At 60.5% G+C, this 49,198-nt stretch carries 45 protein-coding genes and 2 pseudogenes; 19 read left to right on the forward strand and 28 right to left on the reverse strand.

Going from position 1 to position 49,198, the window contains the following annotated elements; translation table 11 throughout:
* The first annotated feature begins 178 nt into the window (after positions 1-178).
* The 3 genes from VNM72_11230 to lysC all read left to right on the forward strand — a co-directional run bounded on the left by VNM72_11230 (position 179) and on the right by lysC (position 6,012).
* Entirely contained in the window at positions 179-3,628 is a 3,450-nt protein-coding gene (locus tag VNM72_11230; protein ID HXF05972.1) for a choice-of-anchor D domain-containing protein, read from the forward strand.
* A 164-nt stretch (positions 3,629-3,792) separates the two neighbouring features.
* Entirely contained in the window at positions 3,793-4,557 is a 765-nt protein-coding gene (locus VNM72_11235) for an N-acetylmuramoyl-L-alanine amidase-like domain-containing protein (protein HXF05973.1), read from the forward strand.
* A gap of 78 nt (positions 4,558-4,635) precedes the next feature.
* Positions 4,636-6,012 carry a lysine-sensitive aspartokinase 3 gene (gene lysC, locus VNM72_11240; protein HXF05974.1) on the forward strand — a complete coding sequence of 459 codons (1,377 nt, stop codon included), beginning with the start codon at positions 4,636-4,638 and terminating at the stop codon, positions 6,010-6,012.
* 169 nt (positions 6,013-6,181) lie between these two features.
* Here the strand turns inward: lysC and VNM72_11245 are convergent, their stop codons facing one another.
* Positions 6,182-6,847 (reverse strand): diphthine--ammonia ligase, encoded by a 666-nt coding sequence (locus VNM72_11245; protein HXF05975.1) that lies wholly within the window; start codon positions 6,845-6,847, stop codon positions 6,182-6,184.
* A gap of 282 nt (positions 6,848-7,129) precedes the next feature.
* On the opposite strand from VNM72_11245, the gene rpsT reads away from it, so the two are divergent.
* Positions 7,130-7,423 (forward strand): 30S ribosomal protein S20, encoded by a 294-nt coding sequence (rpsT, locus tag VNM72_11250; protein HXF05976.1) that lies wholly within the window; start codon positions 7,130-7,132, stop codon positions 7,421-7,423.
* A gap of 241 nt (positions 7,424-7,664) precedes the next feature.
* Here rpsT and selD read toward each other — a convergent pair whose 3' ends face one another.
* From selD to VNM72_11265, 3 genes are all read right to left on the reverse strand, one after another.
* Entirely contained in the window at positions 7,665-8,687 is a 1,023-nt protein-coding gene (selD, locus tag VNM72_11255) for a selenide, water dikinase SelD (GenBank protein HXF05977.1), read from the reverse strand.
* Positions 8,688-8,870: 183 nt separating this feature from the next.
* Entirely contained in the window at positions 8,871-9,629 is a 759-nt protein-coding gene (locus VNM72_11260) for a pyridoxine 5'-phosphate synthase (protein ID HXF05978.1), read from the reverse strand.
* 72 nt (positions 9,630-9,701) lie between these two features.
* Positions 9,702-10,445 carry a dolichyl-phosphate beta-glucosyltransferase gene (locus VNM72_11265; GenBank protein ID HXF05979.1) on the reverse strand — a complete coding sequence of 248 codons (744 nt, stop codon included), beginning with the start codon at positions 10,443-10,445 and terminating at the stop codon, positions 9,702-9,704.
* A gap of 242 nt (positions 10,446-10,687) precedes the next feature.
* Here VNM72_11265 and VNM72_11270 point away from each other — a divergent pair, with 242 nt between their 5' ends.
* Positions 10,688-12,772: a hypothetical protein gene (locus tag VNM72_11270; GenBank protein HXF05980.1), complete on the forward strand. Its 2,085-nt coding sequence runs from the start codon at positions 10,688-10,690 to the stop codon at positions 12,770-12,772.
* Between the two features lie 2 nt (positions 12,773-12,774).
* Here VNM72_11270 and ilvD read toward each other — a convergent pair whose 3' ends face one another.
* From ilvD to VNM72_11290, 4 genes are all read right to left on the reverse strand, one after another.
* Entirely contained in the window at positions 12,775-14,448 is a 1,674-nt protein-coding gene (gene ilvD / locus VNM72_11275; protein HXF05981.1) for a dihydroxy-acid dehydratase, read from the reverse strand.
* A gap of 175 nt (positions 14,449-14,623) precedes the next feature.
* Positions 14,624-16,378 carry a M1 family metallopeptidase gene (locus VNM72_11280; protein ID HXF05982.1) on the reverse strand — a complete coding sequence of 585 codons (1,755 nt, stop codon included), beginning with the start codon at positions 16,376-16,378 and terminating at the stop codon, positions 14,624-14,626.
* A gap of 98 nt (positions 16,379-16,476) precedes the next feature.
* Positions 16,477-18,891: a S8 family serine peptidase gene (locus tag VNM72_11285; GenBank protein HXF05983.1), complete on the reverse strand. Its 2,415-nt coding sequence runs from the start codon at positions 18,889-18,891 to the stop codon at positions 16,477-16,479.
* 30 nt (positions 18,892-18,921) lie between these two features.
* Complete coding sequence (locus VNM72_11290; GenBank protein HXF05984.1) at positions 18,922-19,386, reverse strand: cytochrome c; 465 nt, start codon at positions 19,384-19,386, stop codon at positions 18,922-18,924.
* Between the two features lie 128 nt (positions 19,387-19,514).
* Here VNM72_11290 and VNM72_11295 point away from each other — a divergent pair, with 128 nt between their 5' ends.
* On the forward strand, positions 19,515-19,811 hold the full coding sequence (locus VNM72_11295) for a hypothetical protein (GenBank protein ID HXF05985.1): 297 nt from the start codon (positions 19,515-19,517) through the stop codon (positions 19,809-19,811).
* Positions 19,812-19,881: 70 nt separating this feature from the next.
* On the opposite strand, the gene VNM72_11300 is transcribed toward VNM72_11295, so the two are convergent.
* Both VNM72_11300 and VNM72_11305 read right to left on the reverse strand, forming a co-directional pair.
* Complete coding sequence (locus VNM72_11300; GenBank protein HXF05986.1) at positions 19,882-20,256, reverse strand: hypothetical protein; 375 nt, start codon at positions 20,254-20,256, stop codon at positions 19,882-19,884.
* A gap of 190 nt (positions 20,257-20,446) precedes the next feature.
* A complete protein-coding gene (locus VNM72_11305; protein ID HXF05987.1) occupies positions 20,447-21,523 on the reverse strand; it encodes a mannose-1-phosphate guanylyltransferase in 1,077 nt (358 codons plus the stop codon).
* Positions 21,524-21,715: 192 nt separating this feature from the next.
* Between VNM72_11305 and VNM72_11310 the strand changes: the two genes are divergently transcribed.
* Positions 21,716-22,270 carry a hypothetical protein gene (locus tag VNM72_11310; protein ID HXF05988.1) on the forward strand — a complete coding sequence of 185 codons (555 nt, stop codon included), beginning with the start codon at positions 21,716-21,718 and terminating at the stop codon, positions 22,268-22,270.
* Positions 22,271-22,456: 186 nt separating this feature from the next.
* The gene (locus VNM72_11315) at positions 22,457-23,908 is read left to right on the forward strand and encodes a sodium:solute symporter family protein (protein HXF05989.1); all 1,452 of its coding nucleotides are present in this window, start codon (positions 22,457-22,459) and stop codon (positions 23,906-23,908) included.
* A 158-nt stretch (positions 23,909-24,066) separates the two neighbouring features.
* On the opposite strand, the gene purQ is transcribed toward VNM72_11315, so the two are convergent.
* From purQ to VNM72_11340, 5 genes are read right to left on the reverse strand one after another with little or no spacing between them, the layout of a single operon-like run.
* The gene (purQ, locus tag VNM72_11320) at positions 24,067-24,771 is read right to left on the reverse strand and encodes a phosphoribosylformylglycinamidine synthase subunit PurQ (GenBank protein HXF05990.1); all 705 of its coding nucleotides are present in this window, start codon (positions 24,769-24,771) and stop codon (positions 24,067-24,069) included.
* Between the two features lie 52 nt (positions 24,772-24,823).
* The gene (gene purS / locus VNM72_11325; protein HXF05991.1) at positions 24,824-25,069 is read right to left on the reverse strand and encodes a phosphoribosylformylglycinamidine synthase subunit PurS; all 246 of its coding nucleotides are present in this window, start codon (positions 25,067-25,069) and stop codon (positions 24,824-24,826) included.
* The gene (gene purB / locus VNM72_11330; GenBank protein HXF05992.1) at positions 25,066-26,394 is read right to left on the reverse strand and encodes an adenylosuccinate lyase; all 1,329 of its coding nucleotides are present in this window, start codon (positions 26,392-26,394) and stop codon (positions 25,066-25,068) included. Before purB ends, purS begins: the two co-directional genes overlap by 4 nt.
* A complete protein-coding gene (locus VNM72_11335; GenBank protein ID HXF05993.1) occupies positions 26,391-27,185 on the reverse strand; it encodes an MBL fold metallo-hydrolase in 795 nt (264 codons plus the stop codon). The genes purB and VNM72_11335 overlap by 4 nt, the downstream gene beginning before the upstream one ends.
* A 42-nt stretch (positions 27,186-27,227) precedes the next feature.
* A complete protein-coding gene (locus VNM72_11340; GenBank protein HXF05994.1) occupies positions 27,228-28,502 on the reverse strand; it encodes a pitrilysin family protein in 1,275 nt (424 codons plus the stop codon).
* A gap of 122 nt (positions 28,503-28,624) precedes the next feature.
* On the opposite strand from VNM72_11340, the gene VNM72_11345 reads away from it, so the two are divergent.
* On the forward strand, positions 28,625-28,897 hold the full coding sequence (locus VNM72_11345) for a hypothetical protein (protein ID HXF05995.1): 273 nt from the start codon (positions 28,625-28,627) through the stop codon (positions 28,895-28,897).
* Between the two features lie 38 nt (positions 28,898-28,935).
* Here VNM72_11345 and VNM72_11350 read toward each other — a convergent pair whose 3' ends face one another.
* The 8 genes from VNM72_11350 to VNM72_11385 all read right to left on the reverse strand — a co-directional run bounded on the left by VNM72_11350 (position 28,936) and on the right by VNM72_11385 (position 34,498).
* Positions 28,936-30,393 carry an ABC transporter permease subunit gene (locus VNM72_11350; GenBank protein ID HXF05996.1) on the reverse strand — a complete coding sequence of 486 codons (1,458 nt, stop codon included), beginning with the start codon at positions 30,391-30,393 and terminating at the stop codon, positions 28,936-28,938.
* A gap of 188 nt (positions 30,394-30,581) precedes the next feature.
* A complete protein-coding gene (locus tag VNM72_11355; GenBank protein HXF05997.1) occupies positions 30,582-30,842 on the reverse strand; it encodes a hypothetical protein in 261 nt (86 codons plus the stop codon).
* Positions 30,843-30,846: 4 nt separating this feature from the next.
* Positions 30,847-31,296, reverse strand: coding sequence for an ABC transporter permease subunit (locus VNM72_11360; GenBank protein HXF05998.1), 450 nt, complete (start codon positions 31,294-31,296; stop codon positions 30,847-30,849).
* A gap of 36 nt (positions 31,297-31,332) precedes the next feature.
* A complete protein-coding gene (locus VNM72_11365) occupies positions 31,333-31,644 on the reverse strand; it encodes a hypothetical protein (protein ID HXF05999.1) in 312 nt (103 codons plus the stop codon).
* Between the two features lie 203 nt (positions 31,645-31,847).
* Positions 31,848-32,180 (reverse strand): hypothetical protein, encoded by a 333-nt coding sequence (locus VNM72_11370; GenBank protein HXF06000.1) that lies wholly within the window; start codon positions 32,178-32,180, stop codon positions 31,848-31,850.
* A 9-nt stretch (positions 32,181-32,189) separates the two neighbouring features.
* Positions 32,190-32,450 (reverse strand): hypothetical protein, encoded by a 261-nt coding sequence (locus tag VNM72_11375; protein ID HXF06001.1) that lies wholly within the window; start codon positions 32,448-32,450, stop codon positions 32,190-32,192.
* A gap of 504 nt (positions 32,451-32,954) precedes the next feature.
* Positions 32,955-33,131, reverse strand: coding sequence for a helix-turn-helix domain-containing protein (locus tag VNM72_11380; protein ID HXF06002.1), 177 nt, complete (start codon positions 33,129-33,131; stop codon positions 32,955-32,957).
* Between the two features lie 176 nt (positions 33,132-33,307).
* The gene (locus VNM72_11385) at positions 33,308-34,498 is read right to left on the reverse strand and encodes a di-heme oxidoredictase family protein (GenBank protein HXF06003.1); all 1,191 of its coding nucleotides are present in this window, start codon (positions 34,496-34,498) and stop codon (positions 33,308-33,310) included.
* A 541-nt stretch (positions 34,499-35,039) separates the two neighbouring features.
* On the opposite strand from VNM72_11385, the gene VNM72_11390 reads away from it, so the two are divergent.
* A complete protein-coding gene (locus VNM72_11390) occupies positions 35,040-36,260 on the forward strand; it encodes an MBL fold metallo-hydrolase (protein HXF06004.1) in 1,221 nt (406 codons plus the stop codon).
* A gap of 22 nt (positions 36,261-36,282) precedes the next feature.
* Here the strand turns inward: VNM72_11390 and VNM72_11395 are convergent, their stop codons facing one another.
* Both VNM72_11395 and VNM72_11400 read right to left on the reverse strand, forming a co-directional pair.
* Positions 36,283-37,458: an aminotransferase class I/II-fold pyridoxal phosphate-dependent enzyme gene (locus tag VNM72_11395; protein ID HXF06005.1), complete on the reverse strand. Its 1,176-nt coding sequence runs from the start codon at positions 37,456-37,458 to the stop codon at positions 36,283-36,285.
* Between the two features lie 133 nt (positions 37,459-37,591).
* Positions 37,592-40,009 (reverse strand): ATP-binding protein, encoded by a 2,418-nt coding sequence (locus VNM72_11400; GenBank protein HXF06006.1) that lies wholly within the window; start codon positions 40,007-40,009, stop codon positions 37,592-37,594.
* A 346-nt stretch (positions 40,010-40,355) separates the two neighbouring features.
* On the opposite strand from VNM72_11400, the gene VNM72_11405 reads away from it, so the two are divergent.
* The 9 genes and pseudogenes from VNM72_11405 (at position 40,356) to VNM72_11445 (ending at position 47,452) form a co-directional block, all read left to right on the forward strand.
* Positions 40,356-40,778, forward strand: a complete 423-nt coding sequence (locus VNM72_11405) for a hypothetical protein (protein HXF06007.1) — start codon at positions 40,356-40,358, stop codon at positions 40,776-40,778.
* A gap of 38 nt (positions 40,779-40,816) precedes the next feature.
* Entirely contained in the window at positions 40,817-41,251 is a 435-nt protein-coding gene (locus tag VNM72_11410) for a hypothetical protein (protein HXF06008.1), read from the forward strand.
* Between the two features lie 164 nt (positions 41,252-41,415).
* Entirely contained in the window at positions 41,416-42,042 is a 627-nt protein-coding gene (locus tag VNM72_11415) for a sigma-70 family RNA polymerase sigma factor (protein HXF06009.1), read from the forward strand.
* The gene (locus tag VNM72_11420) at positions 42,039-42,734 is read left to right on the forward strand and encodes a hypothetical protein (protein ID HXF06010.1); all 696 of its coding nucleotides are present in this window, start codon (positions 42,039-42,041) and stop codon (positions 42,732-42,734) included. Before VNM72_11415 ends, VNM72_11420 begins: the two co-directional genes overlap by 4 nt.
* Positions 42,731-44,494 (forward strand): PDZ domain-containing protein, encoded by a 1,764-nt coding sequence (locus VNM72_11425; protein HXF06011.1) that lies wholly within the window; start codon positions 42,731-42,733, stop codon positions 44,492-44,494. Before VNM72_11420 ends, VNM72_11425 begins: the two co-directional genes overlap by 4 nt.
* A 34-nt stretch (positions 44,495-44,528) precedes the next feature.
* Positions 44,529-45,428 (forward strand): VWA domain-containing protein, encoded by a 900-nt coding sequence (locus tag VNM72_11430; protein HXF06012.1) that lies wholly within the window; start codon positions 44,529-44,531, stop codon positions 45,426-45,428.
* Between the two features lie 147 nt (positions 45,429-45,575).
* Positions 45,576-45,878, forward strand: a pseudogene (gene thyA / locus VNM72_11435) (thymidylate synthase).
* A gap of 579 nt (positions 45,879-46,457) precedes the next feature.
* Positions 46,458-46,931, forward strand: a pseudogene (thyA, locus tag VNM72_11440) (thymidylate synthase).
* Positions 46,928-47,452: a dihydrofolate reductase gene (locus tag VNM72_11445; GenBank protein ID HXF06013.1), complete on the forward strand. Its 525-nt coding sequence runs from the start codon at positions 46,928-46,930 to the stop codon at positions 47,450-47,452. The pseudogene thyA (VNM72_11440) and the gene VNM72_11445 overlap by 4 nt, the downstream one beginning before the upstream one ends.
* Before the next feature lie 13 nt (positions 47,453-47,465).
* Here the strand turns inward: VNM72_11445 and VNM72_11450 are convergent, their stop codons facing one another.
* The 3 genes from VNM72_11450 to grpE all read right to left on the reverse strand — a co-directional run.
* Positions 47,466-48,260: a glutaminyl-peptide cyclotransferase gene (locus tag VNM72_11450; protein HXF06014.1), complete on the reverse strand. Its 795-nt coding sequence runs from the start codon at positions 48,258-48,260 to the stop codon at positions 47,466-47,468.
* Between the two features lie 13 nt (positions 48,261-48,273).
* A complete protein-coding gene (locus tag VNM72_11455; protein ID HXF06015.1) occupies positions 48,274-48,993 on the reverse strand; it encodes a sulfite exporter TauE/SafE family protein in 720 nt (239 codons plus the stop codon).
* On the reverse strand, positions 48,990-49,198 hold a 209-nt coding region (gene grpE, locus VNM72_11460), incomplete at its 5' end, for a nucleotide exchange factor GrpE (protein HXF06016.1). The genes grpE and VNM72_11455, both read right to left, overlap by 4 nt.

Below are 49,198 nucleotides of genomic sequence, written 5' to 3' on the forward strand. Positions count from 1 at the left end.
CCGGGGCATCTTCTCCGCTCCCGCCGAGGTTTTCCCTCTCGCTGCCGATGCAACAGCAATTGCTGTCGGGCAGCTCGACGAGAAGTACGAAAACGATGTGATTGTCGCTTCGGGCTCCGAGCTTGTCCTCATCTCCGGGCACGATCCTCTCCGAGTCGCAGCTGGATCCGGCGAGGCTGTGGCGCGGGTGTATCGTCGCTCTTTTCCCTTCGAGATTCGCTCGCTCGCGCTGGGATATTTTGGGCCGAGGCGAAACTCACCGATGGACATCGCTTTGCTCGGCAGCGACGGGTCCATCCATTTTCTGACCTCGCCGACGGAAGCCGATGAGAGCGGCGTGTCCTTCCCTCTCGAGCAGTGGTCCTTCGTCACGTTTTCGTTCGATCACCCGCTGGGAATGGGACCAGATCGCTCGCCTCTCTTTCTGCGGGCCAAAGTCTCCAGTCGTCCGAGCGATGATCTCATTCTCTTTGACGAAGCCGATTCTCAGATTCACATCCTGACGCCTCAGGGCGATGGGTCCGTCCCGATCGCTTCTGCCGACGGTGATCCGGAGGGAAATGTCACTCGACGGGAACGTTCGTTCTCAGTGGTGAGTCTGGATGAAGTAGCCGATCCTCCGATTGCTGCTCTGACGCTGCGATTAAATGCCGACGCGCTTGGTGATCTCGTGATCCTTCACGAGCGCACGATGACTCCAACGGTGGTTCTCACGGCCGCTCCCCGGAGATTCACGGTGACGACGACCAACGACAGTGGCGTGGGTTCGCTCCGTCAGGCCATTCTCGATGCCAATGCCAATCCGGGAGCCGATACAATTGCCTTCAACATCCCGGGAAGTGGCACGCGCACAATCGCCCTCACCTCACCGCTGCCCAGCATCACTGAAGCCGTGACCATTGACGGAACAACACAACCGTCCGGACGGGTGGAGATCAACGGAGATCGCGCCGGTCGAGCGGCCACGGGCTTGATTCTGGCCGGGGGGAATATCGTTGTCCGAGGACTGACCATCACCCGATTTCACTACGATCCGGTGAAGCTTCTGGCCCTGGATTTCATCGGAGCGGGCGGCAGCGCCATTCGCATTGACTCGAGCAACAATATCGTTGAGGGCAACTTTCTCGGCACCACCGCCACCGGCGCTACGGATGCCGGGAATGATCTGGCCGGCGTACTCGTCACGGGATCGAACAACACGATTGGGGGGACGCGCGATACGGCACGCAACATCCTCTCGGGGAATCTCGTCGGCGTGGGCTTAGCGACGAGCGGGGCGACGGGGAACCAGGTGATCGGCAACTACATCGGCACCGATCCCAGCGGAACGACGGCGATTCCGAACTCCGCCGGCGTCGTCATCCTCGGCGCGTCGGGCAACACCATCGGTGGGACGGCTACAGGAGCCCGCAACGTGATTTCGGGCAATCGCAAGGCTCCTCCGCTGGCGAACCTTCCTCTGGCTGGTGGCGTGGCGCTCATCAGCTACCAATCGTTCACCGGCACGTCGGGCAATCTCATCCAGGGCAACTATATCGGTCCCACGCGCGCGGGCACAGCGGCGCTCGGGAACGGCGTGACCAACGGGCGCATTCCCGGTGCCGGCATCTTCATCGGCAGCGCGACCAATAACACGATCGGAGGAACGACGGCAGCCGCCCGGAACATCATTTCCGGCAATAACGGCTATGGCATCGTCCTCGGCACGGCCAACGGCGACGGGGCCAGTGGCAACGTCATTCAAGGAAACGCTATCGGTACTCAGGCCGACGGTCGTACAGCGTTGAGTAATACCTCTCATGGCCTTTTCATCACGGCGTCCTCCAGCGGGAACCTCATCGGCGGCACCGATCCCGGTGCCGGAAACATCATCGCGTTTAACGGGGGCGCCGGTGTCGTGGTGGAATCCGGCACTCGAAACGGGATTCTCGCCAATGTGATCTTTTCCAATGAGCGACTGGGAATTGATCTCGGAGGTAACGGTGTGACGCGCAACGATTCCGATGATCAAGATGCGGGGGCCAATGATCTGCAGAACTTCCCGGAATTGATCGTCGCCGCCTCGTCGAGCAGTCGCACCACTGTGCGCGGACGCCTGACGGGTGCCGCCAATGCCACGTACACGCTGGAGTTTTTCTCCAACACCAACTGTGACCCCTCACGCTTTGGCGAAGGCGAGAGCTTCGCCGGTTCCGCTCGCGTGACGACGGACGCCTCAGGCACGGTCAATTTCACCGTCACGCTCACTCCCGTTCTCACGGCGGGACGATTCCTCACCGCCACGGCGACCGATGCCGCCAACAATACGTCCGAGTTCTCGCCGTGCCTCGAAGTGGTGCGAACGGGGCAGCCCGATATCAACGTTCCCACGAGTCTCGCCTTTGATCGCGTCACGGTGGGTCAGACGGCGGAGCGCTCCCTGCCGGTGGCCAACGACGGGGATGCCAATCTGGTGATCACCAGCCTCTCGGTGGACAGCCCTCAGTTTTCGGTCGTCACGTCGGGATTGCCGCTGACCATCGAAGCGGGAGATCAACGCACCATCACCGTCCGTTTCAACCCGACGGTGGTGGGGAATCACTCCGGGCAATTGACGATTACGAGTAACGATCCCAACGAATCGCGCACCGTGGTCGAGTTGACCGGCGAAGGCATCCCGACAGCGCCGGAGATCGAAGTGACGCCGAGTGCGCTCGACTTCGGCACTGTGACGCCCGGGCGCACAAAGGAGTTAACGCTCACCCTGCGCAATGCGGGGACGGCCGCGCTGCGCGTCACAACGCTGGCGCTGGAGAGTTCCGGCAGTTCGTTCACCCTGGTTTCTCCGGCGGCTCCTTTCGATCTTGCTCCTTCGGCAGAGCGGTCTGTCGTTGTTCGTTTCGCTCCCACCGGCCCGGGGGAGCAGACCGACACCCTCGTGATCGTCAGTAATGATGCCGATGAAGCTACCGTGCGCGTTCCCCTCACCGGCGTGGGCATGCCCCGCACGTTGAGCATTCTCGGCAGCGAAGCGGCTCCCGGAGCCCAGGTGACGGTTCCGGTGATGCTGAGTGACGGGAGCATGATCTCGGCGTTGCGATTCACCATTACCTTCGATAAGGCCGTTGTGTCGGTGCCGATGCCTGAAGCTGTCGCCGCTGGCCCACTCTTACCCCAGGGGTTCTCCTTGAGCGCCAACGTCAGCGTGCCCGGACAGGTCACGGTCCTGATCACGCCGCCGCTCCAGACGCCATTGCCGACGCTTCCTCCGGACAGCGGGGCCGTCGCCATGATCACTTTTCAAATCGCCTTCACGGCTCCCGGAGGCACGCAGACTCCACTGCGATTGGCTTCGGCTTCGGCCTCAGATCCACAGGCGCGCGGCCTCTCCCTCGCGCTCAAGGATGGAATGATCGCCATTAGCGAGGTGCTTCCCGGTGACACCACTCAGGATGGACAAATCAACGAGCAGGACGTTGTGCGCCTGATCCTTCATCTCACCGGCGAGAGTCCGCTTACGGGGCGGGCCCTTCGGGCCGCCGATACCAATTGCGATGGAAGAGTCACAGAACAGGACCTCGTCCGCCTTATTCTCCATCTGACGGGCGAGCGGCTGCTGTCGCCCAGTTGTTCCACTCCGCCGTCATGAGCGGGACAGCGTGAGTTGTGGCGCGGGCTTTCGACCGGAAAGTCCGCGCGACAGTGGCGCAAGCTTTCCAGCTTGCGCATTTTTTTCGCAGATTGGAAAGTCCGCTCTCCTCATTCACCGGGCCCTCTGGCAAAGATCGAGACGAACTCGTACAATCGCCAACTATGTCGGGACGGAAAACCTTCCACGATCGGCGCACGCTGGCGGAGGTGAACCGGTTGCTGCGGCGCATTGGGGCGGAAGCGGCGGTTGGTGAGCGGATGAAAACGATTGCTCGACTCCTGCACGGACGCCCCTATCGTGAGAACCCGCTCGTCGGTTCGGCCGATTCGCCCGAGGTATTTACCTTCTCGCTGCGCGCATTCGATTGTGTGACGTATATCGAAACGGTTCTGGCGCTGGCGCTGGCCCGGTCGGCCAGAGATTTCCTCCGATGGCTTCGGAGGATCCGCTACCGGAATGGTCGCGTCACCTGGCGCGACCGCCACCACTACATGGTGGAGTGGATTCGGGCCAATGCCCGTCAGGGGGTGATCGCCGATCTCACGCGCGGTCCGATGACGGTCTCCCGCTCGAAAACGCTCGCCGTTGTTGCCGGGCGTGCGCCCCGGCGCGTCCGCTTCCGCCTCTTTCCCAAGAGGATGATCGGGCGGATCGCCCCGCAGATGCGCGATGGCGATCTGCTGTTTTTCGCCTCGACACGGAAATATCTCGATGTCTTTCATGTCGGCCTTGTTTTCGTCGGCGCCGATGGCATCACGCTGAGTCATGCTGCGCGGAGTCGAGGGCAGGTCATCGAACAACCTCTCGAACATTTTCTTCGGGAGAATCGAATGGCCGGAGTGCTCTGGGTCCGTCCGCGACGGCCCGAGAATCGGGCGGTTCGTCGTGCGCGAGCGGACGGCGCACCCATCGGTCGGCGGCGATGATCGGCCCCGGCAGAGAGGGACCTCTTTGGCAGAGGGTCCCGCATAACGCCCTTTTTTCAGAAGGGGGGAAAGTCGGTCATGATCATCATGAAGTTCGGCGGCACATCGGTTGAAGATGCTCGAGCGATTACCCGCGTGACGGATATTGTCCGAGAGCATTTGCGCGATCGTCCGATCGTCGTTCTCTCGGCCATTGCCGGGATGACCGACGGATTGATCGCGATGGCTCACCAGGCCGCCGAGGGACGGGAGGCAGAGGCGCAGGCGGTGCTCGCGCACCTGCGCGAACGTCATGAGACGATCGTCACCGAGCTTGATCTGAGCGAGGAAACGCGCGAGACGCTCCGAGCGGAGATCGAGCACCACTTCGAGCAACTGGCGCATCTCGTGCGCGGCCTGGCCATCCTCGGCGAACTCACTCCACGATCGCTCGATACCATCTGCTCCTACGGGGAGCTTCTGTCCACCCTCATCGTGGCCCGCGCCATGCTCGAGCGAGGGATTCCAGCCCGATGGCTCGATGCCCGACAGATCATCCTCACCGATGAGATGTTCGGTCGCGCCACACCCCTTCTGGAGAAGATCGAGGGAAAAGTGAACGAACATCTCCGCCCCCTCTGGGAACAAGGATACGTGCCGGTCACACAAGGGTATATCGGAGCCACCGAGCGAGGAGTGACGACCACTTTGGGGCGGGGAGGATCCGACTTCACGGCGGCTTTGCTGGGAGCCGCTCTTGGAGCCCGTGAGATTCAGATCTGGACCGACGTGGATGGAATGCTCACGGCGGATCCTCGTCTCGTCCCAACGGCCCTGCGGGTGAAGTGGCTCTCTTTTGCCGAAGCCGCGGAGCTGGCCTACTTCGGAGCCAAGGTCCTCCACCCCAGCACCATTCTCCCCGCCATCAGCAAGAATATTCCCGTGCGCATTCTCAACTCGCGCAAGCCGCATCTGAGCGGCACGCTCATCACCTCGGAGATCCCCTCGGCAGCCGGCTGCGTGAAATCCATCGCCTGCAAACAGGGCATCACCATGATCAACGTCTACTCCACCCGAATGCTCATGGCCTACGGATTCCTACGACGAATCTTCGAGGTCTTTGAACGGCATCGAACCTCGGTGGATCTGGTTTCCACGTCCGAAGTCAACGTCTCGGTTACCGTTGACCGTCCCGATGACGTTCAAGCGATCGTGGCCGATCTAAGCACCTTCTCCCACGTCACGGTCGAGCGGGACAAAGCCATCGTTTGCGTCGTCGGCGAACAGCTCAAGTACACGCCGGGAATCGCCGGGAGAGTCTTCAAGGCCATCGAGGACACGAACGTCTACATGATCTCGCAGGGGGCCTCCGAAATTAACCTGAGCTTCGTCGTTGACGAGGCCGATCTCCCACAGGTCGTGCAAACGCTTCACCGGGAATTCTTCAGCACCGTTCCCGGCGAGATCTTCGAATGAGCTGTCCGCGAGACGGGTTCCTTTTGTGACGGGCGAAAAGGTGCTTCCCGCTGACCGGGAGAAAGCGACGGGTGAACGATGGCGAATGTGTCCATTGAGGGGATGCCATCGCAGGGGCTGCCCGCGCTCGATGGTCTGACGATATCGCCCGTCGTTGCGGTGATGGCCCTTATGCCGGGACTAAATCGCGAAAGCAAAAGGAATCTCTGAGGACGGTCTCGCCGATGGTGAACGTCACCGGACGGGTGAAGATCGGGCCATCAAAGACAAACGAGTGAAACTCTCCGTTTTCGCCACAGGGGTCCACCCCGGGAGGAAGCCGACGCAAAAATTCCTCCTCGATCATCTGCCCGGCAAAAGAACGATCGAGAACTTTTGTGTCCACGCACACCACTATCGCTTTGAACCCCATGGTGATGAAAGTTCGTGCCAGTTCATTCGTATCGCGCCTCCAGATCGGAAATGCCCCTTTCATTCCTATTTTCGAGAGAAAGTCCTCTCGATACCTTCGTATGTCTTCCAGAAAGATGTCGCCGAAGACGACCGTCTGGACGCCGTTTCTCCGATACTCCTCAAGCGCCGCCTTCATTTTCGACTCGTATTCTTCGTTCGTCGCGTTCATCGAAAGGTGAATCGTATGCAGCGGCAGGCCGAGGGATTCCACTTGACGTTCGAGAAGACTGCGACGCACGCCGTGCATACTGATTCGGTCGTAACCGTCGGTCACCGTGGTGACCAAGGCTACAATCTCGTACTGACCGGTTTTTTGAATCTCATAGAGCGCCATCGAGCTATCTTTCCCACCGCTCCATGAGACGAGCACTCTTTCTTTCATCGCTGTCTCTTCAGGGGTGATCCCTTTTCCCGGAGATTCCCCATCTCACGATTATACGAAGGAGTGGGGACCGTTGAGGCACTCTCAACAGATGTTTCAGGGCTCTTTGGCATCGGCGCGTTCTCCACGAAAGCTCCTGAAGGCTCGGGAAGGCCGGTATTCCCCGGAGCTTCTTGACACCTCGGAAGGGCGGCCCCTATACTTTCGGCCTTTCTGCAAGCGAGGCAAGAGTGAGCGAGCGGGGTGCGCCCGCCTCTCACGCGAGAAAAAAGGAGATACTTTATGCCACGAACACAATCGGCCATCCGGCAGATGCGCAAAAACGAGCGCCGACGCGAAATCAATCGGCGGAATCGCAGCCGCCTGCGGACGGCGATCAAAAAACTCCGCGCAGCTCTCCAGGCAGGTGCGGTCGAAGAAGCCAAGCAGCTCCTGCCCCGGACGCTCTCGATCATTGATAACTCGGTCCACAAGGGCATTCTCCATCGAAATGCGGCAGCCCGATACAAATCGCGTTTGATGGCTCATGTTCATCGGCTCATTCGTGCCTCCTCGACCGTGACGCAGGCGCAGTGAAGCCTCGGCATCAGGGGTGCTCCGTGTCACGCCCACCGGACTTATGAGAGCGCCCTGAGCACGTCCGCTGAAGGGAAGGCGACACCCAACGTCCACTCTCCATTTTCCCCGAAGGCGAGGCATCACCGGTGTTCAACCCGACGCTATGTCGTTTCCCCTTGACGAGTAAGGGCGGATGAGCGTCTGCCCCTGATGCTCACCGGTCTGAAGGGAGCGCGCAACGGTCTCCGGCGCGTTCCCCTCAGGGGAGGACGGAAATCGTTCCCGGAGGCCCCTCCGCAATCTCTCCAATGACGGCGGCAGCCGGCGTTTTCGCTCGCTGGAGGGCACCGATCAGCGCTTCGGTTCGATCCGGCGCCACCGCAATGAGCAGACCACCAGAGGTTTGGGCATCGCACAGGACGAGCTGAGCGTCAGGGGTGATGGCTTCATGCCAGGTGACGAACTGGCTGAGGTAACGATGATTGTTTCGTGTGCCGCCGGGAACGACGTCCTGGCGGACGAGGTCCCAGGCCTCAGGCAAAACGGGCACGCGCGAGAGCCAGACGCGTGCGCTCACCCGGCTGGCCACGAGCATGTTACGCAGATGGCCGAGGAGACCGTAGCCGGTGACGTCGGTGGCGGCGTGAACGCCTACCTCTCGCATCGCCCGAGCCGCGGAAGCGTTGAGCGTCGCCATGAGCGCGATGACTTTCTCCTCGGTTTCCCGGCTGATGACCTGACGCTTAATTCCGGTCGTGATGATTCCGATGCCGAGCGGTTTTGTCAACACGAGCTGATCGCCGGGCCGCGCCGTCGCCGTGGCAATGATGGCCGAGGGGTGGGCGACGCCGACAACGGCCAGTCCGTATTTCGGTTCCACATCATCAACGGTATGACCGCCCAGAATGGGCACGCCGGCCTCCCGCGCTTTGTCGGCTCCGCCGCGCAAAATCTCACTCAGGATGCGCAGGGGCAGCTTCTTCGAGGGAAATCCGACGAGATTGAGGGCCACCAGCGGATCAACCCCTTTCGCATAGAGATCGCTCAGCGAGTTCGCAACAGCAATCGCGCCGAAGGCATAGGGGTCATCCACCACCGGTGTGAAGAAATCGGTCGTCAGCACCAGAGCGGTTGTCTCGTTGAGCAGATAGACGCCGACATCGTCGGAGCTGCCCGCTCCGATGAGCACGCGGGGATCCTCCACCGGGGTGAGAGTGGCCAGAACCTCGACCAGGTCCTGCTGACTCAGCTTACACGCTCAACCGGCCCCGTGACTGAGCATGGTCAATCTGATGTCTTCCGGTGTGTTCACGCTTTCCTCCCTCGGCACAGCCGAAACAGATGGTCATCCACTCCCCTGTCGCGGCTGCGCTCTTTCACATCGAACGTGACAGTCTACGTGATGGGGCGTCGGCTTTCCAGCTCGCGCCGGGTTGCCGACCAGAAAGTCCACGCTCCTCATTGATCAGCGCACCCGACGGATCAGTTCGACCATCTCCCGCACGGCCCGTTCCAGGCCGACCAGCACGGCCCGCGCGATGATATTGTGTCCGATGTTGAGTTCCTCGATCTCGTCAATGGCGGCGATGGCCCGAACGTTCCGATAGGTCAATCCGTGACCGGCGGCCACGCTGAGTCCAAGCGAACGAGCCCGACGCGCCGCTTCACGGATACGCTCGCACTCCTGCTGTCCGCGAGCCGGATCATAAGGGATCGCTCGACGAAAGAAAGGGGACGGCGGGGTCGTGTAGTCGGCGTAGACGGCGGTGCAGATTTCAATTTCCTGTGCTCCCGTGGCCCGTGCCGCCTCGATCTGATCGGCCACCGGATCAATGAAGAGGCTGACGCGAATGCCCGCTTCCGTCAGCCGTTCAACCGCACGAGCCAGCTCGCGTCCGCCTTTGACGACATCGAGTCCGCCCTCGGTGGTGATCTCACCGGGATTTTCCGGGACGAGCGTCACTTTGTCCGGTTTGACCTCGCGGGCGATCTGCACCATCTCGTCGGTGGCGGCCATTTCGACATTGAGAAAAGTCGTCACCATCTGGCGGAGGAGTCGAACGTCCCCGTCCTGAATGTGGCGGCGATCCCCACGAAGGTGAATGGTGATGCCGTCAGCTCCGGCCAGCTCACAGATCATTGCTGCCATGGCCACGCTCGGCTCGATATGCCGTCGCGCCTGGCGAACCGTTGCGACATGATCAATGTTCACATTCAGCCTCATAGTCTTCCCCCCTCGATGCCTCCGGCCGAGACGCTCGCCGGGATCTTCGACGCGGACTCGTTTACTGAAACCTCAACCAGCTTTGTCGTAGCGTCCCGTCAGATCGTTCCAACGCGTCTCAGCCAGGTTGAGAACCATGCGGATGGCGTCTCTCATCATGCGCACGCGCGATCCTTCGGAATGAGACCAGCGCACCGGCACTTCGCGAAGTCGCAATCCTCGCTTGTGGGCGAGATAGAGAACTTCGGCATCGAATCCGAACCCTCTGATTCGTTGAACGCGAAAGATGGGCAGGATCGCCTCCCGGCGATACGCTTTGAATCCGCATTGCGTGTCTTTGAACCGCAGACCGGTGAGCGCCCGCACACAGAGATTGAAAAGGCGACCGGCCAGTCGCCTCCCCACCGGCTGTGTCACCAGGTGCGGATCGAGCGCCCGCGAGCCAATGACCACATCCGCCATGGCGCCAGCAATAGGCTCGTAGAGCTTGGGCGCTTCCGCGATGGGAGCCGACAGATCGGCATCGGTGAATAAAACGATCTCTCCTCGTGCGGCCAGAACTCCCCGACGGACGCTGTAGCCCTTCCCCTCATTGCGCCGATTCCGCTCCAGCCGCACGGCCATGTGCGGGTGCTCGTGCATGAACCGCTCGACGAGGGCTGCCGTCTCGTCGGTCGAACCGTCGTCAACGACGATCACCTCACTGGCAAATGACTTCCCCTGGAGAAACTCCCGGATAGACTCCAGTGTGCGACCGATGCGGTGGGCTTCGTTGTAGGCCGGGATGATGATCGAGAGAAAAACGGCCTCCGCCACTCTGCTCTCCTCCGGATGCACAGAGAGAAGTTAGTATCAGGCTCCCTCGCACGAAAATCAAGAGGGCCCATTGAAGCTCCTCCGAGGAGGATCCCTGAGAGAGACCAGCGATTCGAATGTGGCGCGGCCTTTCCGCTCCTGCCGGAGCAGCACAGAGGCGAAAGTGTGTGCTACCGATGTCCCTTTACTTTCGCTGGAACCTGCGGTTTCCTTGAGGCGTCTCTGTAACGGAGGGATAAGCGATGAAGAAGCGATACACGTATCTCGTCCATGCCCTGCTGGTGATTACTCTTTGCCATCCGATTCTCGGTCTGGCCGTGCAAAGCGAGCAGGCGACATCGCTACCAATTCGTCGCATCGTCCTCTATCGGCACGGCGTGGGTTATTTCGAGCGACGCGGGCGCGTCACCGGCAACGTGGATGTCAGGTTGAGATTCAATGCCGGGCAGATGAGCGATGTCCTCAAGTCGCTCGTTGTGCTCGATCTCGGTCGGGGGACGGTGTCGGCAGTTGCGTTTGATTCGTCGGAGCCGCTCGAACGACGGCTCGCGCGATTCTCCGTCTCGCCCTCGACCACCGAGATGCTCACCTCGCTGGCGAGTCAGTTGCGCGGCGTGCGGGTGGAAATCACGACCAGCGCGGGAACGGCCAGCGGCGTCATCACCGGGTTTGAATCACGCCAGGTGCTGAAGGTCTCCGAAGCCCTGCCGGAGATCGTCACGCGAAAGTATCTCGTCCTGCTGATGGATACAGGTGAACTCCGCACCTTCGATTTCGAGGAGTTGCGCAGTTTCCGCATCCTGAACCAACAGATGGCCGAGGAGGTCAAGCGTTACTTTGAAGCCCTCCACTCGTCTCATCAGCGCGACGAACGCACGCTGCGGATTTCCGCGCAGGGACAGGGAACGCGCGAACTGGTGGCCGCCTACACCATCGAAGTCCCCGTCTGGCGCACGACCTATCGCATCGTGATGGAGCGCGGCAGCAGACCGCTGCTTCAGGGATGGGCCATCGTGTATAACACGAGCGACGAGGATTGGACCGATGTCTCGCTCTCGCTCGTGTCGGGACTGCCCGTCTCCTTCGCCTACGATCTCTATCAACCGCGATACATGCGTCGTCCCGAAATTCGCCTGGCCGAAGAGCTGACCGTCACCCCCCAGACTTACGAGAGCGCCCTGGGCAAGCCCGCCGAGGAGAAAGTAACGGGAGAGGAGCTGATGAAGCAAAGGGCGCTGATGGGGCCACCCGCCGCTCAGCCGCTCATGGCCCGGGAAGCCGTCGAAGCCGCCGTGACGCCGGAAGCCGCAGCCCGAAGCATCACTCCCACGACCGTGACGCGACAGATCGGTGAGCTGTTCGAGTATCGCATTGATCATCCCGTCACCGTGCTACGGGGCCAGTCGGCCATGGTCCCGATTGTGCAGGCGCAGATCGAGGCGACTCCGGTATCCCTCTATAATGAATCGGCGCGGGCCGATCATCCGATGTCCGGATTGCGACTGACCAACACCACCGATTTGACGCTCGAAGGGGGGACCGTCACGGTGATCGAGGACGGAAGCTATGCCGGAGAGGCGCTGGTGGAGACCATTCGCCCTCGTGAGCAACGATTCATCTCCTATGCCGTGGATCTCGGCATTGATGCGACGACCAATCGAGAGAGCCGCCGCGATCGAGCCTACCGTCTGGTGGCCCGTGGGGGATCGCTCTCCCTCCACTTTTACGAGATCGAGACCAAGACCTACACGCTGACGAATCGGAGCGACCGCCCGCGAACCGTCATCGTCGAGCATCCCTATCGCAGCGGCTGGGAGTTGTCTCAGGAGGGAGAGAAACCGATCGAAGAAACGCCCCATTTTTACCGCTTTCAGGTCGAGGTCCCCGTGCGGGCAACGAAGAAGCTGGTGGTCAAAGAGCGACGGACGCTCACCGAGGAGTATCGCGTCGGCGATCTGACGCCGGAGCAGCTTTCGGCTCTGATCGCCGGAGGTTCTCTCGATGCCGAGACGCGAAGGAAGCTGGAGGAGATCATGCGGGTGAAGGCTCAGATCGCCGATCTGACCGCGCGGATTGAGGCGCGGACGCGAGAGATGGACCAGATTTTCCGCGATCACCAACGCATTCGAGGTAATCTGACCGCCCTCGGTCAGAGCGAGCAGGAACGACAATTGCGATCACGTTACATCGAACAGATCACCCGCGATGAGGAACGTCTCGCCCGACTCCGGCAAGAGAACGATCGCGACGAACAGGAGCGCGCCCGACTCCAGAACCAGCTCAACGACTTGATCGAAAAATTCGCCGTGGATCGCCGACTCACGTAGCCTCACCGGGTGACGGCCCCTTCGGAAGCCGAGGAGACCAGACGCTGGTACTTGGCCATGACGCCCGTGCGATAACGGGGCGGGGGCGGAGACCAGTTGGCCAGACGCGCGGCGATCTCCTGCTCGGAGAGGTCCACATCGAGGCGGCGACCGGGGACATCGAAGACGATCATGTCGCCATCGCGCAGGGCCGCGATCGGGCCGCCGACGGCGGCTTCGGGAGCCACGTGGCCCGCCATCAGCCCATGCGTTGCGCCGGAGAATCGCCCATCCGTCAGCAGCGCGACCGAGCCACCGAGCCCGGCCCCCTGCAGCGCACTCGTGACCGCGAGCATCTCTCGCATTCCCGGCCCTCCTTTCGGTCCCTCATAGCGAATGACGACGACATCGCCGGGCCGAATGGTTCCCCGCTTGACCGCCTCAAAAGCCTCTTCCTCTCGATCAAAAACTCGCGCCGGCCCCCGATGCGTCAGCTTCTCCTTCCCGGCGATTTTCACCACGCATCCGTCGGGGGCGAGATTTCCTTTGAGAATCACCAATCCGCCGGTGGGCGACAAGGGACTGGACAGGGGACGGATCACCGGCTGTCCGGGAGTTTCTCGGGCCTCGGCGGCTTCTTCACCGATGGTGCGACCGGTGACGGTGAGAGCATCGGCGTGAAGCAGTCCCGCTTCCAGCAGCCGGTTGGCGATGACGCCGATGCCTCCGGCTTTGTAGACATCAGTGGCGACATAGCGTCCCCACGGTTTCAAATCGGCCAGCAACGGCGTCCGGGAACTAATCCGATCAAAATCATCAATGCTCAACTCCACGTCCGCTTCCCGCGCCACGGCCAACAGGTGAAGGACAGCGTTGGTTGATCCTCCGGTGGCGGCCACGGCGGCAATGGCATTCTCCAGGGACTTCCGGGTGATGATCTGACGGGGTCGCAGGTCACGGCGGAGAAGCTCCATTACGAGCTGTCCGCAGCGAAAGGCGACGTCGTCTTTGAGCGGATCGGTCGCCGGGACCATGGCGCTCCCCATGGGCGAGATGCCCATCACCTCAAAGGCGGTGGCCATGGTGTTGGCGGTGAATTGCCCTCCGCAAGCTCCCGCTCCCGGACAGGCGGCATTCTCGATGGCCCGCAGCTCTTCGGCCGTCAGACGACCGGCGGCACACGCCCCGACGGCTTCGAACACATCCTGAATAGTCACATCCCGCCCGGCGATATGGCCCGGCTCAATCGAGCCGCTGTAGAGCATGAGCCCGGGAATATCCAACCGCAAGAGGGCCATCACCGTGCCCGGAATCGTTTTATCGCAGCCCGAGATGACCACCAGCGCATCCAACAGATGGCCGCGCGCGACCAGCTCAATGGAATCGGCGATGATTTCGCGGCTGACAAGCGACGTCTTCATTCCTTCCGTCCCCATAGCAATGCCATCGGAGATGGCGATCGTGCTGAACTCGACCGGCGTGCCGCCGGCCTCACGGATGCCCTGTTTGACGCGTTCGGCCAATCGCCGATGATTCCAATTGCAGGGCATGATCTCGATCCAGCAGTGAGCCACTCCCACAAGCGGTCGTGACAAATCCTCATCGCTATAACCCACGGCTTTCATCATCGCCCGGGCCGGGGCGCGATCAAGCCCCTCAAGCAGGGGACGACTTCGCTCTCTCAGATCTCGTTCCATACCCACTCTCCTCGACGGCATTTGATCCTTTGCCGAAAAAATGCCCGGTGATTATAGTGTGCTCCACCCCATGAGATAAAGCGGATGAAAGGATGACCGCCATGACGAGAGGATATGCCGCTGACATCCCTGAAGGTCTTCGCCGCGCCGACGTTCTTCCTTCAGACAACGGCTATCAGTTGTCGGCGATTTCTTTGAGAAGCCAATTGCGCGGATCGAGAGTGACGGCGGTGGGTTCCCTGCTCGTGGTGAAGCGAAACTCCTGCACGCGGGCGTCGTTCCACACCCGTTTGATCTCCGAGGTCCCATCGGCATAGCCGATGGCGAGATCGAGCGGCATGATGTAGACGTTGGCCCGGGCCGCCTCGCGTCCGGGAATCGTGTGGGTTTGTTTTTGCTCCACGCGAACGCGAAGCTGATAGTTCTGTCCCTCGCGCCTGACGGTGGTGGAAAGGGAATAGATCGGGCGGCGGGGGGCATAGACCCATTGCTGGAAGAACCAGTCGAGCGATTGTCCGTAAAACTCCGAGAAGACCTGTTTGAGATCGTCAGTGCTCGCGTTGGCATAGGCGAAGCGCCGTCCGTATTCGCGCAAAGCGGCGAAGAAGATTTCATCGCCGACAACGTAGCGGAGCATGTGAAGCACCCAGGCCCCCTTGTTGTAAATCGCCCGGTAATCGTCCCAGGGATCGGCGGCATCTTCGGCATAGACCGTCCCCCGCAGCATTCCATCGGCACGCCCGTCATCATAGCGCCGCATGAGAGCGCCCGGATCAGTTCGATCACGCTTTTCGTAGAAGAGGACCTCGCTGTAAGTAGCAAACCCTTCGTTGAGCCAGATGTCGTTCCAGGTCTTCATCGTCACCATATTGCCCCACCAGTGATGGGCGAGTTCATGGACGATGGTCGTCAGCGGATTGGGCGACGTGACGAGCGACTGACCGAGGCTGGTGATCGTCTGATGCTCCATCGCTCCTCCCCAGGGGAACTCGGCCATACCGTATTTCTCGGCCAGGAAGGGATACTCGCCGAACATCTCGGCCAAGATCCTGATCGCGTCTTTGACGGGAGCGAAATTTCGCCGCGCATCGTCCAAATGTTCGGGATAGACGTAGTAGAGGATGGGCATGGTCGTCGTGCCGTCCAGCGCCCGATAGGTATCGCTGAACGGCGCGAAATTAGTCGCCGTGACCGAGATGAGATAGGTGGCGATGGGATAGCGTTCCTGCCACACGTAGGAGAGGGTGCCGTCGGGATTCGGATGCACACGTTGCAGCAGGCCGTTGGAGGCCACGACATATCCTGACGGAACGGTGACGATGATCTCGGCACGAGCTTTGTCGGCAGGATCATCAATGCAAGGCCACCAGGTGGGAGCGCCGTAGGGTTCGCTCAACGTAGCGATGACGGGGAACCCTCCGTGAGAGCTGATGAACATGCCACTGCCGAGCCGTCCGATGATTCGAGGCTGACCCCGATAGCTGACGGTGATCGTGAAGGTCTCATTCTTAGCCAGGACGGAGGGAAGGGTCACGGCGAGTTCTTCGCTCGTTCGCGTGAAGGTCGAGGGCGCTCCGTTGTACAGGACCCCGGTGATGACGAGGTTGTCGGCGGCATCAATCGTGATCGTTTGGGTTGGTACCGTGAGGCGACCGGAGATGGTGACTGTTCCGGCCAGAGCGTTGGCCTCGGGAAAGAGCGACAGCTCAATGATGTAGTTTTCGACATCCACCGGCCGCGAAGAGGTAGCTTGTGAGGCCGCCGCTCGTCGCCCTCTCGGAGGATGAGGTGGCGACGGGGCGAAAACGAAAGAAGAGGCCTTGCCGTCGCTCCCTCCCAATAGCATACCGGTGGCCGGTGTCACCGCCGGCGGAAGGAAAGCCGCCACGATCACGCTGCCGAGAATCAGGATACGAAGAAGGCGTTTCATGTCCCTCCGTCCTCTGTCACACAGTGCAAACCCTTCATCTGTCGCGTGGACTCTCCGATCCGGGCGCTTGGCCGCAGACGGGAAAGTCCGCGCGACTCTTACGACGGAGCCGTTCGGATCCAGAAGGGGATATAGAGCGGTCGCGGCGTGGTTCGCTCGCCGTCGGAGATGAGCAGGAAACCTTCGCTATCCACCTGCTGGACGACCGAGTCCGTTTCAATCGAAAGTGTCAGCGTGATGGTCGCCGTCGCTCCGGGTGGAAGAGTCAGTTCCCGGGGAGTCACCTGGACCTTGAGATACTGAGCAGCCAGCGACAGCGCCGCGTGAAGCGTGTAGGTTGTTGTGATGCGGGAACGGTTGGTGATGGTGAATTCTTTGACGATACGGGTGGGCGTGGAGACGATGACTTTGCCAAAGCTGTGGCTGGGCGGAGTGACAATCGTCTCGACGCGAACGGCAGCGGCCAGATCAATCGCTCCGGAGCCTCGTTCCATGATGCGATTAATGCCCACTTCGTTCGGTCCGGTGGGACGGGAGGCCGAGGTCATCAGAGCCGCTTTGAGATCAGCCGGGGACCAGTCGGGATGAAGCTGCTTGAGGAGCGCGATGGCTCCGGCAGCCCGAGGAGCGGCGAAACTCGTTCCCGAGGCGAAAACATAGCCGGTGGGATCGTACAGAGGAGGTTGAGGAGATCCGGGATCAGGTCGCGGGAAGCGGCTTTCACCCCGCGGATCATCGGCCTGAGCCGGGCCGTAACTTCCGGCACCGATGGTGACCAGATCGGGCTTGATCAAAAGATCAGGCGTCGGTCCCCGCGAGCTGAAATCGGCCAGCACATGAGGTTGGCGATCGAAGGTCAACGGATCTTCGGCGGGAGCCAGTTGCACGACGGTGGACTGACCGGTGGCAGCATTGGCATCCACCAGGTTTTTCAGCGCCAGGCCGCTCGAGCGAGGGAGAAAGAGCGTCGGCAGCAACAATCCGGCCAGAGAATCGAGCGTTTCGCCGCCTTCCTGGTTGTTGTAAACGATCAGCGCCGTGGCTCCCCGCAGGTTGGCATTGAGGGCTTTGACCAGAATATCGCAGCGGCCCTTTTGCACGAGCAAGGCCGTGCCCCGGACAATCGCCGCGGGCAAGAGCGTACATCCGTAGCCATCGCCGTCGGCGATGCCATCGTCAATGAGATCGGCATCCACCACCGGCGCCGTGAGTGAGTCTGGGAATCGCTCGCTGCGAACCCCCACAATGCGGGTGAATGTCGGCGGAGGAGCTGGGGTGGTGATGCGCACCTGACGCAACTGGCCCGGCGTGAATCCATCATGGCTGTTGGTCACCGCGCCGACGGTGAGAACGCTCGGTGCCGTTCCCGGCGAAGTGATCGTCCCTCGCCCGCCGAAATTCCCCGCGGCAACGGTGACAAAGACTCCAGCAGCCACGGCATTGGTCACCGCTTCGACGAAGGCATCAGGGGCGCCGCGATCTGAGGGCAGGACCGGATGACCGAAACTCAGGTTGATGATATCCATGCCATCGGCGACGGCCTCCTCGATCGCTTTGACCACGTTGTCGGTCTCAGCGCTCGGGGCGAAGACGCGATAACTGCCGATGAAGGCTTTGGGAGCAACGCCGCTCAGCGTCACCGGACGCGCCCCCGGAGTGGAGCGTAAATCCACGAAATTTCCCGCCGCCGCTGCCGCCACATGAGTCCCATGTCCGATCAGATCGAGCGCCGTGGCGTGACCGGGATGAAGATTGGGATTGGATTGATCTTTCAGCGACTGGAAGAACTTCGCCACGATGATTTTGCTGCCGGGAGGAAGCGTGAGATTCGGATCATTGGTTTTCGGAAAACCGGCGGGCGGCGTGAGGCTGGGGTCAATGAACATCGGGTTGGTGACATCCACGCCGCTATCAATGATGCCGATCTTGATCCCCCGACCGGCGTTTTCCGGTCCGCCCGTGGCTTGCCAGGCGTCGGCAGCGCCCATGAGTGCCGGGCTGACATCGAGGGGAGGGGCCGGCGCCGCCAGCAACTGATACTCATGAATCGGCGCCAGAGCCGCCACCTCCGGCAATCGCGCCAGAGCGGCGACCTGATTCTCCGGCACAGCCACCGCCATCCCGTTGAGCACGATGTGATAGTGATCGCCCACAAGAGCATCGGGAGCACGTTGGCGCAGCCGTCGAGCAAATGCTTCGTGCTGCGCTTCCAGATAGCTCAGGTACCGGCGGGAAGCCTCCGACTGAAGATTCAATTTTCCCTCGCGCCGGTTGGCGGGAGCTACAGCCGGGTTCGTCGCAGGCAGGCCCCGAATCTGGCCTCGATAGTCCGCAAGCGAAGCATCTTTGAAAAGGACGATGTAAGCTTTCTTATCGGCGATGGTCAGCGTCTCTTGCGGTAGGACAAAGGGAGACCCAGCGGGAGATGACCGCGCCGCCAGTGACAGCGAGTCCGCACACACCAGGCACCCGAGAATGAACAGGATCAGGAGCGTCTTCGTAGAGTGCCTCATCGTCTTTTCCTCCGTGGGAAATTTTTCCGCTCAGCGAGGTGATCTGTTCGAGCGTCCTTTCGTGACCAGTGATCGCACGTAATTGACCAGGTGCCAGATTTCCTCCTTCTCCAGAATGGCACCGTATTCGGGCATCTCATTGGTTCCGGTGGAGATTTTGTAGAACAGCTCGCCATCAGTTTGAGCCTCCATGCGCGTGGCATCGGTGAGGTCGGAGGGCTTGGTGTCGAGGCTCCGGGCCATCTCCCCGGTGCCGTCACCTTTCTCACCGTGACACATCACACAATTGGCCTGAAAAAGCTCCTTCCCTTTGGCCAGCGATTCGGTCGTCGCCGCGATGGGATTTTTCATCGTCCTGGCCGAATCGGGGATATTCCATTTGTGTTGAGGATGGCCTCCGGTGACCTCGGCGGGAAGATTCACCACAACAAGGGTGAGCCCGAGCAGCACAGCGGATGCAGTGACGGTTGTTCGTCGGGACCTGCTCGATGTCATTCTTTGCGACCTCCCTCAAGAAGTTCTCAGGGATACGAGCGGCAATTGTACCCCTTTGAGCGGCCTCAGGCAACCGTTGATTTTCCTCGGGCGGATGAGTATGATGACCGGTACAGGAGGCACTGGCCGTGAAGACGCTTCACTGGGCGGAAGTTCAGCGGGGACTTTTGACCAAGCGGGCCGATTTGCTGGTGCGGCTGGCTTTCATTCTCCTGGGAATCAGCGCGCTGCTCACCGGCATGGTTGTTCTGCTCAGCCGGTTTCGGGATCATGGATGGGTCGAACCGGTGATCTTCGGCCTGGCGCTCGGAGCCGTCATCCTGCTCATCATCGCTTTCGGCCTCGTCCTGCCCGTGCCGCTCATCGTCCACGAGTTGAAAGAAATGGACGAGGTCGTTGCCGAGCAAACGCGTCGCCATTATTGACCGAGTCCCACCGTCAGGCTGTCCCCATGAGTTCTTCACTGGCCGAGGGGAAAGTCTGTACTGCCGGAAATCATTCCACGCGATAGGACAACAGATCGGTGGCCAGCTCCGATCCCTCACGCCGGAGATGGTAAAGCGTCAGGACAACGTTCAGTGGCGTGCCGTAGAGAATCGGGAGAATGTCGGCGAGAATCTTGCCGTTGCCCGCTTCGATGCCTCCGGCCGGATCAATTGTGATGATCACCGATTGGGCCGACGCCGATGCGACGCTCTCCGTGGGGCGAGCGAGGAGGCGAACTTCGTCGGGAACGTCCATCAGGCGAAGAATCGGCTTCACCCGGGGTTTATTGGCCTCATTCGACAGGACGACTTCGATCCGGCCCATGGTCAGAAGCGCCTCTTCCGGATGAGGCGTCATCAGTTCAAGCATGACCCTGGGACGCATGGCGTGCCTCCTGGGAAAATCTCCGGGAATGCAGGCATCGCGGGCGCTTCGGTGGAGGCGAACTCCTTGCACGCCGAAAGCGCGCGCTCCCGGATTGTCCTCGCTTGTGGCGGGCCGGTGGACATGAGCGATTTCTCCGAAAAATGAGCCGTCAAGTTCCGTCCCGTCCGTTGTGGGTGCTGACACCGCGTCAACAAAATGCTTCCCGGCCCTGGTTCTTCAACTGTTCGGGAAACCGGCGCACCTCCTGAGAGCGGCGGAGATCGCCGACCAACAGCACATCGTCCGTGTCAATGATCATGACGTTCTCCAGTCCGAGGACGGCGATGAGCCGATTGGTGCGCGAATAGATGAGCGAGTGATGGACATCAACGAGCAGGCCATTGCCCTGAACGAGGTTGCCGAGGGGATCGTGATCGGTGGCCCGCAGTTCGTAGACGGCCTGCCAGCTTCCCACATCGTTCCAACCGAAATGGACCGGCAGCACGTAGACGGGGGCGCGCGTTTTCTCCATCACGCCGTAGTCAATCGAGATCGCTTCGACGGTGGGATAGACCTCGGCCAGCACATCGTCATAGCAACCTTCGTCGAGGCTGCGGTCGAGCCGCTGAAGAGCCGCGTGCAGCCGGGGCAGATATTTGCCGATCTCTTCGAGGATGGTCCCGGTGGTGAAGACGAAAATGCCGCTATTCCACAAGTACTTTTTGCTCAGCACGTACTGACGGGCCGTGTCCAGATCGGGCTTTTCCACGAACTGTTCCAGCCGGTGAACCGGATGAGAGAGCACCCTCGTCAGTTCGGGGCCTTTCAGGAGATAGCCGTAGCCGGTTTCCGGTCGCGTCGGTGTGATGCCGAGAGTGGCAATGCCGCCCTCGGCGACTAGCTCGGCGGCGGCGCGCAGGGCCTGACGAAATGCCTCGTCATCGTAGATAAAGTGATCGGCGGGCACGGCGGCCATCACCGCATTTCCCGCTCGGCGCTGCACATGAAGGGCCGCCAGGCCAATGCAGGGAGCCGTGTTGCGACCGAGCGGCTCGCTGAGAATACTCACGCGATGATGGGCAAACAGGTCTTTCACCAACGACTCGTGAGCGCGATTGATGACAAGGAAAATGTTCTCCTCCCCCGTCAGAGGGGCGACCCGATAAAAGGTCTCCATGATGAGCGGGCGCGCGCCGGTGATGTTCAAAAATTGCTTGGGGAGCGACTCCCGACTGGCGGGCCAAAAGCGCGTTCCCGATCCCCCGGCCATGATAGCAATATACATAACCCCGTTCTCCTTTTGATTTCCCGGTCAGCTCTTTCTTACCACACCCGCAAGGAGAAGACAAAGGCCGGCCAGGGAGCGTAGACCTTCCAGTTTAAAGTAGCGCAACTTTCCAGTCCGCGGAAAAAGCGCAGGCTCGAAAGCCCGCGCCACATCGCTACGGCCTATGGACGATGGGACGGCGTCCCGTCTATGATGAAGCAGGCTATGAGCAGCGAGCGGTCAGGGAGCAAAGACGCCGAGCATAAGCAGCAGGGGTTTTTCACTCGTCTCCGGGCCGAGCTTGATGCCATCGAACATGACATTCAGGAGGAATTCCCCGACTGGCCGGAGATCAAACGGCGCATCCGCCGATGGATCGTGACATGTTTCCTTGTCGGTTTCGCGCTCGTGGGACTTCTCCTCTTGCGCCAGTGGTGGATGGCCCGCGAACAGGCTCGTCGTCAATGGGAACGGGCGCGAACGATCCAGCTCATCAGTCCGACCGAAGAGGTGCGGGAAGAAATCATCGAGTTCGTCTGGCGACCCTCGCCCCTGGCCGCGTCCTACGTCGTCGAATTGAGCGATGCCACTTATCGGCTTCTCTGGCAAAGCGAGCGGGTGAAGGTGGTCGAGGTGACGCTTCCCCAGGGCGTGCGGCAGCGCCTGGAGCGCGGTCAGGTCTACATCTGGCAGGTGCGCGGATTCGACGACAAGGGGAACGAAGTCGCGCGCTCGCCCTTTGACCACATCACCATTATTCGCTAGCTCGCACCGAGCGATCCCTCTTCCCCTGTGTGTGGACCTTCCCTGTCCGAATCGCCCGCGGATGGAAAAACGGAGCCCGTCGGAACTTTCTCCGGCATCCGGCGAGTCCCCTTCGTCCAGACCAAGGAGAGGTCTGGCTTTACGACTATTGACACCTTTGGCGACGATCTTCTACTCTCTTCCGCCATGAACATCTACTTGCTGACGGTCATTGTTTATCTCGTTTTTCTCACCGGCGTCAGTCTCTACAAGTCGCGGGCGGTGAAATCGGAAGCCGACTTCATGGTGGCGGGGAGGAAGTTGAGCGCGCCGATTCTGGTGGGGACGCTTCTGGCAACCTGGATTGGTTCGGGTTCGATCATTGCCAGCGCCGGACTCGCCTATCGAGAAGGATTCGCCGCGTTGTGGTTCGATGCCGGGGTATGGGTGGCGCTCATCGTCATCTATTTCATCGCCGGACGAGCGCGAGCGCTGGAACAGATGACGGTTCCCGACATTCTCGAAATCCGCTACAACCGCTGGGCGCGCATTCTGGCCACCGGCGTCATCATCATTGCGTACACCGTCATTGCCTCCTATCAGTTTCGCGCCGGAGGCCTCGTGCTCAATATCGTCACGGGACTGGACACCGACCAGGGGATCCTCCTCACAGCGATCTTCGTGACGGCCTTCACGGCGACGGCGGGATTGATCTCGGTGGCCTATACGGACATCTTCAACGGGTTGCTCATGCTGGGAGGGATTTTCCTCGCCTATCCTCCGTTGCTCGAGCGGGCGGGAGGATGGACGGGCGTGCGGGAGCGATTGGAGGCGACGCTGGGTCACGCCGGCGCGGCGGAGAGGTTGAGTTTGATGGGCGATTTCACCTGGCAGGAAGCCTTCTCCTATGCCTTGCCGACGCTGCTGCTGATGCTGGGTTTGGCCAATATGTACCAGAGGTTTTTCTCGGCTCGCGATGCGAAGGCCGCGCGCCAGGCCGTCGTCGGATGGATCCTGGGAACCGTCGCCATTGAAACGATGATCGTCGTGCTGGCTGTGATCGGATCGGGATTGTTTCCTGAACTGGGGCAGCAGCAGCGCAGTGAGCAGGTCCTTCTCTATGCCGCTCGCGAGGGCCTGCCGATTTTTGCCGGTTGTGCACTTTTGGCCGCCGCCGTGGCCATCATCGTCTCGACGGCCGATAGCTTTCTCCTCGTTCCGGCGACGAGCATTGTGCGCGACATTTATCACCGGTTCATCAATCCTCAGGCGTCGGAAAAGCAGTTGGTTCTTTACTCCCGGCTGGTGGTCATCGGGCTGGGAGTTGTGGCTTATGTTCTGGTCCGTTTCTATCAGACGGTGCTTGAGGCAGCGCTCTTTTCCTACACCATGTACGGGGTGGGCGTCACGCCGGCTTTGCTGGCGGCTTTTTTGTGGAAGCGGGCGAGCATCGCTGGAGGCGTCAGCTCAATTGCCGCAGGGATGGTGCTGACGATCCTGTGGGAGTTCGGCGGCCTGGCCGAGCGAACGGGCATTCAGACGATCTACGCGGCCCTGCTGGCCTCGCTCGTGTGTTTGATCGGAGTCAGCTTGCTCACGCCACCGCCGGCACGATCCCACTGGCAGCCCTTCTTCCCGGCGAAGGAAAATGCCACCTGAGCCCCTGCGGGAATCATTGCCGCGCCTCTGAAGAAACGGCCCTTCCGGCGATCATGCCCGAATGAGCAACTGCCGACAACAACCGTCGCTCGGGAGGGGATGCATCCCCGGAACTTCGGGCGGGGAGCCCCCTTTATGAGGGGCACCCGATCTAAACGTCAGTCTCTGCCGATCTCGGCCAGCACGGTGGCCAGCGAGTGAAAGAGCGCCCGCCCGTCGCAACTGCCCAGAATCTCCTCCGAGGCCCGTTCGGGATGAGGCATGAGGCCGAGGACGTTTCGCTGCCGATTGCAAATTCCCGCGATGTTATCGAACGATCCGTTGGGATTGGCGGCCTCGGTGATGTTCCCCTGAGCGTCGCAATAACGGAAGATGATGCGATCCTCGCGCCGAAGCTCCTCCCAGGTGGCGCGGTCGCAGTAGTAATTCCCCTCGGCATGAGCGATGGGAAGAAGCAGCACCTGCCCCTTCCGGTACATCGTGGTGAAGGGCGTATCGGTGCTCTCGACGCGCACGTGGACAAAGCGACAGATGAACTGAAGGTTTCGATTCCGCATGAGGGCGCCGGGCAGCAGGCCGCTCTCGCAGAGAATCTGAAAGCCGTTGCAGATGCCGATGACGAATCCGCCGCGGGCGGCAAATTCCTTCACCGCCTGCATGACGGGGCTGAAGCGCGCGATGGCACCGGCGCGAAGATAATCTCCATAGGAGAATCCGCCGGGAAGGATAACGGCATCCACATCGCCGAGCGTGGTGGCGCGATGCCAGATGAACTCCACCGGCTGGCCCAGCACTTTGCTGATGACGTGATAGGCATCGTGATCGCAGTTCGATCCGGGAAATACCACAACGCCGAATTTCATGACCGGTCACCTCCGGCGGGAAATGTCGGGTGGTCTTTGGGGGCCCGCATCTTCACTCCAGGATCTCGACCGTAAAGTCCTCGATGACGGGATTGGCCAGAAGTTCATCGGCCAGTCTGACCATCAGGTCGCGGGCGGCCTCAGGAGAGAGCACCGAATCCAGCTCGATCTCGAAGAACTTCCCCTGACGAATCTCGCGGATCCCGTGATAGCCGAGCGTCTCGGCGGCCTGGTGAATCGTCTTCCCCTGAGGATCGAAAACTCCCGGTTTCAACCGAACGTGGATGAGTGCTCTCATGATGACGTCCTCTGCCGCTCATCGTTTTGAGCGGTTCCAAAAACGCGCTGAAAGATGGTATCCACATGGCGCAACAGGCGCTGGAGGCTGAAAATCTCGTCAATCTCGTCGGCACGCAGGCGCCCGGTGATTTCCGGAGAGCGGCGAACGAGGGCGGCGAAATCCGCTCGCTCGTCCCAGGCGCGATGGGCCAGGCGTTGAACGATCTCATAGGCGTCCTCCCGACTCATCCCGCGCTCGGTCAATGCGAGCAGCAGATCCCCGCTGAAGATCACGCCGCGCGTCGCCTGAAGATTCTCCATCATCCGTTCGGGATAGACGACCAGATTCTCGATCAGTCGCGTGGTTCGATGGATGAGGTAATCGGTGAGGATGCAGCTTTCCGGCACAATGATGCGTTCGACCGAGGAGTGGGAAATATCCCGCTCATGCCAGAGGGCGATATTCTCCAGAGCCGCCTGGACGTTGGCGCGCACGACGCGCGCGAGCCCGCAGATTTGTTCCGAGGCGATGGGGTTGCGCTTGTGCGGCATGGCCGAGGACCCTTTTTGTCCCGGGCTGAAGAACTCCTCCGCCTCTCGCACTTCCGTTCGCTGGAGATGGCGAATCTCCAGGGCGATCTTCTCCAAACAGGAGGCGATGATGCCCAGCGTCGCCAGGAATTCCGCATGACGGTCGCGCTGCACGATCTGCGTGGAGATGGGGTCGGGCGTAAGACCGAGGCGAGCGCACACCTTTTCTTCCACCTCGGGATCAAGGTGCGCGAAGGTGCCGACGGCGCCGGAAATCTTGCCCACGCTGACGATGTCGCGCGCTCGCCGGAGGCGTTCCCGATTCCGCTCGGTATCGGCATACCAGAGGGCGAGTTTGAGACCGAAGGTCGTCGGCTCGGCATGAACGCCGTGCGTGCGCCCGATCATGGGCGTGTACTGAAACTCGAAGGCCCGACGGCGTAACACCTCGGCCAGTCGCGCGAGCTTGTCGAGCAGCACATCGCTGGCGTCGCGCAAAAGCAGCGCCATCGCCGTATCCAGGACATCCGAGGACGTCATTCCGTAGTGCACGAATCGCGCCTCCGGCCCGATCTCCTCGGCCACGGCCGTGAGAAAGGCGATGACATCATGCTGGACGCGAGCCTCGATCTCCTGGATGCGCGCGATGTTTATGCGGGCTTTTCGCTTGATGACGTCGAGAGCCTCGGCGGGGATCATCCCGCGTTCCGCTTGAACCTCACAGACGGCCAGCTCGACCTTCAACCAGGTGCGAAACTTATTCTCGTCGCTCCAGAGCTGGCCCATTTCGGGAAGGGTGTAGCGGGGAATCATAGGTCAATCCACTCGCTCGGGCGATCATGAAAAGCGAGACGAATCCGCTGCTCCAGATCACCGCTCAGTGGGGGCTGTCGCTCGGAGAGTGCCTGGAGGGCCGCCAGGCGGGCGATCTCGGGATGATTATTGGTTCGACTCAGGTGAACCAGAGTGATGATCTCGGCTCGGCCGTCGAAATCCTCGCGCAGGAATCGGGCCATCTCATCGTTGGACAGATGCCCGTGACGGCTCATGACGCGTTGCTTGACCGCCCAGGGGTACGGGCCGGCGCGCAACATCTCCACATCGTGATTGGCTTCGAGAATGAGGACATCGGAGCCCCGAAGATGCTCGGCGACCATCTGGGGGATGTATCCCAGATCGGTGGCGTAGCCCACGCGAACGCCACGCGCCGTGATGGTGAAGGCCAGCGTTTCCGCCGCATCGTGGGGAACGGAGAACGGACGGAAGGTGATATCGCCGATTTCAAAAGGGCGCTCGGCTTCGATGAACTCGGCGACAGTCAACGTGTCCGCGGGATTCATGCGACACCACGCCTCATGACTGGCCCGCGACATGAAAATGGGAATCCCCAGAGATCGCGCCAGAATGGGCGCCCCCCGGATGTGGTCGGCATGTTCGTGGGTGATAACGAGGGCCGATACCCGGCAGATGTCCTCACCGATCTCCCGGAGTCGCCGGGTCAACTCCCGCTGAGAGAAACCGACATCGAGTAAGACTCGCGTCGAACCGGAGACCAGCAGAGTCGCATTGCCCGAACTGGAGCTGCCGAGAATGTTGATGCGCATGGTCTGTCGTCCTGGAGCGAGAGCGCGAAGACGCAGAATCGGTCAGTCACAGGCCAGTCGTGATCGGTCAATCTCCAGATGATTCAAGCTGCCGAGCACAACCAGCGCCAGCGATTCGGTATGGAAGATCTCATTGGCCACCCGGTGGAGATCCTCGGCGGTGACGGCACTGATGCACGCCAGGATGCTGTCATAAGGAACTTGCTCGCCGAAATAGATCTCCTGCTGAGCGATATGCCCCATGCGGGCGTTGGAGGATTCGAGACTGAGCATAGTGGCGGCTTTGGCCTGCTCCTTGGCCCGCTGAAGCTCCTCCTCGGAGACGGGCTCGGATTTCAGACGAACGATTTCCGCAATGCATAGATCAATGACCTTGAGAACCTTCTCCGGCGACGTGGCCGCATAGATGAAGAAAAGGCCCGTATCGGTGTATTGCAAGGTTCCCGCGCCGGTGGAGTAGGCGAGCCCGTGATCCTCCCGAATGGACTGGAAGAGGCGTGAGCTGGCGCCGCCGCCGAGAATCGAACTGAGAATCATCACGCTGTGACGATCGGGCGACAGCAACGACGGACAGGTGGCTCCGAAAAGCAACTGTACCTGTCCCAACTGATCCTTGCGGTGCAAGACAATCGTGGGCGAGGCTTGAGGCGGTGTGTCCTGCGGACGGAATCCGCTGTCGGGAATCTCCTCGAAGTACCTGGCCGCCAGCTCCACAATCTCCTCATGGGTGACGTGACCCGCCGCCGAAACGACGAGATTGGCCGGGGTGTAGACCTTCTGCCAGTGAGCGACGATCTCCTCGCGCGTCAAGCGGGTGAGGCTCTCCTCCGTTCCCAGGATGGGACGCCCCAGCCGATGATTCGGCCAGAAATTCCTCAGGAAAATTTCGGTGGCCAGATCATCCGGCGTATCCTCGACCATGCGCATCTCCTCGACGATGACGCTGCGTTCCTTCTCGATCTCTTGCGGATCGAACCGGGGCCGGGTGATCACATCGGCGATGAGATCGAAGGCCCGGGGAACATGCTCATCGAGCACTTTGATCGAATAGGCGGCACACTCATGACTGGTGAAGGCATCGAAGGTGCTCCCCAGCATGTCCGACTCGATGGCAATATCGCGCGTCGTGCGCCGCTCGGTCCCCTTGAACAACAGATGCTCGATGAAATGGGAGATGCCACATTGATCGAGCGGTTCGTGACGGGATCCGGCTCGAACCCACACCCCAATGCTCACCGAGCGCAGGTGATTCATTTGCTCGGTAACGATGGTCAGTCCGCTGGGCAGGACTGTTTTCTTAATCTCCTGATCAACCATTGCGCCGCCTGACAAGAGGCTGAATACTAGCACATCCGTACAAACGCCTGCAACCGACAGATCCGTCCGGCCCGATCATCGCGCGACACTGCGCGAGCGCCGGGCGTTCTCAAGACAAAACGATGACTCCCCGGCTTCCCGGTCAGCTTTTCCCGAAGAAAAATCCCCACAGATTCGCCGAGCAGGGATCGCTCTCCGGATGGCATCAGCGCCCCATCCGCCTATCGGGACTCCCTCTTTCTTCGGTCGAGGGAAGCGTTCTCCCCGGTGAAGCAGCAGCCGAAACGTTGCGCGGGCTTGAAGCGAAAATCTCAGGTGAAGCGGGAATAAATGCCCTCCTGCGAGGCAGGCGACAGATCAGGGAGCAGATGGATGAACTCCCACCCACAGGATAGGTCAACAGGGCCGCGAGAGCCGGTGAAAAAACTTTGCCCTAGGCGCGGACGTCATAGCGGAGGAACGCCACGCAGGCTCCAACGAAGAGAACCCCCGTCCAGAGGATTAACGTCAGAATATCCCATGCGGCCCCGGCAGCCGCTTCCGACAGTGAGGGCAATGGCATCTGGAATCGCGGAAGCTGACGCCGATCAAACGGCACGTGGGCGTAGGAGATTTTTTCAATCCCATTCAGCTGATAGACCCTCCCCTTGTAGGTGAACCGGGTAAATCCTCCTTCGACATGCGCCTGAGGGCGCAGAAGCCGCCGCAGGCGGCGAGCAACCGTCGTATAAGAATCCAGGTATCGCTCGGCGGCCGCGAGAAACTGCGCATGTCTGACATACCCTGCCGGGATTATTCCTTCCAGGGCAAACTGGTAAGAAAATGCCGGAGAGGAACGGCTGAAGAAACGAATGCGCTCGGCCTGCTGGGCGACCTCACGGTAATAGGAAGCGAGGATCTGTCCTGTAGTCACAGCGAACTTTTCCAGGACTTGCTCGTGATCAGCATAGATTTTGGCTTGGACGGCAGCGATGAGTTTCTCCCTCTGAGACTCCGTCAGTCCGGGATAGGTCACCGCCGCCCACAACACTTCCCCCGAAAGACTCAACCCGCTCCATTTCGCCCGCCTCGCCCCCTCCAGATTCTCTTGAAGCTCATGAAGCGACGGCACTCGACCCCAGGATTCGACAGCCAGGCGAACCCCGTTGGGAAAGACGATGACCATCCCGATCCAGAGAATGAGGGAAACCACCAAAGCCGTTGAAGCCCGATAAAAGACCGTCGAGGCCAACAAGCCCACCGTCCCCATGATGGTGATGAAGAGTCCCGAGAGCATGAGGGCGATGCCGATTCTGAGCCATTCGCGTGCCCCCAACTCGACTGGGCCCATCAGGAGGATCACCAGCAGACTGAGCCCAACAGTCAGCACTAACGGCACCCACAGGACAACCACATTGCCAACAAAACAGGCCAGGATGACCGTCCAACGACGACAGCTCCCGGCGAGCACGAGCGGTAACGTCCCCGATTGTTTTTCTCCGGCAACACTATCATAGGTCATCAAAACGGCGAGAAAACTGTAGACGTAGACGATCAGGAAAGCCCAGTCGAAAGGAATGGCCGTCTCAACCAGCGGCCGTTCAGTCGTGTCAGCGCTCTCCACATAGTGAAGGACTGCCGGTTCCATCTTAAGGAGAATCGGCGCGTCTTGCTCGCCGTCGCGGATAAAGAGCAGAGGGTTCGGAGGTTTCACCACATAGGTGCGATCGAGCGTCGTTTGCTGCTCGGCCTGAGAGCGCAGCCGCACATATTCCTTGTGACGGTGGCGATATTGGCACATCGAGAGGGCCGTCGCCGTGACCCCCATCACCAGGGAGACGGCCAACAGGAGAAAGAAGCGCAGGTCATAGAAGCGTTTTTGAATCTCCTTTATGACGAGGAGCATCAGCATCGGCGCTCTCCTCCCACGATCACAGAGTTGGGGAGTAAGTCATTATCGCTCTCAGCCCACCCACGCATCCGATGAGATTGAATACGAGGAGCGTCACGATGGCAGGCAGAGCGCGGTCCAGAGACTCTCCGAGCGATTCAGGCTCATAGTGCGGCGTCGGGAGGTTGGTCAGGTCAAGCGGAGTGTTTTCATAAACGTCCGGGATAGAGGCGAAGCTTCTCCTCTTGCCACCCCTTGAGTTGCCCGTTCTGCCACCTCGCCTGGCTGACAAAGCGAATGTGCGCTCCCGCGTCCGATTGAGCCAGAGCTTCGCAAGACATAACGTAACTCGTCGTAGGAACCAGCCACATCAGGCGTTCCATCGAGCGGGAGAGTCGCAGGTTTTGTTGCCACAGGGCGTCGGCGCGCTCGGGCGTCCACGGCTGAAAGATTCCTCCGGATGTCGTCACCCCATCAGTTAGGCTCGCTCGAACGAGCACAGGTAAAGACGACGGATAAAACAACCACCAGTCCCACCCAGATCACCAACAGCAGAGCTAGACTCGCCGCCGAACTTCGCGTCAAAGCCGAGACCCAGAACCCCAGAAAGATAAATCCCGATACGAAGAGGATGGTGAATCCCGCGATCAGAGCGAGTCGTGCGTAGTCAGCCCCGTCCATGGGGAGCGACGGGGGAAGCCGCAGGATGATGAGCCAAAGAAGGATCATCACGGCCAGCGGCAAGAGTAAAGTGACAAGCGTTCCCCCATATTCGCCGAAAAGGAGGCGAAATCGAGGCACACTGTAAGACCAGCAGAGTCGGAGCGTCCCCTGCTCGCGCTCGCCGCAGATAGCATCGTAGGTGAGAAATATCGCCAGCAGCGAAAAGAACAATAACACCAGGTGAGAAAAATCCAGGCTCAAGACTCCCGTGAGGAAGGGATTTGTCCGGACCAGCGTTTACGTCTTGAACGGGCGGGGATCGTCCGGAGCATCAACGCCAAAGAGCCCGCCCATCCGGGCCACGGTTCCGTAGCGTCCGCCCACACCCGTCACCAGCGTGGTCAGAGGAGAGAGCGGCCGAAACATCGTGAGAATCACCTGCCGGTAGACCCGCGCATTGTAAACCTCCCCCTGACGCTCCTCCTGCTCCTGTTCCAGGTCACGTCGTTCCTCGTGGTAGGACCGCTTGTGATTGATCACACTCAGGCCAAACAAAAGCAACACGACAACCACTGCGCCGAGAAAGCGAAACTCGAGCAGATTCAGCAACAACCTCTTTCCGGCAAAGAGCACCACGCTCTCGCACGCAAAGCACCACCGGATACAAGCCCTCCACCCGGCGATGCCCGTCCTTTGGCCCCTAGAAAATGGCGGCGAGGATGGCTGCAATCACCTGCCCAATCTTCACCATCGCGTTCACCTTGCTTTCTTTTGAGTTACAATCACAGTACTCGCCGCACTTACAACTACACCTATTTACCGACTGTCGCCTCAGAAGACTCCACAAGATCAAATGGCTCCATGGCCAGATACACCGCCGATACGATCTCTCGCTCGCGGGCGAGCCTCTCCACCTGAGCGGCCCAAAAAGTGTGACTGAAGATGAAATGATAGGGACCAGAACTCCTTCGCCCCACTTCGATGCCCCGCAGTTGATCAAAATAACGCGACACGTTCCACAACGAACAGCTCGCCGTGAAAAAGACGATAGTTCCTTCAGCCCGGTCAAGATCCCGGAGAGTGAGACTCTTGCCGCTTCGCACGTCCATAAGCCGATAGGGTGGAAGTCGCTGTCCCGGTTTCATGTCGGTCCCTCATTCCCATAAGGGAAGCCTCCCAGCAGATGCTTCTCCACTAACTGTCGCAGATCGCTTTTCGTCAATCAGATGAACATGTTCTATCTCCGACGGAGAGGACTTCAGCCAGTAGAAAAAGTCATATCGTCGAAAGAGCGTGATGAGCACAAGAATATTGGCGATTAAGACTGCGGTAATGAGGATGAAGAACCAACTCTCCTTCTTCTTTACGACCTCCAGTGACTTCAGTCGGAGAGTGCGTTCCGGGACAAGTTCCATACCCTCACCTCCGCTTGCGGCCCTATCTTATCCCAACCGAGATAGGTCTCAAGGCTGTATCTGTCAGCGGGTGTCATAAAATGTCACAAAATCTTGCATGGTAGACGGAACTTGTATCGGGCAAGCGGCTTCAGGCACGCCCTCCGGCAATGCGCCGCCCGGGGTGTGCTGCCAGGCTCATGCCGGGGTGACCAGCCTGCTTGCCTCCCTTTCACCAACCAAAATAGCGAAGACCGCCAGGCAGGAGCAACCACGATGCTTCATCTCCCGCGCGGTAAAGATGTACTGGAGCTTGCATCCGGGACGCAACAATCCCCGGTACTCCTCGCCGGCTTTGCCGGGTGACCCAATCTCCTCTTGTTGAACGTTCAAGTACCCCGCCACCGGAGCTGCCAGGGCACACTCCCCGGCCTTTCACCACCAGTGAAAACTGCCTCCGCCCGGTCAGACGATGACCGTGAAACCTTCAGCACGCCGTTTCTCTGCGCGCCCGGTCATACAGAATCAGCGACTCCTTACAGATGCGCCACTGGCCACAGGCACCGCATGCACCTTCTGCTGCTCGATCCATCGGTAGATGGTCCGAACCGTCACTCCCACAACCTCAGCCGCATGCTGAACCGTCATCATCGCCCTCTCCTGCTCACAAACCGGACAATAAAAGTGACCCACTCGCATCATAGGTCTTCCCCTCCGCAGGAAAAGACAAGCGAGCGTCGGCGATTGCAAAAGAGACTGTCGCCCACCAATGTGGAATCGCCATCTGAACCGAGAAAGCCAAAGTCCAAGGTTAGTGCAAGATACACTAACCTTGGTCAGAACCACCGACCCTGAGAGATGTAGATCGTCGAACTTCTTCAGAGCGATTCCAGGAAGGCGAGCAGGTCCGCGCGTTCGGCCGGTGTGAGCATCAAGAATCGCTCGGTAACCCGACGGGCCTCTCCTGCATGCCGCCGGATTGCTTCCTCAATGGTCGCGGCGCTCCCATCGTGGAGGAATGGACGACTCATCCGCAGTCCCCACAGAGGCGGCGTGCGAAACTCAGTTGGCCCGGCATCGCCCTGAGGAATCCCATCTCCCGTTCCCACGTCGTGCAACAGCAGATCGGAGTAGAGCGGCACCGTCTTGCGGCTGAGAGCGGCAATGGGATGGTCGCCGGTTTGAAACGCAGGCGTGTGACAGCGGGCACAGCCAATGGTGGTGAAGATCTGTTCTCCTCGACGGACGGCCTCAGTAATGGGGCCACGTGGCGGCGGGCCAAGAAGTTGCATGAAGTTGACGAAATTGTCAATGCCCCGGCGTCCCGTCATCGGATCGGGGACATCCTCGGGATCGGCAACAGAGTCACACTCGGCCAGTCGCGCCATATCTCCATTAGGAGGATTCTCCTCACGAGCCAAATCGTTAGTGATGCCCATCTCGTTGAGGTAGGCATCACCAGCGAAACCGAGCAAGCTCGCCTGCTGGGCCTTCCAGCCGAATCGCCCCAGACGCACGCGGTTGGTCGCCAGATCCAATACCCGCGCAGCCCGCCCGGAAATTCCATCGCCGTCGCGATCCTCCGGATCAGCCTGAGCGACAATTGCCTCCTCCGGGATGGCTTCGATCAAGCCGATGCCAAAAAGCGGCTGAACCTGACGAAAGGCCACGACGTTGGCCTCCGCCGGAATCCTCTCCTGACACCGATCGGGAGCAACCGAGAAGATCTGAATGAGCGATCCTCCGGGCACATCCCGAAATGTTCCGTCCACATCTCGGAACCCCACTCGCACCTCGTTAGTGATGCCCGAGCCTCCGGTCACCGGCACGGCATGGCACTCGGCACACCCTCGCGCATTGAACACTGGACCCAGGCCATCAGCCACTTCTTCGATCTCCTCGAAGTCCTCCTTCCCCTCGAGGAAAAGAGCCATCTGTTCTGCCGACAGACCAGGTAAGGGATCACCAAAACCGGCGCCGGACTCCTGACGGCTCGTTCCCTCACCGCTCGGAGCCCAGGCCCAACACGTGACAAAGAGCAGCGCCATTACCAGCTTTAAGTGTTTCATTTTGGTTCCCCTCCTTATGTGAGTTGCTGCTTAGCCCGGTTGGGGGCTCCTGTGGCACCCCGTACGCGGGGAAGCATGGATCCACGCTCCGTATTAATTTATTTTGCAAAAGCGAAATTTATTTGAGGGGGGAACAAAAAAATTTCGGTTTTTCCTCCGCTAAGTGAAAAAGGAACGGTCATAATGCCAATCCGCCACGCCGGAAGGGATGAGAGGGACTCCGCCACCGGCAGTCTCGATGGAAGTGACAACCGCCCCCTGCACAGGTCGTGCGCATCCTTAAAGCAAAAAGTCCACCAGATCGCTGCCCCTGGCGTGATTCCACACCAGTTCCACCGGAATCAGACGGGTAGGGACGAAAAAGCCGCAGGCGGGGAAGCCACCTAGCGCAGACTTTGCCGTCTGCGGGGCATGCGCAGGGGGAAAGCCCGCGCCACAAACCTGAAGAAGGGGTCACCCATCCTGCTTTTGACATTTCCTCGGCGGTCCTCTATAAGTCTGGCCCGGCTGGATAGATGATCTTTGGGAGCGGAGGTCAGTCATGCGCACGCACCATCAGACTGCATCGGGGAATCACGCTCATTCCCCTTCCGGGGTGACACGGCGGCAGGTTCTCGCCGGACTTGGAGCCGTTGGGACAATGACGGCGGCAGCAGGACTGCCCGGAGGGTCGCTTCTTCAGCCGGTAGGACCCAGGTTCGGGCAGGAGGCCGCAGGTCAGCCCCCGCTCTTTCGGCTGGAACGGGTGACGGAGAATGTCTACGCGGCCATTGCGCGACCGGCGATGCTCGTCAATTGCAACGCCGCGATAATCGTCGGGTCGGATCATCTCCTGGTGGTGGATTCTCACTCCAAACCGTCGGCGGCGCGCGCCTTGCTCGCTCAGGTTCGATCCGAGATCGGCGACCGACCGGTACGCTATATCATCAACACGCACTTTCACTGGGATCATGCTCAGGGCAATGCCGTCTATCCGAATACTTTCGGGATGAAGGCGGACATCGTCGCATCAACGGCCACGCGGGAATGGCTCGCCCGGGAAGGCACGTCGCGTTTGCGGCAGCAACTGGAGAGCCTCTCGCGGCAGGTCGAAACGTTGCGACGCCAGCTCGCTCAGGCGACCGATGAGGACCAGCGGCAGCAACTCGTGAACCAGATCGGCGAGATCGAAGCCTACATCAAAGAGATGACACCGCCGCAAATCACCCTGCCGACGATCACCTTCGACGACCGATTGGTCATCCATGACGGCACTCGAGAAATTCACCTCCTCTTTCTCGGACGCGGCCACACGGCCGGAGACATTGTCGTCTACGTACCGAGCGAGCGAGTGGTAGCCACCGGAGACCTCCTGCAGGGGATGTTGCCTTATCTCGGTGACGGTTACCCCGAAGAATGGCCGCAAACGCTGGCCGCGCTCGAGCGACTCGATTTCACGCGAGTCGTTCCCGGACACGGAGCGGTTGAGCACGATAAATCGGTCGTGGCGTTCATGCGGGCCTACATTGAGGAGCTGGTCGAGCTGGTCAAGCGGGGCATTGAACGCGGTGCTTCTCTTGAGGAACTGCGTCGGACGCTTCTGCCGGATCAGTTTCGCTCGCTCATGACCGGGGGACAGGGCGAACGCGTCCAGCGGGAGACGGTGGCCGTCTTTGGACCGACGCGGGCCCCCTCGCTCGCCGCCGGAGTGGCCCGGACGGTGACGGAAGTCTACACCTATTTCACCCGGCGGAAACCCGAGCGCTCGTCCCGGGGCGAATGAAGATGGCGGCACCGACGTGCGCTCAGGCCGACAGCACGCGCTCGCGCAGCGTCATCAATCGCCGGGCGGCGAGATCGAGCGTCTCGTCCGTCTTGCAAAAGCAAAACCGCACCTGGGTGCGACCTTTTTGGGGATCGTGATAGAAACTGCTGCCGGGGACCACGGCGACACCAATCTCCTGAACGAGATAGGTGGCGAAGGTGACATCATCGGGGAAACCGAACCGGCTGATGTCGGTCATGATGTAGTAGGCGCCGCGCGGGAGATAGGCGTGAAAGCCCGCCGCCACGAGCGCCCGATAGAGGCGATCCCGTCGCGCGGCGTAGTCTGATGCCAGCTTCTCGTAGTAGCTTCGCGGCAAGCGCAGGGCCACGGCGCCGGCTTCCTGCAACGGAGCGGCGCTGCCGACGGTGAGAAAATCATGCACCTTGCGGATGGCCGATGTGATGGCCGGAGGAGCCAGAACGTATCCCACGCGCCAGCCCGTCACGCTGTAGGTCTTCGACAGCCCGTTAATGGTGATCGTGCGCTCGCGCATGCCATCGAGCGTGGCCAGGGCAATGTGCTCAGCTCCATCGTAGAGAATGTGCTCGTAAATTTCATCGGTGATCGCCACCACATTCCACTTCTGACACAGATCGGCGATCAGTCTCAGCTCATCACGGGTGAAAACTTTCCCCGTCGGATTGTTCGGCGTATTGAGGATAATGGCTTTGGTTCGGTCTGTGAAGGCCGCGGCCAGTTCATCAGGATCGAACGTCCAATCGGGAGGAGTGAGCGACACGTAGCGCGGCCGGGCACCGCAGAGAATCGCATCCGGTCCGTAGTTTTCGTAGAACGGTTCGAAGATGATGACCTCGTCTCCCGGATTCACGACGGCCAGCATCGCGGCCATCATCGCTTCGGTGGAGCCACAGGTCACGGTGATCTCCGTCTCCGGATCCACCTCCAGACCGAGATACCACCGCGTTTTCTCGGCGATGGCATCGCGGAAGGATTTAGCTCCCCAGGTGATGGCATATTGATTGATGTCAGCGGCAATGGCTTCGATGGCCGCCCGTTTGATCTCCTCGGGAGCGGGGAAGTCGGGGAATCCCTGAGCGAGATTGACCGCCCCGTACTGCAGAGCCAGGCGGGTCATCTCTCGAATGACCGATTCGGTGAACTGATCAGCTTTGTCCGACGTCAGTTTCTTCATCGGCGCGATCATGGCTCTCCTCACACAGCAGCGATCTGAAACGCCGGCGCAGGTCGCACCGCGCCAACGACGCGCACTCCTTCGGAGAACGCAGCGGATCCGGTGCGATATCTCGATCGCGGTCGTCCGAGCGTCATTGGCCGTCCTGCTCCTCCTTCTCTTCTCTCGCTCGGGCGAGTTCTTTAAGCTCGCGGGCCAACTGGCGGAGTCGTTCGTTCACCCGGTAGTTGAACGTCCCCTCGGGGAACTGGCCGTGAGCGTCCTTCTCTCCGGCCTCCATTCCCGTGAGAATTTCCACCGCCTCGTCCACCGTCGCAACCGGATAGATGTGAAATTTCCCCTCGCGAATGGCCTCGACGACCTCTCGCCGCAGCATCAGGTTCTTGACGTTTTGATGAGGGATGATGACGCCCTGGTCGCCGGTCAATCCCTTAGCTTTGCAGACATAGTAGAAGCCCTCGACCTTTTCGTTGACTCCGCCGATGGGTTGAATCTGACCCTTCTGGTTGACCGATCCGGTGATGGCAATATTTTGCTTGAGGGGGACGCCGGCCAGACTCGACAGCAACGCGATCAACTCGGCCGCCGAGGCGCTATCGCCTTCGACCATCTCGTAGGATTGCTCGAAGCAGAGGCTGGCGGCGAGGCTCAGGGGTTTATCCTGAGCGTAGCGAGCCCCCACATAGCCGCTGAGGATGAGCACGCCCTTGTCGTGGATATTGCCGCTCAGTCGCGAGCGCCGTTCGATATTGATGACGCCTTCTCGTCCCATGAAGGTCTCGCAGGTGATGCGCGTCGGACGACCGAAACTGTAATCGCCGAGACTCAGAACGGCCAATCCGTTGATTTGCCCGGGAACGGCTCCCGTCACATCCACCAGAATGTCACCGCGCGCGATCATCTCCTGAATCCGCTCCTCGACGCGATTGGAGCGGAAGATCTTCTCCTCGATGGCGCGTTCGACATCGGCGCGCGTGACCTGCGCGTGACCCGCCTGACGCGCCCAGAAGCTGGCCTCCCGCAGAACATCCGAGACCTCGCCAAACTGCGTCGAGAGTTTGGTCTGATCTCCGGCCAGCCGCGAGCTGTACTCGATGATGGCGGCGACAGCATCTCGATCGAAGTGAGCCAGCCCCTCCCGATCGCAGCAGGATTTGATGAAATACGCATATTGCAGGAGATTCTCCGGCGTGCGATCCATCTGAGTATCGAAGTCGGCCTTCACCTTAAAGAGCTTGCGAAAATCCTCGTCGAAGGTGTAAAGCAACAGGTGCAGGAGCGGACTGCCGATGAGAACGATCTTCACATCCACGGCGATGGGTTCGGGCCGCAACCCCGTCGTACTCACCAACCCGTATTGGGTCGCAACATCTTCGATCCTCAACTCGCCGCTTTCGACGACGCGCTTGAGGGAATCCCAGACGAAGGGATATTTCAATACGTCCAGCGCTTCAACGACGAGGAAGCCCCCGTTGGCGCGGAGGATCGAACCGGCTTTGATCTTGGTGAAGTCCGTCACCAGAGCGCCAAATCGAGCCTCGCGCTCGATGGCCCCGAACATATTGGTGTAGGTCGGATTGGGCTCGAAGACGATGGGAGCGCCCTGCGTGTCGGAGTTATCCACCAGTACATTCACCTGGTAGGGGACAAAAGGTGAGGTCTCCTCCACCCGAAGGCCGGGCGTCGGCTCGGCTTCGGGTTTGCGCTTGAAGACCTCGCGATTCTCCAGCACACTCTCCTGAACCTGATCGAGATAGTCGAGCACCTCCGGATAGTCGCTATACCGACGCTTCAGTTCGTCGGCGAACTGGCGAACGATGAACAGGAGGGTGAGCCGCTCCAGCTCCTCGGCTCTCTCACGGGCCTGGCGTTCGAGTGCTCTCACGTCATCGAGCAGTCGGGCGATCTCTTCGTTGAACTCCTGCAATCGCCGTCGCAGCGCTTCCCGAACCGTCTCGGGAAGGGCGTCGTATTCTTCCTGGCTGATGGGCTTGCCGTTGACGAGCGGGCGGGTGACGATCCCTGTGGGAGTGATGCGAAACTGAATCCCCTCGCGGCTGGCCCGCTGCTCCAGTTGCGCAAACAGGGCAGCACTCGACTCCTGATAGCGGCGGACGATCTCCGCTTGCTGATCCTCGTACTCTTTGCTCTGGAGCGCCTTGGGAATCTCCTCCCGCAGTCGGGCGATGAAACCATCCATATCGCGCTTGAGCTGGCGACCCATTCCAGCCGGCAAATGCAGTGCCCGAGGCCGATCCGGATCCCGAAAATTATTGACCAAACAGACATCCCCCGGAACCGGCCTCTGGCGGGCCAGATCATCGAGCATGGCACGGATGAGACTCGTCTTGCCCGTACCCGGCGGCCCGGTGAGGAACAAATTGTAGCCCCGGGATTCGATGTTCAAGCCAAAACGAATCGCCGATACCGCCCGCTTCTGTCCGATGAACCCAGCGGGAGGCGGCAAGCTCGCCGTCGTTTCAAAATCGAAGACCGTGGGATCGCACGCGGCATACACGTCTTCGGCCGACAATCGTCGAATCTCTCTCACGATGACACGCTCCTTATCTCCATATCGCAAACGGGAGATAAGCTTACACGAAGTCCGGCGGAAGAAGGAATCGAAAAACGCTCCATCACCACGAGGGCGTCGAGCGCTCCGCCCGGGATTCGGTCATTTCGGAAGGGCTCACCACAACAGCCTCCCTCAGCCCCCTGGATGAGCCATCGGTCGCCGGTCAGGCAAAGGTTCCATCCGGGATGCGCTCAGGGCAACTCCCCTTGAGGCAGCGCGCGACGGGAATCCCTTCCTCCTCGTGATCGAAGTTTCGCCTGGCCTGTGCTATGATAAAGCCGCATGTCTTAGAACGACGACGATAATTCAGGAGGAGCGGGCAATGATGAGAAAATCACCAAACATCGTCGCGTGCGGGGCCCTCCTTCTGGCGGGCCTTTTCACTCTGGCCCTGGGACAGGGGCAGACGGAAGAGCCGGTAGCTACGACGCGAATGTATTCCAATCTCCGATGGAGCGTCGAGCGTAATGCCCTGGTTGGAGCCAATATCCGCATCACCCGGGAGGGTGATGAGATTCGCGGGTCTTATATTGTCTTCGAGCAGAATCCTCAAGGAACTCACTATCGCTTCACCGGAACGGCCCGGGGAGATCATCTCACCTTTACCGTCCGGGTCGCCGGCGCGACGCTTCGCTTCAGCGGTCGGATGACTGAAGACGAGCTGATCGGAAAGATGACCACCATCCGTCCGGATGGAACGCGAGAGGAGAAGGATTTCAAAGCCCGGCGGATGTGGCGACACTAAGGCATGCGAGAGCAAGCCAATCGAGCCAATCGCCATCTATGGATGAGATTCGTCAGCCGCGAATAGAACTGGTTTATTCGATCCTGTGCGATGATGTCCGGCTGGAGGTCGGCAACAAGCTGACGCTCGTCGGGGTGTTTCATGCCATTTATGTTCCCCATGTTCCGGTGACGGTCCTGAAGTTCGCCGTGTTGAACCACTGGCGGGGGGAAGGTCAGTATCTGTCGGAGGTGCGCATTCTCTCGCCCGAGCGCTCTCAGGCGATTGTGGCGTCACATCCGACGAGCTTTCATATTCCGCCCGATGGCTACGCCGACAATGTCACGGTCTTTGCTAACGTGACGTTCCCGGTTGCCGGGGATTATATCGTGCAAACGCTGGTGAACTCGATGCTCTTTGCCGAGCAGCGGCTCCCGGTGGGCGTGCTCCCCTCCGAACCGATGGATCGGATCACCAGCGACCGCATCCATTGAGAACCATGGCCAGGACCGTCCGTCCGAACACGAGGAACCAGCCACCGGCGTCACCCGGAGCCGCTTTTTTGGAACCGGCGGCGGCATCGGACGTGTCAGCCAGTGAGCGTCAGAGTGAGAGGGAGATGTCGGCTCAGGCGAGGGCGATCAGGTGTGAGACCGAGGTGGCGACGGTGGCTTCGCTCCCGTACCACGCGCGCGACGATCATGAGCTGATGGTGGCGACGCGCGCCGGTGATGAATCAGCGTTTTATGAGCTGGTGCGCCGGTACCGCTCGCCCATCACCAACTACATCTATCGGATGGTGAGCGATTACGAGACGGCCGTTGATCTGGCTCAGGAGACGTTCGTGCGCCTCTACACGCACGCCGATCGCTACCGCGCCAATCACCACTTCTCCACCTACATCTACAAAATCGCCAGTAATCTGGCGATCAGCGAGCTGCGGCGGCGAAAACGCTGGAATCTGATCTCGCTCGTCTCCTTCTTCGCCAGTTCGGATGAGACCGACGCCGGTGACGATAAGGATTTGGATCTGCCCGACACGCGACCGCTCCAGGATGCTCAACTGCTGGAGGACGAGCAGCGGCGCGTCGTTCGGCGGGCGGTGGCTTCCTTGCCGGAGAAATACCGGGCCGCCATCATTCTGCGGGACATCGAGGGATTGGAGTACGACCGCATCGCCGCCATTTTGCAGCTCCCGGTGGGAACCGTCAAATCGCGAATTAATCGCGCCCGCAGCTTCCTGCGGGAAAAACTCCGCGCCTATATGCGGGAGAGAGAACCATGACATGTCATCAGGTGAGAGCGCGTTTCGATCCGAGCGACATCGCCTCGGCGGAGGTGACTCACCATCTGGCCCGCTGCGCCGATTGCCGCGCCTACGCTGAGGAGATGCGCCGCGTCTATGACCTGCTGGCCGAGTGGAAACATGAGCGCGTCGCTGTGCCCGAGGACTTTGACGATCGCCTGCGCCACCGTCTGGCCGAGCATCGGGCGATCCCCTCGGTCAGGCGCATCCTCTTCGCCGCTCCTTCGATGGCGCTAGCGGCTTCGCTCCTCGTGGCGACGGTCGCCGGCGTAATTTATTTCCGCATCTCGCAGCAGACACCGCCACAGGTATCGCCTCGTTCGAGCGAAACGGCGACGGCGAACATTCGCCCCGAGACCGGAGCACAGCCGTCCCCATCGCCTGCGCCTTCTCTTCCCTCGTTGTCCGAATCATCGCCACCGAGCGACACGTCCCCGGAGGAAACAGTGGCGGCCGCCGATTCCTTACCGCGCTCCCGTTCATCCGTGGCAGGACATCCCCGGCTGGCGATGGAATCGGCGAGCACGGGAGTCGTCCTGTTCATCCGCGATGAAGAGACCGACGAAGAGAGCATTGTTCCGATTCCCCCTGTGGTGTTTGGCTCCCGTCCTCTCTTTCCGTTGAATGTGAGCACACGACTCATCCGGGAGGAGAAACGAGGAGTGCTATGAGGAAAGGCGAGGACAGCCGGCTCACCGCCATGGTGAAGCACAGATCGTCAGGCAGCCGAGAGCGGTGGCGACTCTGGATCGTCCTTCTGCTCATCGTCTGGGGAGTACCGGCGTTTGCCGAATCCCGGAGCGCAAACCCGGCGCAACAACCGGAGGCGAGGGAGACCCCCTGGCTCGTGACGGTGATTCATCGTGCTCGTGTGAGCGATCTGGTCACGACTTTGCGTCGGCGTGGCCTTCGGGTGGCTGCCCTCGACGGTATCTCGCCGACACAGCACATCACCAACGTGACATCGGGTATTGTGATTGACCCGGCGGGACGAATTCTCGTCCGACTGGCCACCATCAGCCCGGAGGCTCGCCCGGAAGATGTCACCGTCATTACTGCCGATGGACGGACGTTTCATCCGACCCGCATCGGCTGTGACGAAACCAGCGGCTATACCGTCATCGAGGTTCCCGGCTTAGGCATCGCACCGCCGCCTTTCGCTCCGCTGCCGACACCGACCGAGGCGTTGCCGGTTCAGATCATCTCTCAGGTGCCCGATCTGACCGAGGAACACAAGGCTCTGCTGTCTTCGCTGGGCCTGGGGCGAGATGACCGGTTCGCTCTTCCTCAGCCGCCTACTGCGCCACTGAAGTCGGCTTCAGGATCATCCCCGTCCTTGCCCGGTCGAGCCGCACCCTCCCAGCCATCGAAGCTGTGGTCGCTGCGGTGGAAACTCGACTCAGCCCGGCTCGCGCAAAGGATCGTCGGCGACACGGCGGAGAAACATCCCGCCGTCATCGTCGAGGTCTCCGATGACGAATGGTCCGCCGATGGGAGCGTTGTCCTCAACGACAAGAACGAAGTCATCGGCGTCGCCGAGGAAGTGAGTCCGAGGACCTACTTTCTCAATCCCATTGCGACGCTGCGCCAGTTGGTGGAGCAACTGACCCGGCAGATGGCGAAAGCCACGACGGCCACTGCCGAGAAGATTAAAGCCCGCCTGGCCCAAAGCACTCGCAGCACGACGGCTGCCGCAGCGAATATCCTCACGCGCTTCGGCGGATGGCTGGGAATTCGCGCGACGAATCTGGCGGAAACTGATGAGGCCACACGGGCTCGATTGAGAAATCTACCTGAGAAAGCCGTCATCATCACCGATGTTGTCGCCGAAGGTCCGGCGGCCCGCGCCGGAGTGCGAACCGGTGATGTCCTGCTTTCGTTCAACGGGCAGCGCCTCTCCTCGGTGGATCATCTGGCCGAACTGATCGCCACCACGCCAATTGGCCAGGAAGTCACGCTCGATGTCTGGCGCGAGGGGACGCGGCAGGCGATTACGACCCGCATTGAGGATCGCCCCGCATCCTTTGCCGGTGCGCCCACGGAACGGGCCGAGGTACCGGTTTCTGCTCCCCCGCGGCGTCCGTCTGAGCGAACAATCTCCGCATCGGGTGACCACCGACCGTCCTCCCGCATTACGCTCACCCAGCTTGGACTCAAGGTGACCGATTTGACCGAGCAACTGGCGACGTTCTTCGGCGTGGCGGATCGCCCTGGCCCCCTCATCACGGAAGTCACTGCCGGGAGCCCGGCGGCTCGTGCCGGACTCCGAGCGGGAGACATCATCACCGCGATCAACGGCACGCACACGCCCACGCGCCGTGATCTTCTCCGGGTGTTGCGGCTCATTGAATGGCGGGACTCGACTACTCTCTCCGTTGGCCTTGTGCGCGACCGTCAGCCTCTGGTCGTCTCCCTGCGGCTGTCACGATGAGACGCCTTCCGCCTGATCGCTGATGTCACCGAGGATGCCATCGAGACGATTCTCCCGATCTCACCAACTGAGCTGTCTCCTCGCTTTCGGGCTCGTGGCAACGAGCGGCATCGTCCCGGGGGGAGTACCGCAACAGCCTCTCCTGGTGCGGGTCAATGTCAGCGCCTTCGATGCGACCGGGAAGCCACTCACTGATCTTCGACTCGAAGAGTTCACCGTCCGCGAAGCCGGACGCGAACAACCGATTCGTCGCTTCCTTCCCCCGCAGGCTCCGCTCAAGATCGTCCTGCTCATAGATACGAGCGCCAGCATGATTGAATGGCTCAGACCGGTGACCGAACAGCTTGTGGATTTCATCCTCAGCCTGGGGCCTTACGATGAGGTCTCCGTCATTTCCTTCAGCAGCAACGTCACGCTCGAGACCGACTTCACGTTCAACCCGGAGCGCTTGCAAACGGTCCTGAAGAAGCTGGAGCCAGCGCACGATCCCCGCGATGTGACCAAGCTCTACGATGCCGTGGCCATCGCCCTCGAGCGCTTGACCGAGCAGGGCCGGGCGCGTACGGCCTTGCTCCTTGTCACCGACGGCGAGGACGCCGGGAGTCGAGAGGCGAAACGGGATGAAACGCTCGATCTGGCCAGTCGAAGTTTCGTGACGATCTATCCCATCTACGCCACGCGGCGTCGGGGTGGAAAAAACGACTATCTGGAACGGTTGGCCCAAGCGACCGGGGGCGAGTGGTATCGCACCGATGCGACGCTTCCCCGTGAGCTGGGCGCGCTCGCCCGCCATCTCCGCTATCATTACGTGCTCGGTTACGCCCCGACCGTCAGCGAGAGTCCGGCGGGAAAGATTCCCATCGAGGTGCGCGCGTCCCGATCGGACGCGCGCTTGACGGCCACAACGGGTTACCGCCTTTTCATCAAGAAATAGCGCATGCGCCGTCTTCTGACATAGAATCTCTTCCGGAGGAGGTGTTCGTGGGGGAGGGAGCGTGCGCCACAGGCCGCGCGGACTTTCCGGTCTGCCAAACCACAGGCTGCAGAAGTTGCCCCACATCTCCGGTGAGGTCATGGGACGATGCGGCAATATCTCGATCTCCTCAATGAGATTTTAACGCGTGGCGTCAAACGGGCTGACCGAACGGGAGTCGGCACGCTGAGCCTCTTCGGCTATCAGATGCGGTTCGATCTGAACCAGGGCTTCCCCTTGCTGACGACGAAGAAACTCCACCTCCCTTCGATCATCAACGAGCTGCTGTGGTTTCTTCACGGCGAAACGAACAATCGCTGGCTGGAGAGTCGCGGCGTAACCATCTGGCGAGAGTGGGCGCGGGAGGATGGAGCTTTGGGGCCGATCTATGGCAAGCAGTGGCGGCGCTGGGAACAGATCGAGTTCGTCGTCCCCACGGTCTTCGAGTCGCCGCCGATCACTCTCCGGGATGGGCTCGTGGCCGGCGTCGGCTACGGTTTGCAGCGGCGCGACGAATCCGAGTGGACGCGGCATCTCTACGAGGTCTGGAGCCAGATGCTCCATCGCTGCTACGATCCCTCCTGGCCCGACTATCCCGAGTACGGTGGACGCGGCATATTCGTGGATGAGCGGTGGCACGACTTCAACAATTTTCTCGCCGACGCGCCGCAGCTCCCCAATGGGCTGCTTAAGCGGGAGTTTCCTGACGAGTACGAACTGGATGTCGAATACTACGCAACCAACAAGTACGGTCCCAAGACCTGCCTCTGGCTGAGCAAACAGGAGCGAGTCCTTAATGCCGGTCCGGCGATCCTGGCCGAGAGCCCCTGGGGGGAGCGCATCGTGACCTTGAACGTGGCCGGATTGTGCCGGGACTACGGCCTTGATCAACAGGCGGTGGAGGGCTGCCTTCGGGGAGAGAGCGAGACTCATCAGGGGTGGAGATTCACATCGGTGGAAACGGCGTCGGGACTGCGACCTCGCCTGCGCATCCGCGATCAGATCAAAGAAGCCGTCGCTCTCATCAAGCACGCGCCCACGTCGCGCCGGATCATCGTCAGCGCCTGGAACGTCTCGGAACTCGAACGCATGAGCCTGCCTCCTTGCCATCTTCTCTTTCAGTTTTATGTCTCCGAGGGACGCCTGTCGTGCCAGGTCTACCAGCGCAGTGCCGATGTGTTTCTCGGTGTTCCCTTCAACATCGCCTCCTATGCGCTGCTTACGATGATGATGGCTCAGGTATGCCACCTGCAGCCGGGGGAGCTGATTCTCACCCTTGGCGATGCCCACCTCTATCTGAACCATCTCGAACAGGCACGATTGCAGCTCAGTCGGCAACCCCGACCGCTGCCCCGGATGTTGCTCAATCCCGAGGTGCGATCGCTCGACGACTTTCGCTACGAGGATTTCACCCCGATCGGCTACGACCCCCATCCTCCGATCAAAGCTCCCGTGGCGGTATGACGATCTCGATCATCGTCGCCATGTCGTTAAATCGCGTCATCGGACGCGACAATCGCCTGCCGTGGAAGTTGCCGGCGGATCTCCGGCGATTCAAACGCCTGACGATGGGACATTGCCTGATTATGGGACGCAAGACCTATGAATCCATCGGGCGGCCTCTTCCCGGGCGAACGATCATCGTCCTCACGCGCCAATCCGATTACGCGCCGCCGGGCGTTGTCGTCGCCCACACATTGGATGAGGCGCTGGCGCTGGCTTTCGGGGACGAAGTCTTCATCGCCGGAGGCGCCGAGATCTACCGGCAAACGCTACCGCTTGCCGACCGTCTTTATCTCACCCTGATCGAGCAGGAGGTCACCGGCGACGCCTTCTTCCCTCCCCTGAACGAGGCTGACTGGCAGCTCATCAGCCAGGAGCATTACGATGCCGACGAGGAGAATCCTTACCCTCATCGCTTCCTCGTCTACGAACGGAAACGCGAGGAGCCCGCGAAACTCGTTCGTTCCACCGGGACCGGCTGATCCTCCTGAATTCTCAACGCCGTTTGGGGATGAGTTTAATCTCGAAGAGCTTGGGCCAGAGCTTGCCGGTGACAAACAGGCGATCTCCGGCAGCGTCGTAGGCAATGCCGTTGAGGACGTCCACCGGCGGACGGCGATCCTCCTCCGTCAACAAGCCCGCCAGATGGATCCACGCCAGAACCCGTCCCGTCTTGGGGGAGATTCGAGCGACTCGCTCGGTCAACCAGACGTTGGCGTAGATCTCGCCCTTGACGAATTCCAGTTCGTTGAGAGAGGAGACGGGAACGCCTCGATCACGGACGACCAGGCGCTTGACTTCCTTAAACGTCTCCGGATCGAGGAAGCGCAATGTCGCCGTCCCATCGCTCATAATCAGATGCTGACCATCATGAGTGAGCCCCCAGCCCTCGGTCCGGTAGGTGAACTGGCGCAGCGGCTGGAAGCTTTCCTTGTCATAGACCCAGCCGACTTGCTCGCGCCAGGTCAATTGAATGAGCGTGTCTTTCCACAGCGTGAGACCTTCGCCGAAATAGTTCTCAGGAAGCCGATAGAGCTTGAGGACTTTTCCCGTCTCCAGTTCCACCTGACGCAGACTCGATTGCCCGTAAAGACCGGTGCTTTCGTAGAGCACGCCGTTGTCATAGACAAGCCCCTGGGTGAAGGCCGTGCGATCATGAGGATAGACGTTGACGATCTGATAGGTGTAAATCAGCGTCGGCGAGAGCGTCAGAGTCTGCGTCCGCGGCGCAAAACCCGCTATCCCTTCAGCTCCGAGCAGAATCAGAACGACACCGAGGCAGCGAGCCATGATCGTCTCTTCCTCACCTGAGGGGGAAAAGTCCAAGCCGCGAACCCATTTCGGCGATGATGATGAGGCCGAGGCCGATGCTCGTGCCGCTCGCCAGCGTGCGAATCACCAGGTTGGCGCGTTCGAACCGTCGGGCCGTGTAAGCAAACGGCGAGCCGATGAGCGTACTCATCGCCATCATCCCGACAATCGAACCGAGACCGAACAGGGCGAGATAAAAAAGGCCATGAAGGACCGACGGCATCGCCGACAGAACCAGCACGGTCAGAGCGGCGCTGCCAGCCAGCCCGTGAACCATGCCCACAAAAAGTGGCCTATAAACCCCGAAATCGGGATGGGCGTGCGCGTGATCGGGGCGGTGCTTGTGCGAGTGAAGGTGGGTATGCCAGTACCCGTCGTGCTCATGGCGATGGAGGTGAACCTTCTCCCGCATGAGGGAAACGGCCACGGCCAGACCTAATACGACGAGCATGAAGCCAACGATAAGCTCCAGGCTGTGGGCGAGCGCCGGTGGCACCGTCACCTTGAAACCGAGTACGACCAAACCGACCACTGCCAGGGTGATCGTGTGACCGATGCCCCAGAAGATTCCCGCCAGTGAGGACCGCCAGAGGCTCTTGTGCTCGGCGACGATCGTCGAGACCGCCACAAGGTGATCGGGATCCAGCGCATGTTTGATCCCGAAAAGGAACCCCGCCGCCAGGCTAAGCGTCAGAGGGGCTGCGTCCGTCACGGGTCCGTCTCCTCGGGCTTCGACTGAGCGGCCCGCGTCGCCACTTTGACGCGAGCCGGCCGCAACAATCGGTCTCCGATCATGTAGCCGGGCTGGTACTCGTCAATGACGGTGTTCTCCTCGTGATCGTCCCGCTCTTCGGTGGAGATCGCCTCATGGCGCGTCGGATCGAACGGCTTGCCGATAGTTTCGATCCGTCGGACGC

This window comes from Blastocatellia bacterium, assembly GCA_035573895.1.
In the GTDB taxonomy this organism is placed as follows: Bacteria; Acidobacteriota; Blastocatellia; order HR10; family HR10; genus DATLZR01.

Excerpts from the sequence above, each read along its gene's own strand:
- VNM72_11280 (HXF05982.1), bottom strand. The coding sequence starts at position 16,378 with ATGAAACGCCTTCTTCGTATCCTGATTCTCGGCAGCGTGATCGTGGCG.
- VNM72_11410 (HXF06008.1), top strand. The coding sequence starts at position 40,817 with ATGGATGAGATTCGTCAGCCGCGAATAGAACTGGTTTATTCGATCCTG.
- VNM72_11245 (HXF05975.1), bottom strand. The coding sequence starts at position 6,847 with ATGAAAGAAAGAGTGCTCGTCTCATGGAGCGGTGGGAAAGATAGCTCG.
- VNM72_11370 (HXF06000.1), bottom strand. The coding sequence starts at position 32,180 with ATGAAACCGGGACAGCGACTTCCACCCTATCGGCTTATGGACGTGCGA.
- VNM72_11425 (HXF06011.1), top strand. The coding sequence starts at position 42,731 with ATGAGGAAAGGCGAGGACAGCCGGCTCACCGCCATGGTGAAGCACAGA.
- VNM72_11445 (HXF06013.1), top strand. The coding sequence starts at position 46,928 with ATGACGATCTCGATCATCGTCGCCATGTCGTTAAATCGCGTCATCGGA.
- lysC (HXF05974.1), top strand. The coding sequence starts at position 4,636 with ATGATCATCATGAAGTTCGGCGGCACATCGGTTGAAGATGCTCGAGCG.
- ilvD (HXF05981.1), bottom strand. The coding sequence starts at position 14,448 with ATGGAACGAGATCTGAGAGAGCGAAGTCGTCCCCTGCTTGAGGGGCTT.
- VNM72_11340 (HXF05994.1), bottom strand. The coding sequence starts at position 28,502 with ATGGTTGATCAGGAGATTAAGAAAACAGTCCTGCCCAGCGGACTGACC.
- VNM72_11285 (HXF05983.1), bottom strand. The coding sequence starts at position 18,891 with ATGAGGCACTCTACGAAGACGCTCCTGATCCTGTTCATTCTCGGGTGC.
- VNM72_11385 (HXF06003.1), bottom strand. The coding sequence starts at position 34,498 with ATGAAACACTTAAAGCTGGTAATGGCGCTGCTCTTTGTCACGTGTTGG.
- VNM72_11450 (HXF06014.1), bottom strand. The coding sequence starts at position 48,260 with ATGGCTCGCTGCCTCGGTGTCGTTCTGATTCTGCTCGGAGCTGAAGGG.
- purS (HXF05991.1), bottom strand. The coding sequence starts at position 25,069 with ATGAGAGCACTCATCCACGTTCGGTTGAAACCGGGAGTTTTCGATCCT.
- VNM72_11335 (HXF05993.1), bottom strand. The coding sequence starts at position 27,185 with ATGCGCATCAACATTCTCGGCAGCTCCAGTTCGGGCAATGCGACTCTG.
- VNM72_11345 (HXF05995.1), top strand. The coding sequence starts at position 28,625 with ATGACTCCCCGGCTTCCCGGTCAGCTTTTCCCGAAGAAAAATCCCCAC.
- VNM72_11310 (HXF05988.1), top strand. The coding sequence starts at position 21,716 with ATGATGAAGCAGGCTATGAGCAGCGAGCGGTCAGGGAGCAAAGACGCC.
- VNM72_11430 (HXF06012.1), top strand. The coding sequence starts at position 44,529 with ATGCCATCGAGACGATTCTCCCGATCTCACCAACTGAGCTGTCTCCTC.
- VNM72_11390 (HXF06004.1), top strand. The coding sequence starts at position 35,040 with ATGCGCACGCACCATCAGACTGCATCGGGGAATCACGCTCATTCCCCT.
- VNM72_11260 (HXF05978.1), bottom strand. The coding sequence starts at position 9,629 with ATGAGGCTGAATGTGAACATTGATCATGTCGCAACGGTTCGCCAGGCG.
- VNM72_11305 (HXF05987.1), bottom strand. The coding sequence starts at position 21,523 with ATGTATATTGCTATCATGGCCGGGGGATCGGGAACGCGCTTTTGGCCC.
- purB (HXF05992.1), bottom strand. The coding sequence starts at position 26,394 with ATGATTCCCCGCTACACCCTTCCCGAAATGGGCCAGCTCTGGAGCGAC.
- VNM72_11235 (HXF05973.1), top strand. The coding sequence starts at position 3,793 with ATGTCGGGACGGAAAACCTTCCACGATCGGCGCACGCTGGCGGAGGTG.
- VNM72_11270 (HXF05980.1), top strand. The coding sequence starts at position 10,688 with ATGAAGAAGCGATACACGTATCTCGTCCATGCCCTGCTGGTGATTACT.
- VNM72_11380 (HXF06002.1), bottom strand. The coding sequence starts at position 33,131 with ATGATGCGAGTGGGTCACTTTTATTGTCCGGTTTGTGAGCAGGAGAGG.
- VNM72_11300 (HXF05986.1), bottom strand. The coding sequence starts at position 20,256 with ATGCGTCCCAGGGTCATGCTTGAACTGATGACGCCTCATCCGGAAGAG.
- purQ (HXF05990.1), bottom strand. The coding sequence starts at position 24,771 with ATGAAATTCGGCGTTGTGGTATTTCCCGGATCGAACTGCGATCACGAT.
- VNM72_11405 (HXF06007.1), top strand. The coding sequence starts at position 40,356 with ATGATGAGAAAATCACCAAACATCGTCGCGTGCGGGGCCCTCCTTCTG.
- VNM72_11350 (HXF05996.1), bottom strand. The coding sequence starts at position 30,393 with ATGCTGATGCTCCTCGTCATAAAGGAGATTCAAAAACGCTTCTATGAC.
- VNM72_11290 (HXF05984.1), bottom strand. The coding sequence starts at position 19,386 with ATGACATCGAGCAGGTCCCGACGAACAACCGTCACTGCATCCGCTGTG.
- VNM72_11420 (HXF06010.1), top strand. The coding sequence starts at position 42,039 with ATGACATGTCATCAGGTGAGAGCGCGTTTCGATCCGAGCGACATCGCC.
- VNM72_11375 (HXF06001.1), bottom strand. The coding sequence starts at position 32,450 with ATGGAACTTGTCCCGGAACGCACTCTCCGACTGAAGTCACTGGAGGTC.
- VNM72_11395 (HXF06005.1), bottom strand. The coding sequence starts at position 37,458 with ATGAAGAAACTGACGTCGGACAAAGCTGATCAGTTCACCGAATCGGTC.
- VNM72_11315 (HXF05989.1), top strand. The coding sequence starts at position 22,457 with ATGAACATCTACTTGCTGACGGTCATTGTTTATCTCGTTTTTCTCACC.
- rpsT (HXF05976.1), top strand. The coding sequence starts at position 7,130 with ATGCCACGAACACAATCGGCCATCCGGCAGATGCGCAAAAACGAGCGC.